This window comes from Spirillospora sp. NPDC049024, assembly GCF_040649235.1.
GTDB lineage: Bacteria > Actinomycetota > Actinomycetes > Streptosporangiales > Streptosporangiaceae > Spirillospora.
Map to the genome: position 1 here is coordinate 1 of NZ_JBEZFD010000039.1, position 48,744 is coordinate 48,744.

41 protein-coding genes and 3 pseudogenes are annotated in these 48,744 nt (G+C 70.0%); 36 read left to right on the forward strand and 8 right to left on the reverse strand.

The window, feature by feature from the left end:
* Nucleotides 1-387: 387 nt before the first annotated feature.
* On the reverse strand, nt 388-1,629 hold the full coding sequence (locus AB0C21_RS41315) for an IS256 family transposase (RefSeq protein ID WP_500211782.1): 1,242 nt from the start codon (nt 1,627-1,629) through the stop codon (nt 388-390).
* Between the two features lie 225 nt (nt 1,630-1,854).
* Between AB0C21_RS41315 and AB0C21_RS41320 the strand changes: the two genes are divergently transcribed.
* The 4 genes from AB0C21_RS41320 (at nt 1,855) to AB0C21_RS41335 (ending at nt 6,199) form a co-directional block, all read left to right on the forward strand.
* Entirely contained in the window at nt 1,855-2,157 is a 303-nt protein-coding gene (locus tag AB0C21_RS41320) for a hypothetical protein (protein WP_500211784.1), read from the forward strand.
* A gap of 710 nt (nt 2,158-2,867) precedes the next feature.
* On the forward strand, nt 2,868-4,271 hold the full coding sequence (locus tag AB0C21_RS41325; protein ID WP_500211785.1) for a sensor histidine kinase: 1,404 nt from the start codon (nt 2,868-2,870) through the stop codon (nt 4,269-4,271).
* Nucleotides 4,268-4,840 (forward strand): hypothetical protein, encoded by a 573-nt coding sequence (locus AB0C21_RS41330; protein WP_500211787.1) that lies wholly within the window; start codon nt 4,268-4,270, stop codon nt 4,838-4,840. Before AB0C21_RS41325 ends, AB0C21_RS41330 begins: the two co-directional genes overlap by 4 nt.
* Before the next feature lie 528 nt (nt 4,841-5,368).
* Entirely contained in the window at nt 5,369-6,199 is an 831-nt protein-coding gene (locus tag AB0C21_RS41335) for a S1 RNA-binding domain-containing protein (RefSeq protein WP_500211789.1), read from the forward strand.
* Between the two features lie 222 nt (nt 6,200-6,421).
* Here AB0C21_RS41335 and AB0C21_RS41340 read toward each other — a convergent pair whose 3' ends face one another.
* Both AB0C21_RS41340 and AB0C21_RS41345 read right to left on the reverse strand, forming a co-directional pair.
* Nucleotides 6,422-6,631, reverse strand: coding sequence for a DUF397 domain-containing protein (locus AB0C21_RS41340; protein WP_500211791.1), 210 nt, complete (start codon nt 6,629-6,631; stop codon nt 6,422-6,424).
* Nucleotides 6,615-6,881 carry a Scr1 family TA system antitoxin-like transcriptional regulator gene (locus tag AB0C21_RS41345; protein WP_500211845.1) on the reverse strand — a complete coding sequence of 89 codons (267 nt, stop codon included), beginning with the start codon at nt 6,879-6,881 and terminating at the stop codon, nt 6,615-6,617. The genes AB0C21_RS41340 and AB0C21_RS41345 overlap by 17 nt, the downstream gene beginning before the upstream one ends.
* A gap of 178 nt (nt 6,882-7,059) precedes the next feature.
* Between AB0C21_RS41345 and AB0C21_RS41350 the strand changes: the two genes are divergently transcribed.
* The 12 genes and pseudogenes from AB0C21_RS41350 to AB0C21_RS41405 all read left to right on the forward strand — a co-directional run bounded on the left by AB0C21_RS41350 (nt 7,060) and on the right by AB0C21_RS41405 (nt 21,328).
* On the forward strand, nt 7,060-7,383 hold the full coding sequence (locus AB0C21_RS41350) for a hypothetical protein (protein ID WP_500211792.1): 324 nt from the start codon (nt 7,060-7,062) through the stop codon (nt 7,381-7,383).
* A 26-nt stretch (nt 7,384-7,409) separates the two neighbouring features.
* Nucleotides 7,410-7,574, forward strand: coding sequence for a hypothetical protein (locus tag AB0C21_RS41355; protein WP_500211794.1), 165 nt, complete (start codon nt 7,410-7,412; stop codon nt 7,572-7,574).
* Nucleotides 7,574-8,347: an SGNH/GDSL hydrolase family protein gene (locus AB0C21_RS41360; RefSeq protein ID WP_500211796.1), complete on the forward strand. Its 774-nt coding sequence runs from the start codon at nt 7,574-7,576 to the stop codon at nt 8,345-8,347. Before AB0C21_RS41355 ends, AB0C21_RS41360 begins: the two co-directional genes overlap by 1 nt.
* Before the next feature lie 321 nt (nt 8,348-8,668).
* Nucleotides 8,669-9,437 (forward strand): annotated as a pseudogene (locus AB0C21_RS41365) (IS5 family transposase).
* Between the two features lie 1,192 nt (nt 9,438-10,629).
* A complete protein-coding gene (locus tag AB0C21_RS41370; protein WP_500211797.1) occupies nt 10,630-10,860 on the forward strand; it encodes a GNAT family N-acetyltransferase in 231 nt (76 codons plus the stop codon).
* Nucleotides 10,861-10,945: 85 nt separating this feature from the next.
* On the forward strand, nt 10,946-14,194 hold the full coding sequence (locus tag AB0C21_RS41375; protein WP_500211799.1) for a DUF4132 domain-containing protein: 3,249 nt from the start codon (nt 10,946-10,948) through the stop codon (nt 14,192-14,194).
* Nucleotides 14,195-15,183: 989 nt separating this feature from the next.
* Nucleotides 15,184-15,753 carry a GNAT family N-acetyltransferase gene (locus AB0C21_RS41380; RefSeq protein WP_500211801.1) on the forward strand — a complete coding sequence of 190 codons (570 nt, stop codon included), beginning with the start codon at nt 15,184-15,186 and terminating at the stop codon, nt 15,751-15,753.
* A gap of 602 nt (nt 15,754-16,355) precedes the next feature.
* A complete protein-coding gene (locus AB0C21_RS41385) occupies nt 16,356-17,315 on the forward strand; it encodes an ABC transporter substrate-binding protein (protein WP_500211803.1) in 960 nt (319 codons plus the stop codon).
* Nucleotides 17,316-17,318: 3 nt separating this feature from the next.
* A complete protein-coding gene (locus AB0C21_RS41390) occupies nt 17,319-18,293 on the forward strand; it encodes an amino acid ABC transporter permease (RefSeq protein WP_500211804.1) in 975 nt (324 codons plus the stop codon).
* A complete protein-coding gene (locus AB0C21_RS41395; protein ID WP_500211805.1) occupies nt 18,290-19,054 on the forward strand; it encodes an amino acid ABC transporter ATP-binding protein in 765 nt (254 codons plus the stop codon). Before AB0C21_RS41390 ends, AB0C21_RS41395 begins: the two co-directional genes overlap by 4 nt.
* A gap of 20 nt (nt 19,055-19,074) precedes the next feature.
* Complete coding sequence (locus AB0C21_RS41400; protein WP_500211806.1) at nt 19,075-20,256, forward strand: M20 family metallopeptidase; 1,182 nt, start codon at nt 19,075-19,077, stop codon at nt 20,254-20,256.
* A gap of 217 nt (nt 20,257-20,473) precedes the next feature.
* The gene (locus AB0C21_RS41405) at nt 20,474-21,328 is read left to right on the forward strand and encodes a MurR/RpiR family transcriptional regulator (protein ID WP_500211807.1); all 855 of its coding nucleotides are present in this window, start codon (nt 20,474-20,476) and stop codon (nt 21,326-21,328) included.
* A 655-nt stretch (nt 21,329-21,983) separates the two neighbouring features.
* On the opposite strand, the gene AB0C21_RS41410 is transcribed toward AB0C21_RS41405, so the two are convergent.
* Nucleotides 21,984-23,498 carry an aminotransferase-like domain-containing protein gene (locus AB0C21_RS41410; protein WP_500211808.1) on the reverse strand — a complete coding sequence of 505 codons (1,515 nt, stop codon included), beginning with the start codon at nt 23,496-23,498 and terminating at the stop codon, nt 21,984-21,986.
* 277 nt (nt 23,499-23,775) lie between these two features.
* On the opposite strand from AB0C21_RS41410, the gene AB0C21_RS41415 reads away from it, so the two are divergent.
* From AB0C21_RS41415 to AB0C21_RS41510, 20 genes are all read left to right on the forward strand, one after another.
* The gene (locus tag AB0C21_RS41415) at nt 23,776-24,909 is read left to right on the forward strand and encodes a CapA family protein (RefSeq protein WP_500211810.1); all 1,134 of its coding nucleotides are present in this window, start codon (nt 23,776-23,778) and stop codon (nt 24,907-24,909) included.
* A 211-nt stretch (nt 24,910-25,120) separates the two neighbouring features.
* Entirely contained in the window at nt 25,121-26,152 is a 1,032-nt protein-coding gene (locus AB0C21_RS41420) for a BMP family ABC transporter substrate-binding protein (RefSeq protein ID WP_500211811.1), read from the forward strand.
* A 7-nt stretch (nt 26,153-26,159) separates the two neighbouring features.
* The gene (locus AB0C21_RS41425; protein ID WP_500211813.1) at nt 26,160-27,725 is read left to right on the forward strand and encodes an ATP-binding cassette domain-containing protein; all 1,566 of its coding nucleotides are present in this window, start codon (nt 26,160-26,162) and stop codon (nt 27,723-27,725) included.
* On the forward strand, nt 27,722-28,825 hold the full coding sequence (locus AB0C21_RS41430) for an ABC transporter permease (protein WP_500211815.1): 1,104 nt from the start codon (nt 27,722-27,724) through the stop codon (nt 28,823-28,825). The genes AB0C21_RS41425 and AB0C21_RS41430 overlap by 4 nt, the downstream gene beginning before the upstream one ends.
* Entirely contained in the window at nt 28,818-29,714 is an 897-nt protein-coding gene (locus tag AB0C21_RS41435) for an ABC transporter permease (RefSeq protein WP_500211817.1), read from the forward strand. The genes AB0C21_RS41430 and AB0C21_RS41435 overlap by 8 nt, the downstream gene beginning before the upstream one ends.
* Nucleotides 29,711-30,940 (forward strand): Tm-1-like ATP-binding domain-containing protein, encoded by a 1,230-nt coding sequence (locus tag AB0C21_RS41440; protein ID WP_500211819.1) that lies wholly within the window; start codon nt 29,711-29,713, stop codon nt 30,938-30,940. Before AB0C21_RS41435 ends, AB0C21_RS41440 begins: the two co-directional genes overlap by 4 nt.
* A 78-nt stretch (nt 30,941-31,018) precedes the next feature.
* The gene (locus tag AB0C21_RS41445; protein ID WP_500211820.1) at nt 31,019-32,617 is read left to right on the forward strand and encodes a GMC family oxidoreductase; all 1,599 of its coding nucleotides are present in this window, start codon (nt 31,019-31,021) and stop codon (nt 32,615-32,617) included.
* On the forward strand, nt 32,614-33,087 hold the full coding sequence (locus AB0C21_RS41450; protein WP_500211822.1) for a hypothetical protein: 474 nt from the start codon (nt 32,614-32,616) through the stop codon (nt 33,085-33,087). The genes AB0C21_RS41445 and AB0C21_RS41450 overlap by 4 nt, the downstream gene beginning before the upstream one ends.
* 47 nt (nt 33,088-33,134) lie before the next feature.
* A complete protein-coding gene (locus AB0C21_RS41455; protein ID WP_500211824.1) occupies nt 33,135-33,998 on the forward strand; it encodes a phosphoenolpyruvate hydrolase family protein in 864 nt (287 codons plus the stop codon).
* Nucleotides 33,995-34,363 (forward strand): cupin domain-containing protein, encoded by a 369-nt coding sequence (locus AB0C21_RS41460; protein ID WP_500211826.1) that lies wholly within the window; start codon nt 33,995-33,997, stop codon nt 34,361-34,363. The genes AB0C21_RS41455 and AB0C21_RS41460 overlap by 4 nt, the downstream gene beginning before the upstream one ends.
* Complete coding sequence (locus tag AB0C21_RS41465) at nt 34,360-35,718, forward strand: MmgE/PrpD family protein (RefSeq protein WP_500211827.1); 1,359 nt, start codon at nt 34,360-34,362, stop codon at nt 35,716-35,718. Before AB0C21_RS41460 ends, AB0C21_RS41465 begins: the two co-directional genes overlap by 4 nt.
* Nucleotides 35,715-36,416 (forward strand): MmgE/PrpD family protein, encoded by a 702-nt coding sequence (locus AB0C21_RS41470; RefSeq protein ID WP_500211828.1) that lies wholly within the window; start codon nt 35,715-35,717, stop codon nt 36,414-36,416. The genes AB0C21_RS41465 and AB0C21_RS41470 overlap by 4 nt, the downstream gene beginning before the upstream one ends.
* Nucleotides 36,413-37,048: a cysteine hydrolase family protein gene (locus AB0C21_RS41475; protein ID WP_500211830.1), complete on the forward strand. Its 636-nt coding sequence runs from the start codon at nt 36,413-36,415 to the stop codon at nt 37,046-37,048. The genes AB0C21_RS41470 and AB0C21_RS41475 overlap by 4 nt, the downstream gene beginning before the upstream one ends.
* A gap of 23 nt (nt 37,049-37,071) precedes the next feature.
* Complete coding sequence (locus tag AB0C21_RS41480) at nt 37,072-37,374, forward strand: NIPSNAP family protein (RefSeq protein ID WP_149262004.1); 303 nt, start codon at nt 37,072-37,074, stop codon at nt 37,372-37,374.
* Nucleotides 37,371-38,870, forward strand: a complete 1,500-nt coding sequence (locus AB0C21_RS41485; RefSeq protein ID WP_500211831.1) for an aldehyde dehydrogenase family protein — start codon at nt 37,371-37,373, stop codon at nt 38,868-38,870. Before AB0C21_RS41480 ends, AB0C21_RS41485 begins: the two co-directional genes overlap by 4 nt.
* The gene (locus AB0C21_RS41490) at nt 38,867-39,199 is read left to right on the forward strand and encodes a Dabb family protein (RefSeq protein WP_500211833.1); all 333 of its coding nucleotides are present in this window, start codon (nt 38,867-38,869) and stop codon (nt 39,197-39,199) included. The genes AB0C21_RS41485 and AB0C21_RS41490 overlap by 4 nt, the downstream gene beginning before the upstream one ends.
* A complete protein-coding gene (locus tag AB0C21_RS41495; protein ID WP_500211835.1) occupies nt 39,196-40,062 on the forward strand; it encodes an NAD(P)-dependent oxidoreductase in 867 nt (288 codons plus the stop codon). Before AB0C21_RS41490 ends, AB0C21_RS41495 begins: the two co-directional genes overlap by 4 nt.
* Nucleotides 40,059-40,967 carry an alpha/beta fold hydrolase gene (locus AB0C21_RS41500; protein ID WP_500211837.1) on the forward strand — a complete coding sequence of 303 codons (909 nt, stop codon included), beginning with the start codon at nt 40,059-40,061 and terminating at the stop codon, nt 40,965-40,967. Before AB0C21_RS41495 ends, AB0C21_RS41500 begins: the two co-directional genes overlap by 4 nt.
* A complete protein-coding gene (locus AB0C21_RS41505; RefSeq protein WP_500211839.1) occupies nt 40,964-41,449 on the forward strand; it encodes a VOC family protein in 486 nt (161 codons plus the stop codon). Before AB0C21_RS41500 ends, AB0C21_RS41505 begins: the two co-directional genes overlap by 4 nt.
* On the forward strand, nt 41,433-42,677 hold the full coding sequence (locus tag AB0C21_RS41510; protein ID WP_500211841.1) for an amidohydrolase family protein: 1,245 nt from the start codon (nt 41,433-41,435) through the stop codon (nt 42,675-42,677). Before AB0C21_RS41505 ends, AB0C21_RS41510 begins: the two co-directional genes overlap by 17 nt.
* Before the next feature lie 1,258 nt (nt 42,678-43,935).
* Here the strand turns inward: AB0C21_RS41510 and AB0C21_RS41515 are convergent.
* From AB0C21_RS41515 to AB0C21_RS41530, 4 genes and pseudogenes are all read right to left on the reverse strand, one after another.
* A pseudogene (locus tag AB0C21_RS41515) lies at nt 43,936-44,256 on the reverse strand (helix-turn-helix domain-containing protein); the annotation flags it as partial.
* A gap of 574 nt (nt 44,257-44,830) precedes the next feature.
* On the reverse strand, nt 44,831-46,210 hold the full coding sequence (locus tag AB0C21_RS41520; RefSeq protein WP_500211842.1) for a helix-turn-helix domain-containing protein: 1,380 nt from the start codon (nt 46,208-46,210) through the stop codon (nt 44,831-44,833).
* Nucleotides 46,211-46,339: 129 nt separating this feature from the next.
* Nucleotides 46,340-48,268 carry a M14 family metallopeptidase gene (locus AB0C21_RS41525; RefSeq protein ID WP_500211843.1) on the reverse strand — a complete coding sequence of 643 codons (1,929 nt, stop codon included), beginning with the start codon at nt 48,266-48,268 and terminating at the stop codon, nt 46,340-46,342.
* Between the two features lie 95 nt (nt 48,269-48,363).
* Nucleotides 48,364-48,744 (reverse strand): annotated as a pseudogene (locus AB0C21_RS41530) (M4 family metallopeptidase); the annotation flags it as partial.

The window sequence follows — 48,744 nt, forward strand, 5'->3', positions numbered from 1 at the left end:
GTGTGAGCCAGCAGCATCCCGACCCGATCAACGAAGGCCTCCAGCACGGCGGACAGCGACTCGTCCAGGTCGTCTCCGCAGCCGTCGGAGTGCAGGCTGCTGCCATCTTGAGTAGGTATCGGCGAGCCGTCGCCTCAGCAGCAAGGTCGGCGTTCAGCCAGGTGAAGCGACGCTCTCAGCCCGAGGTGGCTCTGCGATCTTCAACCTCCGCCGGTCAACCACCATCCGACCTGTACAGCCTCGGGCCGTGCGCCACAATTGGGTTCCACTCGGCGGACCAACAGGCGAGAACGCCGTCCGCCGCCTAGTCATAGACGTCCTGACCAGTCGGTCACGTCCAGCGGAGTGGTGTATGAGTCGGCCTCCGCGTGATCCTGTTTCTGCAGGTTAAGCGGTGAGTTCCTGGTTGTCGATCTTGGGGTCTGGTGTGGTGCCGTCGATGACGCGCAGGCGGGCTTTGGCGAGGAATTCCAGGCCCATGTAGCGGCGGGCCTCGGTCCATTCGTCGGTCTGCTCCATCAGGACGGCGCCGACGAGGCGGACGATCGCGGCCCGGTCGGGGAAGATCCCGACCACGTCGGTGCGTCGCCGGATCTCCTTGTTGAGGCGTTCCTGAGGATTGTTCGACCAGATCTGCCGCCAGATCTGCCGCGGAAACGCGGTGAAGGCCAGCAGATCGGGTTCGGCCTCGGCCAGGTGCTCGGCGGCATCGGGATGCTTGGCCTCCAGTGAGGCGACGACGCGGGCGTGCTGGGCGCGGACCTCTTCGGCAGCGGGTTGGTCGAAGATGGTGCGCACCAGCGTGGCCACCCACGGCTGCGCCGACTTGGGCACCCTGGTCAGCAGGTTGCGCAGGTAGTGCGTCCGGCACCGCTGCCAGCCCGCCCCGGGCAGTGTCGCCCCGATCGCCTCGACCAGGCCGGCGTGGGCGTCGGAGATGACCAGTTGGACGCCGGTCAGGCCGCGGGCGACCAGCCCGCGCAGGAACGCCAGCCACCCGGCGCCGTCTTCGGCCGAGGTGACCTCGACGCCGAGGATCTCGCGGTGCCCGTCGGCGTTGACGCCGGTGGCCACCAGCACGTGCACGTTGACGATCCGGCCGCCCTCGCGGACCTTCTGGGTCAGGGCATCGACCCACACGAACGCATACGGGCCGCCCTCCAACGGCCGGTTGCGGAACGCGGCGACCTGGGCGTCCAGCACCTTCGACATCTGCGACACCTGGCTTTTGGAGATGCCCTTGATGCCCATCTGCTCCACCAGCTTGTCCACCCGCCGGGTGCTGACGCCCAGCAGATAGCTGGTGGCGACCACGCTGACCAGGGCCTGCTCTGCCCGGCGGCGCCGCTCCAGCAGCCACTCGGGGAAGTAGGACCCCGACCGCAGCTTGGGGATCGCCAGCTCCACGGTGCCCGCGCGAGTGTCCCAGTCCCTGGGCCGGTAGCCGTTGCGGCGGTTGACCCGGTCATCCGAACGGGTCCCGTAGTCGGCGCCGCACACCGCGTCGGCCTCCGCCGACATGAGCGCCTCGGCCATCGTCTTGACCATCGACCGCAGCAGATCCGGCTCACACGCCCCGATCTGCTCGGCAATCCACTCGCCAGGGTCCACACTGTTGTCCGCGGCCATCGCGTTGTCTCCTTCTTCTTGATCATCCATCTCGAAGGATCTACGCGGTGGCCGCCTCACGTCACGACGCCACGCTCTTCACCTGCGGAAACTCGTACACCACCTCCGTGGACGCAACCGACCAGTCCGCCAGGCACCACGACCGAGCTCGTTCTCACCCGAGCGGACGCATGGCGACTACTCGGGATAGATATTGGCACTCTGTAAGAGGATCGGGTCCCCGGCTTGGTGCTGACCGAGGACCTGGAGCAGACACGGGCCTTCCTCAGTCGCCAGACAGGCTCCGGCCGGATTCTGGTCATCTACGGCGGCGAAGCCGAAGGAATCCGCGAGTTGCGCAACTACGGCCAAGTCGCGGTCATCTCGCTGTCCTCCCCTACAGAGACGCCCATGGTGGGCGCACGCGACCACGAGGCCCCACATGCCGTCGCTCTGTCCGGCATCGACTGTCTGGCGTCGCTGTCGAAGGACGATGCCTTCAATCAACTCATGTCCATGCCGACGATCGCCCGGCTCTCCCGTCCGTAGCGACCGCCCCACTCTTGTCCAACCGTCCGGGGGACAGGCCCGCACTAAGGACTCCTAACAACTTGCTGGGCTTGGCCTGATCAGGGGTCGGTGTCATGCACCAGGCCGCTGGATGGCGGGAGGCGGCCGACTGCGTAATCGCACGCGAAACCCGGGCGACGTCTGTGATCATCTCCGGGATAGTGGCCGCCCATGGATGAGATCGAGGTCGTCGTCGCCCATTCCGAGCGTGCGACTCTGCGCGTCGGCGCCGTGTTCCTGAAGGTGGACGTCGATCAGGCGCATATCGACGTCTAGGTCGAGGCGATGGCCTTGGCGCCGGTCCCGACTCCGGAGGTCCTCAAGAGATCCACGCGGGCAAGGAGCGAGTTGTGCCGGGTGCGGATCGGCGGGAGCCGGGACCGGCCCGCGTGTCGCGCGGTCAATCGCAAAAGCGGCGGCACACCGAGACAGCCCGGTTCGGGAACCCGTACCGCGACCACACGCCCATGGACGCGCCGGTTCGTCTTCGCTCTATGTCTGGATTTCGAGACATAGCCGCTGCATGATCACGGCCGACTGCATACTGATCCGGTGCTGAGCGTTTTCCACTGGCAGGGCGATCCTTCGACAAGGCCGGCGGCAGCTCTGGTGCCGTCGGGTATCGGAGCGCGGCGCCGCGGCAAGCTCGGGGCCGGGTGCCGGTCGGCGACTCGATGACGAGCCTGCGGATGCGGACGGCAGCGGCGTTCACCGCCGTGGCGCTGCTGGCGTCGGTGCTGGCATCCGGCGTCGGGTACGTGCTGGTGCGCGACGCGATGCTGGAACGCACCCGGGACGCCGTGGCGACCCAGGTCCGGCAGACCGTCGAACGGCTGGTGCCCGTCCAGATGCCGGCGAACGCGGACAGGACCCTGCAGGCGACCCTGCAGGCGGCGTTGAGCACTGCCGACCGGCGCCAGCGGGCCTGCGTGGTGACGTCAGCGCCGGGCCGGCCGGTGCCTTCGCCTGCCCCTGGCTGCCTGCACGTGCCGGTGCCCGCCGTGTTCGCGGCGCGGGCTGTGCGGGCCATGGTCGTTCAGCGAGTACGGCATCTGGGACGGCCGTACCTGCTGGTCGGGACGTCCGTGGCCGTGTATCGCGCCTCGGCGGTCGGCGCGCAGCGCACTGCCCCACCGATTGTCCTGGTCAGCGTCAGCCTGGATCGGGAAGCCGCTCACCTACGGTCGTTCATCCGGGCGATGGTCATGGCGGATGCCGCTGCGCTGCTGTTCGGGCTAGGACTGGCATTGGCGGCCGCGCATGGGCTGCTGCGGCCGGTCCGGCGCCTTGGCGCGGGGGCACGGGCGCTCGCCGAGGGCGAGCTGACGACGCGAGTGCAGGTCCGGGGCCGGGACGAGCTGGCCGACCTGGCCCACACGTTCAATCGGGCGGCGGGCGCCCTGGAGACCACGGTGACCGAGCTGCGCGCGTTGGAGGAGGCGGCGCGGCGGTTCGTGGCGGACGTCTCCCATGAGCTGCGCACTCCGCTCACCGCGATGACCGCCCTCACCGACGTGCTGGAGGCCGAACCGGATCCGACGGCGGCGCGGCTGGTGGTGGCCGAGACGCGGCGGCTCGGCGCGCTGGTGGAGCACCTGATCGAGATCAGCCGGTTCGACGCTGGTGCGGCCGCGCTCGTCCTGGACGATGTGGTCGTGGCCGAGGCTGTTGCGGCCGTCCTCGACGCGCGCGGCTGGACCGGCCAAGTCGCGGTCGCGGCCCCCGGCGACCTGGTGGTCCGGGTGGACCCGCGCCGATTCGACGTCATCGTGGCCAACCTGGTCGGCAACGCGTTCCGGCACGGGCGGCCGCCGGTGCGCTTGGAGGTCCGCCGTGCCGAGCGCGACGGCGTGCCGGGGTTCGAACTCTCGGTCGCGGACTCGGGACCGGGCATCCCCGACGACCTGCTGCCACTGATCTTCGACCGGTTCTTCAAGGCCGAGGCGGCCCGCTCGCGGAGCGCGGGCAGCGGGTTGGGCCTGGCGATCGCGCGAGAGAACGCATCGCTCCACGGCGGGACGCTGGAAGCATCCGCCGGTCCCCAGGCGGGCGCGGTGTTCACCCTCTGGCTGCCCGTGGCGGGGACACGATGAGCGGCAGGCACGTCGTGACGGTGCTCAGCGCCGTGCTCGCCGCGGCTGTGGTCCTGGTGAGCGGCTGCGGCGTCCGGCCGACCGGCATCACCAGGGTTGGAGCTCTGCCCACCGGACAGGGCCCGGTCGTCAACAACACCATCTACTTCGTCAAGGGCGGCCGGCTGGTGCCAGTGGTCCGGCCCGGATTGCCCGGGGCTCCGCTGATGCCGCTGTGGCAACTCGGGTACGGCGTCACCGACAACGAACGCCAAGCGGGCCTGGACAGCACGTTGCCCGGTATCGGGATCGTCGCCGGGCTGCCCGACCCGTCACCGGACGGCATCCGTCCACCTGGGGCGCCACCAGCGGCCATCCGCGAAACAGACGACTCGGGGACCGTCACCGTCGCGCTGCAGACGACGATCCGGCCCGAGAAATGGCCGCGCCTGTGGCAGGCGCAGCTCGCCTGCACCGCACAGGCGATCCCCGGCGTCAAGAAGGTCGAGCTGAACATCTTCGACGGCCGTCCCGGCCACACCGTCCGATGCGCCGACTATCGCGACCTGCTCAGCACCGCGACCAACTGATTCACGTGCTGGAGCACCTGGGCTTCCTCGCAGTGCTCGACCGAAGCCGACAAATAGAGGCCGGCGCTGCATGGCCCTCCGCTTCCAAACGTGTCCCCAGCCCCAAGGTAGAAAGGTCGCCGCAGGTCACGCGGCGTGGACGCCGCCCGGCCGCGCGCTGGATTCCGGCCCGGACGCGACGGGATAAGACCGGCGCGCGGTGCGTTCGTCCGGCCGGATAACCGTGCAGCCGGGCCTCGCGCGCGGTCGGATTTCTGAAACTCGCCCAGGTCAGCGGCGGAATGGCGCCTCGACCGCTGGTGGGGTTCAGAAGTTATGACAACCCGCCGGTCACGCTCGGCTACGTGGCGGCTCGCCGTAGCGGTAGGAGTTCCGGGCCATGTGAGACTGCCCGGACCCGACTGCCACGTACGCGTTCTGGCGCTTCGAGCAGGCCATCCCCTGGGGCGCATCCCCTGCCGTTGGGCCGAAACGTGACCGGATGGTCGGTACCAGCCGTCTTCCATCCGTTTGTGGGAGCCTTGCGTCATGGGAACTCGGCGGGAGGATGAGTCCCTCGCAGCGTTTCTGGAGACGGTGGACGTTGGGGACATCCTGTCGGGCGTGGTTGCAGAGGTCACCCAGTCGGAGGCGGCGGTGCTCCTTGATGACTTCCCCGTCTACCCCGTCGGTGTCGTCGGCGCGCTCGATCTGTCCTGGCGCGCGTTCGGCCGACCACCTACTGCGCCACTCGAAGCGGGCGCCCGAGTATCGGCCGAGGTGCTCGCCGTCGATCTCGCGAAGCGGCAAGTGCGGCTCTCCTTGTCCGCCACCGAGCATCCACGCTTGTGGGCATTTCTCAAGGCATTGCGTCCGGGACAGCGGTTGTCTGGCACGGTCGCGTCGATAGAGCGGTTCGGCGTGTTCATTGATCTGGATGACGGCCCGGACCATCCTGTCTTCCCCGGCGTCGGCTTCATCACCTTCCCCGAACTGTCCTGGCTCCGTTTCGAGGACCCCTGCGATGTCGTCTCCGTGGGGCAGCGCGTCACCTGCGAGTTCCTGGTCTTCGACACCCACAACGGCGAGGCCCGGCTGTCGCTGTGCGCCCTGCAACCCGACCCGTTCCAGCAGTTCGCCAACCGCGTCCGCGTAGGGCAGCCCCTTCCCGGCCGGGTCACCAAGCTGGTGCCCTTCGGTGCCTTCGTGCGCGTCGAAGACGGCATCGAAGGCCTGGTCCATCTCAGCGAACTCGCCGACACACCCCTCGACAGGCCCGAGGACGCAGTCGAGGTCGGCGACTCCATCACCGTGGTCGTCACCGACATCGACCAGCAGCGGCGTCGGCTTTTCCTATCGCGCCGCAGGGCGCGGCAGTAGACCCCGATCCTCGTGGAGACCGTCGTCGAGTTCCCCGATGACACGAATCACAAAGCCACGAGGACTGCCCTGCGTCCGCCAGCGTGCTCTAGAGGATGTATTCGTTACCAGCCCTGGTCCGGCGGCAGCCCCTTCGACGGACCGCTCCAGGCCGTGATCCCGGGGCTCGTGGCCCTGGGCGTCCTGCGGAGGGGTGTCGGTGCGCGCGGCGGGCGCGGGGATTCAGAGTTCGAGTTCGCCCCGATGCGCCCGGTTGGTGAGTGTCCGCCAGGCCTTTCGGTCGATGACGACTGTCGGGCCGTTGGGGGCCTTGGAGTCGCGAATAGCGATCAAGTCCGAAACCTGGGCGATCTCAACGCAGTCGCTTCCGCTCGCGCTACTCCGGCTTGCCTTGCGCCACCGGGCCCTTGAGAGGTCATCGTGGAGGCTCATTGGATCGCTGGTACTCCTCGGTGATGTCGGCGATCAGGGCGACCGAGTCCTTCTCGGTTAGGGCCTGTTCGCAAATGCGGTCGAACCTCACATTACAGCGGGTGACCTGGCCGACCTCCTCGACAAAGACCTCGCCGCCCATACCTTCCAGGTAGACGACGTCTTGGTCTAGTTCGCCGGCAAAGCTCAAAGCGACGAAGGGACCGTCCATTCCAGCGTGCTCGCTCACGGAGATGGGCATGACGCGGATTGAGGTGCCCCGGGTTCAGTGAAGTCCCTGAGATAGCGCGGCTTGTGTTGGGTCGCGTTACTGGGAACCCCGTCCTCGATCATGAGGAGTGCCCCCAGATGCCCAGAACCGCTCAGCTTGAGGTGTCCACCCGGCGTGCTGCCGATTGGTAGAAGGCCCTCCTCGCCGGCTACCGCGCATGGCGGCGCCTCCGCGGAACCGATGGCGGCGTCCTGGACTCCGACATGACCATCTCAGAGTCTGGAAGTACTGCGACCGCCTCAACGACACACGGCGCGGCGTCGCCGGCGACCTCAACGCGCTGTCCGAGCGCATCGAGAACGAGGTCGCCGGATTCATACCTCGCGCTTGCCTCTCAAACCACGCCGCCCGCTACCTGTCCGCCAGCCGCAAGATCTCCCGGCAGCTCAACAAGGGCGAGTCCCTGCACGCGCTGAGCCGCGACCTGCACTACGCCCAGCAGGGCACCGTCGTTCGTCCACAACGACAACGGGGAACCTAGTCAATTAATTGACTATGCTGTCCGCTATGTCGTTCCGCAACGCAGTGCTGGCCGCCCTGCTGGAGGGCGAGGCGCCCGGCTGCGACCGGATCAAAATCTTCGATGCGCCGGTGGCCAACTTCTGGAGGGCCAACACCCGGCAGCCGTACCGTGAACTGGAACGCCGCGACCAGGCAGGCAGGGGAGGCTGATGTACCAGCGCTACGTAGCGGTGGGCGACAGCCAGACCGAGGGACTGAACGACGGCTCGGAGGCCACCGGTTATCGGGGCTGGGCCGATCGGCTCGCCTGGATGCTGGCCGCCCACAACCCCGATCTCAGGTATGCCAACCTCGCGGTTCGGGGACGGTTGGCCGCTCAGATCCAATCCGAGCAGACTCGACCAGCGCTCGACCTCAAACCGGACCTGGTCACCGTGATGGCCGGCATGAACGACCTGATCCGTCCAGGCGCCGACGTTGGCCGAGTGGCCGCCGCGTTGACGGAGATGATCGAGACATTCACCGACTCCGGTGCCACCGTGGTGGCCTTCACCTTTCCCGACGTCGCCAAGATCGTTCCGCTGGCTCGGCTGGCGCGCGGACGCGTCCTGGACTTCAACGACCGCATCCGGCACGCCGCTCGCCGCCAGGACGCGGTCCTGGTCGACACCTTCTGCCATCCCGTTTGCACCGATCCACGCTTGTGGAGCCCCGATCGCATTCACGCCACCCCACTCGGTCACGCGCGCATCGCCGCCGCCACCGCCCACGCCCTCGACCTTCCCGGAACCGACGCGAGCTGGGCTACTCCGCTCCCGCCCCTGCCTACCCCGCCGCCCTGGCAGCGCGCGGCCACCGAAGCCCGATGGATCGCCACCTTCGTCGGCCCCTGGATCCTTCGCCGCCTCCAGGGCCGCTCCTCCGGGGACGGCCGCACAGCCAAACGCCCCCACCTGGCAGCCATGGGAGACCCGCCACGGTGAGTGAGCCCCTGCACGCATGTGAAAGGAGGCAGGGGGAACGTCCACTGGAGTGGTCACTAGGGCACCATGGCTCTCGCCGGGCACCGCTGGTGCTTGGTGAAGGGACTCGGCGGGGACCGAGGTGACGGCCTGGAAGGGTCGCTTGAGAACGGCCGCTTACACACTGCCGCCCTCGGTCCTCCCTGGGGCTGCAGAACGGCAACAGGGAGATGCGCCGCGAAGCGCCGCTTAGAGGTCATAACAAAATGTGCATGTGATGCGACATGGCGTGATATTCGGGTGTGGTGTGGGCGGGTGCGTAGGGGTGAGCAACCTCCATGGATCGTGGCCGACAGCCTGTGGGAGCGGATCGAGCCGCTGCTGCCGAAGGTTGAGCGCCGCAAGCACCACCCTGGGCGTAAGCGGCTGGACGACCGCAAGGTGCTGTGCGGGATCTTGTTCGTGCTGCACACCGGGGTCCGGTGGAGTTCCTGCCCCAGGAGCTGGGGTTCGGTTCGGGTATGACGTGCTGGCGGCGGCTGGCTGAGTGGCACCAGGCGGGCCTGTGCGACAGGTTGCACCGGTTGCTGCTGGAGGAGTTGCGCGCCGCCGGGCAGCTGGACTGGTCCAGGGCGCTGATCGACAGCTCGCACGTCCGCGCGCTCAAGGGCGGCCCAGAACCGGTCGGTCGACCGCGGCCGGCCGGGCCCAAGCACCACGTGCTGACCGACGGGCGCGGCACCCCGCTCGCCCTGTCGCTGACCAGTGGAGACCGTAACGACGTCACACAGTTGATGCCGCTGCTGACCAAGGTGCCGCCGTGCGAGGCCGGGTTGGCCGTCCCCTTCGAAGACCCGTGCGACTGCTGGCCGACTGCGTTTACGACCACGACAAATACAGGCGGCTGGTGTGGGCCAAGGGCGTCAAACCGGTCATCGCCCGCCGCGGCGCCCCGCACGGGTCCGGGCTGGGCGTCCACCGCTACGTCGTCGAGCGCACCATCGGCCTGGTTCCGCCGCTTACGCATCCGCTGGGAAGCCCCGCGACGCTCCATGAAGCGTTCCTGACCCTCGCCGCCGCCACCATCTGCTGGCGACGCCTCGTCCGCTGATTCTGTTACGACCTCTTAGGGCTCCGGGCGGTGTTGGCGCACCTCCCGGTGCCCGCTGATTTCCAGGAGGAGCGCGGGGGACGGGTCTCGTGGTGGGCGGCCAGGGCGCGCACCGCGGCGCCGCGGGTGCGCCAGGCGTCTCCTCGGCGATCCCGTCGGGCTCGTCGCCGAAGGGCACGAGGGGGATAGAGAGGGACGCGCGGTGGGTCGGGGTCGCCCGCGGTCGCCAGCCAGTGCGCGCGTCGACGAGCGCCCCCGGTCCAGGAGCCGCAGGGGCGGCTTCGGACGAGCAGCTCATCTCGATGCTGGTGGACCGTGCTCGGACCCAAGGGCTGCAACTGACTGGCGTAGGCGGGCTGTTGCAGTGAGGTGCCATGCAACTCAAAGACGCTGCTTGCAACCTGTGCAACTCCGCGGCAAGGCCGTAATCTACGTTCGCCAAAGCGAACTGGCTGTTGTTGAAGCATTTCCATCAGACTGTTGTTGCCGGACGACGACCGTGCAGCGGGATGGCGATAGCCGTTGAAATGCTGATAGGACGAGAAGTGCCAGGAGTGTGGTCAGCGTGGCGTGGTGGGAAAATTCCGACCACTCACGAGGCGTGCGAGGCTACTATTTACTAGGCGGAGAACGATGCGTATCAGCCGGAGGATTGATTAGGGCTGGTGGCAGGTGACTGACTCTTTTTCATCCTCGGGTGGCTTCGAAGTTCTGGAGGACGGCGATGGCCTTGACGAGGTGGCTGGCCTTGCCGGGGCTGCAGCGGAGCTTGCGGAGGAGCCGCCTGCAAACGAGGTGGGTTCTCTCGTGCAGCCAGAACCCCGGGAGCCAGTTGTGGGAGCCACTTCGAACCTAGTATTGCCCACGTATCCCCAGGTCAGAGGCCTGCTCTCGCGGGAGGGGCCCTCTCGTCGCTGTTCGACCCTGCCGAAGTGGTCACAGGTTCGTAGAGGTGTCACTGCAGGTCAGCCGACCCGCCGGTCACTCGGACCGAGCCCGAGGAGGCCTGTGGGGCAGGGCTGGGGCACGGATCTTGCTGCCGGGTGGACGAGGCCCTCGCCACCCCCCCGGGGGACGTCCCCGCGCTGCACGAGACCGTGGAGCAGGTAGGCGACCGGCACGCGATCGGGCTGCGGCGGGGCGGCCGGCTCCTCGGCATGGGCGGACCCGCCGCGACGATGCCGAATGGCACGTGGGACGGCTCGGCGTCGTCCCCGACCTGCGGGGGCGCGGCCTGGGACGCTGGCTGCTCCGGATGGCCGAGGCCGTCGCCGACCCGGCCTGCCATCGCATCGTGCTGTCCACTGGAGCAGGCGGCCGGAACAACATCGCGCTCTGCCAGAGCGAGGGAAAGCGGCCGGCCCCTCTCTCCGGCGATGACGGCACCGTCCGCCTCACCAAGGAATCCCTCACCACCGCTTGAGCGTCCGACCTAAGTCCGGGGCCCGCGAGTGGATCTTGCCGAAATCCGCCGACGGGTGTCGGCGGGCGTCACTACGCTCCCGAGCATGATCAAGTCGAGCGTCGTGCTGCCGGACGAAGACACCCTTGGAATGCCGAGGTCGTGGATGCGGCATCTGCATCCGCGACGCGGCGGGCATCCGGGGCCGGAACTCGAAGCCGCCGATGTCCGCGAGGACGAACTGCTCGCACAGTACGTAGGCCGGATCGAAGAATTCCTCGGCTACTCCAAGGACGACCCGGCGCTTGCTTCCGTGGCGCGCGAGCAGCTGTACGGCAAGGGGAGCGCGCTGGGCGCGACGGTGATCGCGGCCGTCCACGGCGTCGAGAACCTGGACCTGTCGTGGCAGGAGAACGAACTCAAGCGCCTGCGCGCATTCATCCCGCAGGCCGACGATGCCGAATACCGGAACGTCGTCTCGCTTCTCGCTGGGCTGCGCACGACACCGGCACGGCAGATGCTCGCCGCCTACCTCGTCCCGACCGAACTCGAATGGGTAGCCGAATGTTGTGCGGCACCAGCGAATATCGTGCGGCGGGAGATGCTGCTTCGTTCACTGGGGTCGGCTGAGCATCTCGAAATCCTCGGTGCCGCAGCCCATATCTCCGTCTCCGACTGCTATTACGTCGAGAACCTCATCACTTTGGCGGACGGTGTGGGTCCTGCGATCGCCCCGTTCATGGCCGAGGCGTTCGATCTCTTCCACGGCAGCGCACCACGCCGCAAGGGCTTGCTGGACGTCCTGAGCCGGCTGCCCGGCGACGAAGCGTTCCGGCAGATGCTGGAGCGCGCCGGCAACCTTCACATGATGGCGGCGCTGCGGGACACCATGCGGCGTTTCCCGGTCCGCGCGATTCGCGTTCTGGCGGCTGCCGCGTCGGCCGGGGACGCCACGGCGCGCGCCTTGCTGACCGACCATCTGCGGGCGAACGCGGAACTGGTGAAACAAGCCCTCCCGGACCTGCCCGGCGGGAGCCGCGCGGTCGTGGAGGACCTGTCGGCGGCCGACGACAGGTCTCCGGACGCGGCGGCGGACGAGTTGCCGCGCCCGCTGGTCGTCCCGCGGTGGGAGCGGACGGAGCCGAAGGTCAAGCCTGTCGCTGTCAAGGGCCTGCCGGTTTCGCGGGAGCGGGCGATGGCGTGGGCACCGGGCGAACGCGACGACTGGCTGAACCGCAAGATCGTGACGATCCAGGCGGGCGGCCACTCGTTCGGGCGGGTCCCGGTTCCGGCAGCGCGCACCGAGACCTGGGTGCGGCGGGTCGCGGAGGCCCGGTCCCCGTCGACCGATCTGGGACGGATGCTCTACTGGCAGGGCGCGGTCCTGGCGGCAGGGCCCGAAGACCTCGTCCGCCCTGTCCTGGCGGAGTGGCAGCCCGACTGGCGTCACGAGCGTGGCCTGGGCAGGACAGGGGACCCATACGATCCGGACACGTGGCTCCGCGTCATCATCGCGCGGTACGAGCTCGACGCTCTCCCGGTCGCGTTCGGTTACGCGAGGGCGCGGCCCGCGAACGGCGCCGAACTGCTGCTGCCCTTCCTCGACGGCGATGTCGCGAACGCGATGGCCGACTGGCTGCAGCGGGGCACGGCGGCGCGCGGGGCCGCCTCCGCCTGGTTCACGCGGCACGGACAGGCCGTGCTTCCCTACCTCGTGCCGGTCGCGGTCGGGCGCGCCGGCAAGGCGCGCAAGGCCGCCGAGCACGCCCTGCGCTTCGTCGCCGCCCAGCAAGGCCGAGACGCCGTCCTCGACTTCGCGCGCGAGCTTGACGAGCGTGCCGTTGAGCCGATCAAGACCGTCCTGGACGCAGAGCCGGACGAGGCGCCGCGTCCCCGCAAGAAGCCGCCCGCGCACATGGCGGTGGACGCCGAGGTGCTGCCGCAGGTTCTGTTGCGAGGCCAGGTGCGCGCGCTGCCCGTCCCCGCGGTCAGGAACCTGCTCACGCTGCTGGCGATGTCCACGCCCGCCGAACCCGATCCCGACCTCGGAAGCGTCCTGGACGCGTGTGACGAGCGTTCGCTGGCCCGTTTCGGCTGGGCGCTGTTCCGCCACTGGCGCGAGAACGGCGCCGAACCCCGTGACGCCTGGCAGTTCGCCGCGCTGGCCTGGCTCGGGGACGACACGACCGTGCGCGAGCTCGTCCCAGCGGTCCGGGCCTGGCCGGGCGAGGGCGGCCACCACCAGGCGGTGCGCGGGCTCGACGTGCTCGCCGCGATCGGATCCGACCTCGCGCTGCGCGAAATCCATGCCATCGCGCAGAAGGTGAGGTTCAAGGCTCTGAAACAGCGGGCGCAGGAGAAGATCGAGCAGATCGCCGCCGCACGCGGCCTCACCACCGAGCAGCTCGGCGACCGGCTCGTCCCCGACCTGGGTCTGGAAGCCGACGGCACGCTCGTCCTCGATTACGGCTCCCGCAGGTTCACCGCCGGATTCGACGAGGCGCTCAGGCCCTACGTCATCGACCAGGCCGGTAAGCACCGGACGACCCTGCCCAAACCCGGGCGGCACGATGACGCCACTCTGGCACCCGCCGCCCATCGACGCTTCACCGCCCTGAAGAAGGACGTTCGCGCCATCGCCGGACTCCAACTCCAGCGCCTCGAACGGGCGATGACGACGGGACGCCGGTGGCCGCTGCCGGAGTTCCGCGAGTTCTTCGTCGGGCATCCACTGGTGTGGCACATCGCGCGGCGTCTGGTGTGGGTGGCCGAGCATGGCGGCACCGTGACGGCGTTCCGGCTCGCGGAAGACCGCACCTTCGCCGACGTCGACGACGCCGCCGTCGCGATGCCCGATGGCGCCGCCATCGGCATCGCGCACCCGCTGCACCTCGGGGAGGCGCTGCCGACCTGGGCCCAGGTCTTCGCCGACTACGAGATTCTGCAGCCGTTCCCGCAGCTCGGACGCGAAGTCCACGCGCTCACCGGCGAGGAGAAGGCGGGGGCCCGGCTGACCCGATTCGAAGGGGTGACCGTGCCGTTCGGAAATGTGCTCCGGCTGGAGCGGCGTGGCTGGTACCGCGGCCCCGTGGATTCCGACGGTGGGATCTCCTGCCTCGTCCGCCCGGCCGGCACCCGCCGGTACGTCGTCCTCACACTCGCCACAGGACTGTACGTGGGCTACGTCAGCGAGTCCGGCGATCAGACCATCGAAGCGGTCTGGGTCGGCGCCGACCCCGCCCCCGGGTACTTCTCCCACAGCGCCTCCGAGGGAGCACGACACAGCTTCGCCGAACTGGACGCGGTGACCGCCTCGGAAATACTCGCCGACCTCACCGCCGTCGTCTCCCCCTGACCAACGGTGGATTAGTCCGCACCTTTGCCCGCTTGCTGGTACCCGCCGCCGCTTTGGACCGAACTCTGGGCAGCTGCCACCAGGAACAAAGGTCCCCACCGCAGCAGTGCAGGCCAGAGCTGGTGTGACCAGGAAGTGACCAGGGCGATAGCGCGCCGGGCAACCATGGGCGGTGTCTGATCCCAGTCGAGTCACGAGATCGGAAATCATGATGCGCAAAGCCAAGTGCCGCCCCACCGCGAGTTCCGCGCTCGCCATCCCCCTGGCCGGCGCCGCGTTGGTCTTGCCGGCCGTCCCGGCAGGCCCGGCGTCCGCCGCTGGAGCGCCGGGCCGTGCAGCGTCCACCCAGTCGGTGTCTCCAGCGGCGCGCACCCGCGTGACCGCCGCAACGCAGACGGCAGCCGACCCCTGCATCAGGACAGTTCGTGTATATCGGGACGATGAGGGCTTTTGGCACGGAGTCGGCTATAACTGCTCCCTGTACGGCGGCAATCGCTCCCTGCGGTACGCCGACGGGATGAACTACAGCCAGTGCGCTTTCGTGGAAGGAAAATCATTCCACGATTGGATCATTCCCGACTGGGCGGCCCGAGGGCCGATCACAATGGTCGGCTACTGCATCTGAGCCGCCCGCGGTGGCGCGGCCCGGGCCGGCCGCCTGAATCCATCGGTATCGGCCACGACCAGCATCGCGTCGGCCATGACCAGCATCGCGCACCGCAGTTCGCGGTACTGCGCCCCAACAGCCTGCCGGCTCTCGCCCGCAGCCCTCACGAGTCATAGTCGCGTAGACGCGTGCGGCTTCGGTCCTGATCTGCGGGGGCAGTTCGTCCAGTTCGCCCGGCGCATCGCAGACCAGTGCTTGAAGGCCGTGGATCAGGCCAGGGGCCACTCCTGGTGGTGAACGGGCAGGAGCTTGAGGCAAAGCTGTCGACCTCAGGCCCGACGGCATCAGGTGCCGGTGGGGGTGCCGCGGATATCGTCGGATCATGTGCGAGATCCTTCACGGCGAGTGGGTGACGTTGCGGCCCGCGACGCTGGACGATGTGCCCGCGCTGGCCGCGGTCCGCGCGAAGCCGGAGGTACGCCGGTGGTGGCGGGGCGGCCCCGACCTGGCTGCCGAAGTAGCCCGCGAACTCGCCGACCCCGACACCGGGAAACTGGTCATCGAGCACGAGGGCCGGACCATCGGCATGATCCAGTGGCACGCCGAACAGGACCCCGACTACCGGCACGCCGGCATCGACATCTACCTCGACCCGTCCTTGCGCGGGCGCGGCCTGGGACCCGACGCGATCCACACCCTCGCCAGGCACCTGTTCGACGACCACGGCCACCACCGGATCACCATCGACCCGGCCGCCTCCAATGCCGCCGCCATCCGCTGCTACGAGAAGGTCGGTTTCCGCCCGGTGGGTGTCATGCGCCAGTACGAGCGCGACACCGACGGGACGTGGCACGACGGTCTCCTCATGGACCTCCTGGCCGACGAGTTGGCCGGCCCTGCCCCGGCAGGAGCCGATGCGAAGGGCTGCCGACGGGCAGCGATCGAGCAGTGATCAGCCCGTCCAACCGGCCAGGCTGACACCCTCTCCGCAGCCGGTCCGGGGTCGCGCAGGTGAGGAGCACCGCCCCGATGACAGCGCCGAGCGCTTCAGTTGACGCGTTCTCGCACAGCATGCCGGCGTCCATAGTCTGGGGGGAGCCGCCACCTCTCCCGCGATTCCCTTCTCCGCCCGCGCTCACCCGCTGCCGTACTCGGCGCGATCACTCAAGTCCACGCGCGGCCAGCACCACCTGTCGTCGCCCACCGGCAGGGAGGAGCAGCAGTACGCCTGAGAGCGGCCGCCGCCGGTAGGACGGCACCGCCGAGACTACGGGCCCTGACCCAGCCGATGACCGAAGCCATCGACGAGCTCTCGCGCACCGGAGCTGCCGCTCGAGCGTCACGTGCACGTGCGGAAGCCCGAGAGTGCGGTGTCGGGCCTGGTGGTGCGGTCCGACCTGGCGCTGCGCGACGGCGTCGCGAATCTCCTCGCCGACGGTGGAGAGCCGACATCCTCCGAATCGTTACATGCGTTACATCTAGCCAGTTTGCTGGCAAAGATGTAATTTCTGCTTCACGTCGCCTCGGTATCCGAGGCCGTGGAAGGAGAAATCCATGACCAGACTCGGAATCGGAGCAGGGGCCCGCCTGGCGGCGGGCATCGCCTTGCTGATGGTGCTGGCGGTCGGGTGCGGTTCGGGCGGCGGCCAGGAAGGCGGCGGTTCGGCGGCCGGCAAGCCGGTCACGGTGGCGGGCGTGACGGTCGGCAAAGACTCCGGGCTCCACGACCTGCTGCCCGCGGAGATCAAGGACGCGGGGACGGTCCGGGTCGCCACCGACGTGCCGTATCCGCCCTTCGAGATGTACACCTCGGAGGGCAGCCGCCAGATGACCGGTCTGGACTACGACCTCGGGCAGGCGATCGGCGCCAAGCTCGGCGTCAGGTTCGCCTTCTCAGCGCAGAAGTTCGAGGGCCTCCTCCCTGCGGTGCAGGCGGGCAAGTTCGACGTGGTGATGTCGGCGATGACCGACACCAAGGAGCGGCAGGCCGTGCTCACCTTCGTGGACTACTCCGCGTCCGGGTCCGGGATCCTGGTCGCCAAGGGGAACCCGAAGAACATCACCACGCTCACCGACCTGTGCGGCCAACCGGTCGCGGTGCAGAGCGGTACCAAGCAGGCCAAGATGCTGAAGGACGCGAACAATCCCTGCGTCCAGGCGGGCAAGCCCCCGGTGAAGCTGTCGGTCTTCCCCAAGGACACCGATGGCCAGCTGGCCATCAAGGCCGGCAAGGTCGTCGCGGACTTCATGGACAAGCCGGCGGCCGGATACACCGCCAAGACCGCGGACGGGGGCGCCGCGTTCCAGGTGGTCGATGATCCCCAGTACCCCAACGGCGTCGACTCGACCCCGAACGGCATCGGCATCACGAAGAAGAACCCGCAGCTTGCCCGCGCCGTCCAGCAGGCGTTGCAGGCGCTGATGGACGACGGCACCTACACCAAGATCCTTGAGCTTTACGGCCAGAAGGGCATCGGGATCCCCAAGGCGACCATGAACGCGGGGGTGGGATGAGCCGTGTCCGCCGAATCGACATCCCTCACCGGTTCGCGATCCGGCCCGGCGTCGCCGCCCAAGGCCATCACGGCGACCCCCGTCCGTCACTACGGCCGATGGGCCGCTGCCCTCGTGGTGCTCGTCGCGGCGGGTGGCACGCTCTGGTCCATCGGGAAGAACCCCAACATCGACTGGCCGACCGTCGGTGACTACCTGTTCAAGTCCCTGGTCTTCCGCGGCCTCTGGGTGACCCTCTGGCTGACCGTCGCCGCGATGGTGATCGGCGTCGCGGGGGGAACGATCTTGGCGATCATGCGCCTGTCGCGCAACGTCGTCCTGTCCTCGACGGCGGCGGTCTTCGTCTGGTTGTTCCGCGGCACACCCCTGATCGTCCAACTCATCTTCTGGGGCAATCTCGGGGCGCTCTATCCGCGGATCATGCTGGGCGTCCCGTTCACGCACATCACGGTGTTCTCCACCCCGACCAGTTCGCTGATCGGCGCCTCGGCCGCCGCGCTCCTGGCACTCGGACTGAACGAGATCGCCTACGCCTCGGAGATCGTCCGGGCGGGCCTCCTGTCGGTCGACCGCGGACAGACCGAGGCGGCGCACTCGCTCGGCATGTCGCCGGCCCTGACCATGCGCCGGATCGTGCTGCCGCAGGCGATGCGCGTCATCGTCCCGCCGATGGGCAACGAGACGATCACCATGCTCAAATCCACCGCGCTGGTATCGGTGATCGCCGGACACGATCTCCTCACCAACCTGACCGACGTCTACTCCCAGAACTACAAGGTCATTCCGCTGCTGGTCGTCGGCAGTATCTGGTACCTCGCCCTCACCTCGCTGCTGTCGGTCCCGCAGTCATGGCTCGAACGCCGGTACGGGCGCGGGCAGAGCGGCCGACCTGAGCCCGGCCCGTTCCAGCGCCTGCTCGGAGTCGGTGCGCTCGTGCGCGGGAACGGCTCGCGATCGAACAGGGAAGGCGCGGCATGAGCGCACCGATGGTCCTCGCCGAGGACGTGCACAAGAGCTTCGGGCGTCTGCGGGTGCTGAACGGCATTACCCTCCGGGTCGAGGCCGGCCAGGTCATGTGCCTGCTCGGGCCGTCGGGATCGGGGAAGTCCACCTTCCTGCGGTGCATCAACCACCTTGAGAAGATCGACGCCGGCCGGCTGTCGGTCGACGGACGGCTGGTCGGGTACGCCCAGAGCGGGCAGCGGCTGCGCGAGCTCCGCGAGAAGGAGGTCGCGCGGCAGCGCCGTGACGTCGGGATGGTCTTCCAGCGGTTCAACCTGTTCCCGCACATGACGGCGTTGGAGAACGTGATCGAAGCGCCTGTCCGCGTGCGGGGACGGGACCGGCGGACGGCGAGGACGGACGGAGTGCGGTTGCTGGAACGGGTGGGCCTGGCCGACAAGCGGGACTGCTATCCCGCCCAGTTGTCGGGCGGCCAGCAGCAGCGCGTCGCGATCGCTCGGGCGCTGGCCATGGAGCCGAAACTGATGCTGTTCGACGAACCGACCTCGGCACTGGACCCGGAACTGGTGGGCGAGGTCCTGGACGTCATGCGGCAACTCGCGCGGGACGGTATGACCATGGTGGTGGTCACCCATGAGATCGGCTTCGCGCGCGAGGTGGGCGACCTGGCCGTGTTCATGGACGACGGTGTGGTGGTCGAGAGCGGTGACCCCCAGCGGGTCCTGGTGCACCCTGAACACGAACGCACCCGGGCATTCCTGGCCAAGGTCCTGTGAACGGGCCCGAGGCAAGGCCGATGCCCGCCACCCTGCTCGAAAAGCTCGTCACCGCCAGGTACGAGGGCTTCCTGAGGGATCTGGAGCTACTCGTCAACACCGATTGCGGATCATGGGACGCCGCAGGTGTCAACAAGGTCGCCGACTATTGCGCACGCCGACTGCTGGAGCTCGGTTGCACCGTCGACCGCGTTCCCGTCGGCCCGTCGGACGGACGAGCGCTCGGGGACGTGGTCGTCGGCCGCCGTCAGGGCGGCCTCCTCAACGGACGGCGCATCCTGCTGCTGAGCCACATGGACACAGTCTTCGAGGACGGCACTGCCGCGGCCCGGCCGTTCCACATCAGGAACGGCCGGGCTCACGGGCCGGGCGTGACCGATGACAAGGCCGGTCTGCTGGCCGGGCTGACCGCTTTGGAGACGCTGATCGCTGCCGGTGCCGAGACCTACCGCGAGGTCGTCGCGGTGTTCAGCCCGGACGAGGAGATAGGCGCACCCGGCAGCCGAGGACTGATCGAGCAACTGTCCCGTGAGGCCGATGTCGCCCTCTGCCTCGAGTGCGCCCGCGAGGACGGGGCCATCGTCAAGGCCCGCAAGGGCATCGCCGACGTGCATGTGGACATCCGCGGCAGGCCCGCGCACGCCGGCATCGAACCCGAGCGCGGCGCCAGCGCCGCGCTCGCGGCGGCGGGCCTGGTCATCGAGTTGGAGCGGCTCAACGGAGGCCGGCCCGGGGTGAGCGTGAACGTCGGCGTGATCCGCGCCGGTTCGAGAGCCAACATCGTCTGCCCGCAGGCCCACCTGGAAGCCGAGGTGCGCGCCACTACGCGCGCCGACCTCGCGGACACGCTCACCGAGATCGACCGGCTGGCGGCACGGCTCCCCGTACCCGGTACGGCCGCCCTGATCCGCCGGCGCGCCGTACTGCCGCCCATGGAGGCCGACGGCGGCCTGGTCGATGCGGCCGTCGCGATCGCGGCCGAACTCGGGCTGGAACTGCGGGCCGTCGGGACGGGCGGCGTGGCCGACGCGAACCTCGCCGCGGCCTGCGGCACGCCGACGCTGGACGGCCTCGGCCCGGTCGGTGGCGGAGACCATACCCCCGATGAATGGCTCGACCTCTCCAGCGTTGTCCCGCGGACGACCGTGCTCGCCGCACTGATCGCCCGCCTTGGCACAGAGGGGTCCGGGTGCCTTCCGTGACCAGGGCAATGGCAGCGGCCCGCGGCCCGCTGTGCGAACTGGCCGATCGACCCGGAGGAGGTCCGCCTTTCCGACTCGCCATGGGACTTCCTTCTGAGCCACGTCCGCGGCCGGTTCCACCAAAGATTCACGAATGTCTTTCCCGTCCGGCCTGGGACGGGCGTTCACGTCCGTCGCCGGTACCCTCCGGCTGAGGAACACGGAAGGTGGCGAGCACATGAGCGAGGCAAGCCTCGCCGATACCATTCGGCAGCGCTTGGGCGAATGCAGCCCGGCGGAGCGCAAGGTGGCGCGCGCCTTGCTGGCCGCCTATCCCGCCGCGGGACTCGACACTGTCGCCAAGCTGGCGGAACGTGCCGGGACGAGTGCGCCCACCGTGATTCGCTTCACCGTGCGGATGGGATTCACCGGCTATCCGGACTTCCAGTCGGCGCTGCGCGACGAACTCGAACAGCGTGATGCCTCCCCGCTGACCCTCTACCAGCGGCCGTCCGAACCCGGTTCCGAGGACGACATCCTCGAGCGAGGCGCGCACGTGTTCACGGCGGCCGTCGAGAGCAGTCTCAGTGCACTGCCGCCTGACGATCTCCGGTCGGCCGTTCGACTGCTGGCGGACCACGGGCGCCGCGTCCATGTGCTGGGCGGGCGCTTCACCCACCTCATCGCCCACTACCTGCTTCTCCACCTCGCCCAGTTGCGCGGCAACGTGCAGATGTTCCCGGTGTTGCCGGTAGAACAGGCGGCTGCACTGGCAGGCAGCGGGCGCAAGGACGTCTTCGTCATCTTCGATTACCGCCGGTACGAACCCCGGGCAATGAAGGTCGCCCAACGGGCGAAGGAACGCGGCGGCCGCATCGTCCTTTTCACCGATACGTGGCTGTCCCCCGTCGCCTCCATCGCGGATGTCGTGCTGCCCAGCCACGTGGACGCACCTTCCCCTTACGACAGCCTGGTCCCCTCTCTGGCCCTTGTCGAGACCACCGTGGCCGCGGTGCTCGCCGCCTTGGGGGAGGAGGGGCGCGAGCACATGCTGGCCTGCGAGGAGGCCGCCAGGGACGCGGACCTGTACTGAACTCGGTGGATCGGCGGGCGGCGAGCCGTGACCACCCCCCGGAGGCGCACAGTTGTTCAGTTCAGTGGCGATGGGCGGGACGGCGCCAGGGCCGGGTGTGGGCCAGGGCGGCGGCCCGTGTTGATCGCTTCAGCAGGGGCGCCTGAGGAGCGGTACGAACCCGAGGCTCTTCACAGAGCCTGACCCGCGGTCGGCGTGGAGCGCAGCATGGAGTTGGTATCTGCGGCTGGAGATCACCACGTCCCTGCGGGAAGCGTCGGCGGGCACGTCGGGGACAAATACCGTAACCGCAAACGGGAGCCAGTTTCGGGAGCCACCGTACGCTTCGTAGATTCCCGAAGTGCTCACCCAGACGGTCGATCATGGTGACTGTGTCGCCCTGGTCGGCCGAGTTCGGCGGCGGAAGCTGTACTCGCCTTCTTGAGAACCTCGCTCGGAAACGGGCCTTCTCAAGCGGGTGTACGTGCTGGTGTTCAACGAGCACGGCGCCCGCAGGCTGCGTCTGGCCGGTGGGGCCGCGCACCCGAGCGGAGCCTGGGCGGTGTAGCAGGCCTCAATCGTATCGGGGAGCCGCCGTTGCCGGCCTTACGCGCTTCGCTGTCATCGGCCGGTATTGAGGGCGCGGGTCGGCGGCATGGTCCGGTCGGTTGCCGAGTCAGGGCGTGAGCAGGGCGGTGGGCTGGCCCATCAGGCCGACAACGGCCTCGCCGATCGCCGCGGCGAGCTGCGGGGCGTGCTCTACGGGGAGTGCGCCCGCGTTGATCCGCAGGTGGCGCTGGTGGCCGGGGGACAGGAAGAAGGGCTGCCCGGCTGCCAGCAAGAACCCTCGCTGCGCCGTGGCTTCTACCACCCGATCGGCATCACAACCACCGGGGAGCGTGACCCAGACGTGCAAACCGTCAGTGTCGTACTCGGGGACGAAAAGGCCGATCTGCTGGGAGGCGCTGGCCTGCCGGAGGGCCTCGCGCACGGCGGCCCGGCGGTGCGCGTACTCGGTGCGCGCCTCCGCGAGAAGTTCGTCGAGGCGGGGGTCGGTGAGCGTCGCCGCAAGTACGCGCTGGGACGTTCGGGACGTCCATCCGTCGGCGAAGGACTTGGCCAGCGTGAGCGGATGGCGGATCGGCTGCTTGGCGAGGGCCACCGCCAGCCGCATGTCAGGGGCGATGGACTTGGAGAACGAGCGGAGGTACACGACGCGGTCCCGTAGCCGGGGATCGGTGTACAGCGAGCCTGGTCGCAGGGTCGCGGCCTCGGCGAACTGGTCGTCCTCGATGATCCAGACGTCGGGATGTGGCGCGAGGGTGTCTGCCAGCGCGCGTCGGCGTTGCGCCGTCCAGCAGCAGCCGGTCGGGCTGTGGGCGCGCGGGGTGAACAGCACGGCCGAGACACCCGCGTCGACGGCACCGAGCAGCCCCTCGACGGTGACCCCCGCCTCGTCCAGCGGCATGGGGACGAGCCCCAATCCGTGGAATTCGAGGGTGTCCATGGCGGTCTGGTAACCGGGCTCCTCGACGCCCACCAGGACGGTTTCGCCAGGGGAGCGACGTTGCAGCAGCATGGCGAGCAGCGCCAGGAACTGCTGCGTGGAACTGCCGACGAGCATGTCGTCGGCATCGTTCTCGATCCCGTCGTGGGCAAGCCGTTTGGCAAGGGCATCGGCCAGCTCCGGCTCGGTGCTCAGCGTCGCCGGATACTCCAGGTCCTGCGCCTGCAACCGGGCGGCGACATCCCGGTAGGCGCGCTTGACGACGGCCAAGGGAAGCAGCCGCGGGTCCGGGCCGCCGCGTGTGAGGTCGCGCGCGGTGGGATGGCTGTGCTTCAACCGCGCCTCGGTCTGGGCGAGGACCTGGCGTCGCCAGGCGCTCCCCCCGCGAACGGGTCCCACAGCCTCACCGCCGCTGGAGGGCGGTGCCGTCTGCGGAAGGTCGGGAGCCTCGCTGACGAACGTGCCGCGGCCGGCCTCCCCGTGGACCAGGCCGAGGTCACCGAGCCGGGCGTAGACGCTCATGACGGTCGTGACGCTGAGGCCCAGGTCGGTCGCCAGTTGCCGGACGGACGGCAACCGCTCACCGGGGCGCAGCTCACCTGACCGGATCGCCTGGGACATCTCCTGCGCCACTCGTTCGTAGAGCGGACGCCCGTTGCCCGATGAGTCTCGCAGGGTCGCCATCCGCCGTTGCACCTCAAGCATCACGCATACATTTTACCAGTACGCCTAACTGTTGGCGGGCGAACCAGGATGCGCCAGCGCCTGATGCCTGGTGTAAGGCCTTTGCGCCAAGGCCTTTCGCGCACTCGAGCCCTCCTGGCGGTGTGCGGTGCCCGGACAGAGGCTGTGACCGGAAATCCGTCGGCATCCTCGCCGATTGTACTCCTAACGTATTGACTGTGTTAGGCGAGCGTGACACCGTGACGTCCGTTCTCACCGCCGTACCGTCTGGTCCGGCATGGCCGGACATGACCGCCGTTTCGACGGTGCGCGCCGGTACGGCGACCATCCGCAGTGCAGGAAGGCGCCGCCCGTGATCTCCCATCTGACCGCCACCGGTGACATCGTTCTCACCAAGTCCCTGGCCGAGGTACCCGCCGACCCCGGGTTCACCGCGCTTCAGGAGGTGCTCGGAGCGTCGTCCTGCGTGCTGTCGAGCGTTGAGCTGCCCTTCTCCGACCGGGGTCACCCCTCCGACCGGATCCTCAACTTCCGAGCGCGTCCGGAACTCGTCCATGAGCTGGCCGCCTTCAACCTGAAGGTGGCGACGCTCGCCAACAACCACAGTTCCGACTACGGCTGGGACGCCCTGGACGACACCGTGCGGAGACTGCGCTCGGTGGGCGTGACGGCGATCGGTGCGGGAGAGGATCTCGCGGCCGCCGAGGAGGCCGCCGTCCTGGAGATCGCCGGTCGCCGCGTGGGGATCCTCGCCTGGTCCTGCCTGCTGCCGCTGGGGACCGCGGCCGGCCCGTCCAAGCCGGGCATCTCTCCCGTGCACGTAGAGACCGAGTGGGTGGTGAACGGGGAGTTCCAACTGGAGGAACCGGGTGTGCCCCCGGTCATCCGCACTCGGGTGCGCACGGCCGACTACGAGCGGGTCATGGGCCGCGTGCGGGAATTGCGGGAGCGCGTCGACGTCGTGGTGGTCACCGTGCACTGGGGATTCGGGTTCGGCAGCGCGCGCGCCGAGTACCAGCGGGTGTTCGGACACGCGCTCGTGGACGCGGGGGCCGACCTCGTCCTCGGCCATCACGTGCACGCCCCGCAGGGGGTGGAGGTGTACCGGGACCGGGTCATCGTGTACAGCCCGGGCAACTTCGTCGCCCAGCAGCCGAGGGAGAACATCACCCCGGAGATCGCGGAGATCTACGACGCGTTCAGCCGGGACGCCTTCGTCACGGTCGTCGACCTGGCCGGCGGAGACGTCCCGCAGGTGTCGCTGGTGCCGATCATGACGGCCGACCACGGGCTCCCCGTCCTGGCGGATCCGGAGAACGCCCGCCGTATAGCGGGCCGGCTGGCCGCCGAGTCGGCGGATCTCGACACCGTCGTCGCGTTCGACGGCGCTCGCGTGACCGTCACCGGCTGAATCCCGCCCGCCGTGCCCGCCGGTGCAACGCCCCGCGGGCACGGCCTTCCGTCTTCTGCGGCAAGGTGTTCCAGAGCAAGCGTACTGATTGTTATGCATACATCCTCTAGACACCAGGATGACGGCCGTGTACGTTCGCAGAACCGCCGGGCGCAGGACCCGGCGGACGAAGGACCGTGTCGGTGAACGGGCCGACAGAACGGAGCCTGTTATGCGTCTCGGAACAGGGCCGCTGAATCGCCGTCGTTTCCTCGTCGCCGCGAGCCTGGCCTCGGCTCTCGCGCTCACCGGATGTGGGACCGGAGACCAGCGGGGAGGCGGAGACGAGAAGTCGGTGGCGCTCGTCACCCCGCAGAAGGCCGGGGACGGAGGGCCGACCGACAACCTGATCGCCGGTCTGAACACGCTGAAGGCGGCCGGCTACACCACCCGCCACGTGGCCGCGCCCGACCCCTCCTCGCACGAGTCGACGCTGCGCAGCCTGGCCCAGTCGGGGACGCCGGTGATCGTCGTGTCGTTCTCGGACTTCACGCAGGTGCTCAAGACCGTGGCGCCCGACTTCCCCAAGACCAAGTTCGTGCACATCTACTCCGACCCGTACAAGCCCGAGATGCCGAACGTCCAGACGGTCTCGTTCGACACGCAGGGCCCCTCGTACCTGGCCGGCGTGCTGGCCGCCACCGTGTCGAAGACGGGCGTCGTGGGGTTCATCGGCGGAACCGCGATCCCCGCGCTGAACGCCGACTATCACGCCTTCGAGGCGGGGGCGAAGGCCACCCGCGCCGGCATCGCCGTCAAGAGCGCGTTCGTCGGGTCGTTCGGCGACCCGGTGAAGGGCCAGCAGATCGCCCAGACCATGTTCAACAACAAGGTCGACGTGGTCCTCGCCTACGCGGGCGGCTCCTCGGTCGGCGTCGTGAAGGCCGCCGACCAGGCCAAGACCTTCGTCATCTACGACAACGCGGAGAGCGCCCAGACCGCTACCAGCGTGATCGCGGTCGCGTCGCAGCACTACGGCGCCACCATGGCCAAGCGGGTGCTCACCATCGCCAACGGGACCTGGAAGCCCGGTGGCAGCGAAGCGGGTCTCGCCGACGACGGCACCTTCCTGGAACGCGCCAAGATGTTCCGGCCCGGTGCCGGGGCCCCGGACCTGGACTCGGCGTTCCAGAAGGTCGGCGAGACCAAGCAGGAGATCATCGACGGTTCCGTCGACGTGCCCGTCAACACCGACAACGTGTGAGCGAGCCATGCGAGCCCGACCACACGAGAGAACCGGACCCGCCGCGGCGGGCGGCCCGCACCGCGCCGGAGCACCCGTCACCTGCCAGGACGTCTCGGTACTTTTCGGTGACTTCCGTGCCCTCGACGGAGTCAGCGGGACCTTCACACCGGGCAAGGTGCACGCCATCGTCGGCCAGAACGGCGCCGGCAAGACCACCTTCGCGCGGGTGCTGGCCGGACTGGTCGAACCCTCCGGCGGCACCGTCCGGGTGGGAGAGCATCTGCTCGCCGGAGGGAACGTCGCCGAGTCGCGGAGACAGGGCGTGGAGCTGGTCCATCAGCACTTCGCGCTGCCCTCGGACTTCACCGTCGCCCAGGCACTGGAACTGTTCAACGACGAGCCCCGCCCCCTCGGCGGCTTCTCCAAGGCGGGGTTGCACCGCAGGGCGCGGACGCTGCTGGAGGACGGGGGAGCCGCCGTCGCCCCCGACGCCCTGATCGGCAGGCTGCCGATCGAGACGATGCAGGCGGTCGAGATCGCCCGCGCCCTCGCCTCCGGCCCCCGCGTGCTGGTCCTGGACGAACCCACGGCGGTTCTGCCGCCGCCCGCGATGCGCGGGCTGTTCGACCGGCTGCGCGACCTGGCCGCCGCGGGCCTGTGCGTGATCGTGGTGCTGCACAAGCTGGACGAGGTGTTCGCGGTCGCCGACACCGTCACCGCGCTGCGGGCCGGCAGGCTCGTCCTGGAGCCCACGCCCATCGGCGACCTGGAGCCGGCTGACGTGTCGCGGGCCATCATCGGCGACGCATCGGTGAAGGAGGTGCCGGCCGTCGCGAAACCCGCGCCGGACGCCCCGGCGGTGCTGAGCACGAACCGGCTGACCGCGCGGTCCGGGCCGCACGACGCGGCCGCGACCGACGTGTCGCTGGAGATCCGCGCAGGAGAGATCGTGGGCGTCGCCGGCGTCGAGGGCAACGGGCAGCGCAGCCTCGTCGAGGCGCTCGTCGGGATGGCGCCGCTGCGGGGCGGGACGGTGTCCCTGGCCGGCGCCGACATCTCGGGGGCCTCGGTGCGGCGGCGCCGTGACCGCGGCCTGCGCGTCATCCCCTTCGAACGCAACGTGGAAGGGGTCAGCCTCAGCAGCGCCCTGTGGGAGAACCACGCCGCCCCGCGGCGCGCCGGGGACGGCCCGATGCTCGATCCAAGGGCCCTGCGGGAACGGTGCCGGGAGGCGCTGGACCGCTGGCGGGTCGCGTACCGGTCCGAGACCCAGCAGGCCGGGAACCTGTCCGGCGGCAACATCCAGAAGACCGTCCTGGCGCGCGAGATCACCGGTGACGTGCGGGTCCTCATCGCCGCGCACCCGACACGCGGGCTGGACATCGCCGCGGCCGGTGACGTGCGGGCGGCACTGGTGGACGCCGCGGCGTCCGGCGCCGCCGTCCTCGTCGTCAGCGCGGACCTGGAGGAGATGTTCGAGGTGTGCCATCGCGTGCTGGTGATGTTCGCCGGGCGCGTGGTGGCCGAGTTCGACCGGCCCTTCGATCTGGACCGGGTGGGCGGCGCCATGGTGAGGGGTGAGGCGGCGTGAGGTTTCGGCCAAGGCCGGCCGCGGCACGGCCCGTCGCGGTCATCGGCGCGTCCCTGCTGCTGGTCCTCGGCATATTCGCCGTGTCCGGCTATGACGTGGGGGCGATCAGCGCGGGGACGGTCGACGGCAGCGTCGGCTCGCCGGCCGCGTGGACGCAGACGATCCGCTGGGCCATTCCGCTGCTCGTCATCGCGCTCGGAGTCGGGCTCGCCTTCCAGGCCGGCTACTTCAACATCGGCGCCCAGGGACAGATGTACGTCGGGGCGATCGGCTCTCTCGTCGTCGGCCTGGGGTGGCGGGACGGTCCCGCGCTCGTCGTGGTCCCCTGCGCCTTCGCGGTGGGGATCGCGCTCGGCGCGCTGTGGTCGCTGGTGCCCGGGGTGCTGCGGACGCGGCTCGGTGCCGACGAGGTCGTCACCAGCCTGATGATGAACTTCATCGCCGTGCTGCTGCTGGAGTGGGTCTGCACCGGCCCGCTGAAGAGCCGCGACGGCACCGGCCAGGCGGCTACGACCGACCAGCTGCCGGGGGCCTTCCGGCTCAGCGACGGCAGCGGTGTCTCGCCCGTCCTGCTGATCCTGTGCGCCCTCCTCGTGGCGGGCGCCGTGGTCCTGACCGGCCGCACGCGGCTGGGCCTGGAGATCCGCCTTGTGGGACGCAACCCGGTGATGGCGCAGTGGATGGGCATCCGCGCCTCCCGCGTGGGCCTGGTGGTCTTCGCGCTGAGCGGTGCGGCGGCCGGGCTCGCGGGCGCCGTCGAGGCGTACGGCCCGTCGGGCAGCCTGCGGGTCGGGTTCTCGCCGATGGTCGGCTTCATGGCGGTCATCGTGGCGCTGGTCGGCACGTTCGGTCCGCTCCGCACGCTGCTGGCCGCGGTGTTCTTCGGTGCGCTGCGCGCCGCCACGATCTACCTGCCGGTCGTGAGCGACCTGCCGCAGGCGGGTCTCGACATGCTCAACGGGATGGTCGCCTTGTGGATCACGGTGTCCACGGTGCCCGCCCTGCTGAGACGCCGGCGCACGCGGGCCGCGGCCCGCGCCGGTGATCCGTCCGGTGGGCCCGCCCACCGCGATCCAGAGGTGGTGAACTCCCGTGGTTGACTTCCTGGGGACCTGCCTGCAGGCCGCCACGCCCATCTGGCTGGCGGCGCTCGCCGGAATGTTCGCCCAGCGCAGCGGCATCCTGCACCTCGGCTTGGAGGGGCTGATGCTCAGCGGCGCGTTCGTCGCGACCGCCACCGCCATCCGCACCGGGTCGATTCTCGCGGCCATCGCGGCCGCCATCGTCGTGAACGCATTGCTGTCGCAGCTGTTCTGGGTGCTGGTCACGCATTTCAAGGCGAACGTGCTCATCGTCGGGCTCGGCCTGTCGATGACCGCCGCCGGTGCGACGGGCTACGCCCTGGTGGCCTTCTTCGACACCGAGGCGGCCATCGAGTCGCCTGTCGGGCTGCCGCGGCCGCTCGGCGGGATCGGCGGGCCGCTCGCCGACCTGTCGGTACTGACGTTCGCGGCGTTCGCGCTGACCTGGCTGTCGTGGTGGACGCTCCGGCGGACCCGGGCCGGCCTGAAGCTCAGCGCCTGCGGCAGCGACCCGTTCGCGGCGCGCAGCGCCGGCGTCCCGGTGGACCTCTACCGGATGGCGGCACTGCAGGTCGCCGGGTTGCTGTGCGCGCTGGCCGGCACGGAGCTGTCGCTGGCCCAGGTGCGGTCCTTCTCCGACAACATCGCGCAGGGCCGCGGCTACCTCGCCTTCGCGGCGGTCCTGCTCGGCGGGCTGGCCCCGGTCGGAGTCTCGGCGGCGGCGCTGTTCTTCGGGACCGCGCTGGCCTTCGGCATCCAGTCGCAACTGGACTTCAACGGCGTCCTGCCGCCGCAGTTCGTGCTCATGCTGCCCTACGCGGCGACCATCGCCGCCATCTCGGCCACGGTCGTGATCAAGCGGCGCCGGGGAGAGCAGCCCCCAGTGATCATGGAGCGGACGCTGTGAGCCGGGTCGTCCTCGCCGGAGCGCTCGACACCAAGGGTGCCGAGTACGCCTACGTCCGGGACCTGCTGGCCGCCGCGGGCATGCGTCCGCTGCTGGTCGACACGGGTGTCCGCGGGGAGCCGCAGACCCGGCCCGACGTGACCCGCTCGGAGGTGGCGCGAGCCGCGTCCCGCGACCACCGGGAGATCGCCGCGCTCGCCACCCGGGCGGAGGCGCTGGCCGCCATGGCCGAGGGGGTGGTCGCCCTGCTCGGGTCCATGCGGGATGCCGGCGAGGTGGACGCCGCCTTCGGCATGGGCGGCTCGGGAGCGCTGAGCGTGCTGGCTCCGGGCTTCCGGGCACTGCCGCTGGGGGTGCCCAAGATGATCGTCACCACGATGGCCTCCGGTGACACCCGTTCCCATGTCGGAGCCAGCGATCTGCTACTGGTCCCTTCCATCGTGGACATCGCCGGACTCAACACGGTGAGCCGCTTCGTCCTGGAACGTTCGGTGGCGATGCTGGCCGCCCAGTTGGGGCGCCCGGTGCCGTCCGCGAGGGGCGGAGAAGGAAAGCCGATGGTGGCTGCCAGCATGTTCGGGGTGACGACCGCCGGCGTGTCGCAAGCCTGCCGGCTACTGGAGTCGCGAGGCCTGGACGTCCTGGTCTTCCACGCCAACGGGCTCGGCGGCAGGACGCTGGAGTCGCTGGCCGAGGACGGATGGCTGGCGGGGGTCCTCGATCTGACGACGACGGAGTTGGCCGACGACCTCGCCGGCGGCGTGGCGAGTGCGGGGCCGGACCGCCTGACCGCCGCCGGCCGGCGCGGGATCCCGCAGGTCGTGTCCACCGGAGCGCTGGACGTCGTCAACTTCGGGGCGCCGGAGACCGTACCGGAGCCGTACCGGGAGCGGCGGCTCTACTCGCACAACCCGACGGCGACACTGATGCGCACCGACCCGCGGGAGGCCGCCGTCCTCGGCGAGCGGCTCGGCACGAAGCTCTCAGCCGCGCGCGGACCGGTCGTCCTGCTGCTGCCCACCGGCGGGACGTCGGCCCTGTCGGAGCCTGGCGGCGCGTTCCACTGGCCCGAGGCGGACGCGGCGCTCGAACGAGCGCTGCTGGACTCGCTGGCCCCCCACGTCGCCGTGGAGCGTTCCCCGGCGGCACTGAACACCCCGGCGTTCGGCGAGCAGGCGGCGCAACTGCTGCTGGCCCGGCTCGCCGGGACGCCGGCGGCACGGTAGCCGCGGACCGTGATGGACACCTCGCCCGGACGACTCGGTACGGGCGGCCCGGAGGAAAACGAAGGAAAGGACGGGGATGTGCGCGACGACTGCGACGTCCTGATCGTCGGTGCCGGCCCCTCGGGCGCGGTCGCCGCCCAGGAGTTCGCCCGCGCCGGGATGCGGGTCACGTGCCTGGAACAAGGGGACTGGCCCGACTACGAGAAGGCGCGCGCGGGCTATGCCGACTTCGAACTCGTGTCCCGCAAGCACTGGAACTGGGATCCGAACCAGCGCCGCGCCGGCGGTGACTATCCCATCGACGACGCCGAGTCGGACGTCACCGCCCTCATGTACAACGGTGTCGGCGGCAGCACCGTCCTGTACGCGGCGCACTGGGAACGCTTCCTGCCCTCGGACTTCCGCACCCGCACCATGGACGGTGTCGGCGACGACTGGCCGATCGGGTACTGGGACCTGGAGCCCTACTACGACGAGGTCGAGCGGCAGTTCGCCGTCAGCGGGCTTGAGGGCGACCCGGCCCTTCCCCCGAGCACACCGCCGCCGCTGCCGCCCGTCCCGCTGAACAAGCTCGGCCGGCGGGGCGCGGAGGCGCTGAACAGGCTCGGCTGGCACTGGTGGCCCGGCAGCAACGCGATAGCCACCGCCGAGTACGGCCCCCTGCACGCGTGCGCGCAGCGGACGGCCTGTCCGTTCGGCTGTCCCACCGGAGCCAAGGCGTCCGCTGACCGCACCCACTGGCAGTCCCTTGCCAAGGACCAGGTGCGCCTGACGGTGCGGGCGACGGTCGAGCAGGTGCTCCTGGACGACCGGGGCCGCGCCACCGGCGTCACCTACCTCGATGCCAACGGAGTCCGCCATGAGGTTCGCGCCGGCGTCGTGGTGCTGTGCGCCAACGCGATCGGCACGCCCCGGATCATGCTCGCGTCGGCCGACGGATCCGGAGTCGCGAACTCCAGCGGCCTGGTCGGCAGGCGCCTCATGATGCACCCGTTCGGCAACGCGATCGGGATCTTCGACGAGGACCTGGAGTCCTGGCGCGGGCCGCTCGGCCAGTACCTGCACTCCCTGGAGTTCTACGAGACCGACCGGTCGCGCGGCTTCGTGCGCGGCGCGAAATGGAACCTGATCCCCTCCGGCGCGCCGCTGTCGTTCATGCTCCCGGGCACCTGGGGGGACGAACCGGTGTGGGGACCGAACTTCACCCGGCTGCTGCGCGAACGGCTCGGCCGCTCGGCGATCTGGGGCGTCATCTGCGAGGACCTGCCCGACCCCGCGAACCGGGTGCTGCTGGACGACGGGACCACCGCGGACGGAGTCCCGGGCGTTCGGATCCAGTACCGCACGTCCGACAACACGCGGGCCATGATGGCCTGGCACCTGGAGCGCCTTTCCGAAGTGCTCGACGCCATGGGAGCCACCAAGAAGATCCTCAATTCGGGTCTACGCGGCACCGGATGGCATCTGATGGGCACCGCCGTGATGGGCGAGGACCGTGAGGCCTCCGTGGTCGACCCGCACGGCCAGTGCCATGACGTGCCCAACCTCTACGTCTTCGACGGCTCGGTCTTCCCGACGTCCTCCGGCGTCAACCCCACCGCGACCATCGCGGCCAACGCGCTGCGCTGCGCCCGGTCCCTGGTCGCTCGCCGCCGCGAAGTGGAGGCGGCCTCGTGACCACCGCGGAGAACGGGGAGACGCGGGACACGACCGTGCCGCCGGAGGCCCGCCGGCGGCTAGGGCAGGTCGCGGACGCGCTGATCGAGGCCGGCGCCGGTCTTCCGTCCGGGACGCAGGCCGGTGTGCACACCGACCTGCTCGACCAGGTGGTCAAGGCGCGTCCCGACCTCGTCCCGCCGCTGCTGCTGGCGCTGGACGAGCTGGGACCCGCCCTCGACCTCGCGGCGGTCGAGCGACTGGCCGAACGGCGACCGGAACTGCACGAGGTGCTCACGCTGGTCGTCGCGGGCGGCTACCTGATGTCGCCGCGCGTCGCCGCCCTGCTGAAGTACCCCTTCCAGGAAGCCAAGATCGTCGATCCGCGAGAGATCGCGGTCGTCGTCGATGAGGGCCTGCTCGACCCGGTCGCCGAACGCGCGCCCCTCTACCGGCTGCCCCCCGACGCACCGCCGGAGCACCGCCCGTGACCGGGCGGGGAGGCAGCCCGTCCCACACCAACCTGGAGGTAACGGCAATGAGCCGCCAGCACTATGTCCCCCTGTTCCACGAGCGGGTCCGGTCGGGCCGCGCCCTGATCGGCGCGGGCGCCGGCACCGGCCTGTCCGCCAAGTGCGCGGAGGAGGCCGGCGTCGACTTCATCGTCATCTACAACGCGGGCAGGTTCCGTATGGCCGGGCGCGGGTCGATGGCCGGGATGATGCCCTACGGCAACGCCAACGACATCGTCGTGGAGATGTCCGCAGAGGTCCTCCCGGTGGTGCGCAGGACACCGGTGCTCGCCGGCGTCTGCGCCACGGACCCGTTCAAGAACATCCCGCTGTTCCTGGGGCAACTCAAGGAACTCGGGTTCGCCGGCGTGCAGAACTTCCCGTCGGTCTGCCTCCTGGACGGCAGCGTGCGGGCGGACCTTGAGGCCACGGGCTACGGCTTCGACAAGGAGGTGGAGATGGTCCGCACCGCCCGCGAGATGGACCTGGTCACCGCCGCCTACGTGCGCACCGAGCAGGAGGCGCATGACATGGCCGCCGCGGGCGCCGACATCGTCGTGGCGCACGTCGGGCTGACGGCCGCCGGGATGATCGGCGCCAGGTCCCCCATGTCGCTCGCCGACGCGGCGGCGCGCACGCGGGAGATCCGCGACGAGGCCAAGTCCGCGCGCGAGGACGTGCTGGTCGTGTGCCACGGAGGACCGATCGCCACGCCCGGCGACGCCCAGGAAGTGCTGCGGATGGTCCCGGGCGCGGCCGGTTTCCTGGGTGCGTCCAGCATGGAGCGGCTGCCCGCAGAGACCGCCCTCGTCGACACCATGCGGCGCTTCACCGAGGTCTCCGTCCAACCGGCCGCCGACGGTCCGCACGAGAGGGAGGTCATGGCGTGAAGCTCTTCCGTACCGCGGACCTGCTGAAGGACCCCGCACCGGTCCCCGAACCGGAACGCTTCACCGGCGCCGCGTTCAGCTCCCCGGTGCAGGGGTGTCCTACCAGCAAGGCGACCACCGCGCTGATCCGGCTCGACCCGGGCGTGCGCGGCCACTGGCACAGCCACGCCGACGGCCAGGTGATCCACATCGTGGCGGGTTCCGGCTACGTCGGGCGCCGCGACCGCGACCCGTTGGAGGTGACCGAGGGCGACATCGTGTGGATCGAGCCGGGCGAGGAGCACTGGCACGGGGCCTCCGACGCCGGGCTGGCCCAGCTGGCCTTCTCCTTCGGCGCCATCACCTGGCTGGAGCCGAGCACATGACCACCGGTGCCGCACCCTCCTACGAGGAGATCGCCGAGGCGGTGCTCGACTGCGCCTCCCGGCCGCTCCCCGGAGAGGTGGCGAAGGCCGCGCGCCGGACGCTCTTCAACGTCCTGGCAGTGGCCCTGGGAGCGTCGGGCTCCCCCCAGGTCGGCAGGCTTGCCGCGGTCCTGGCCGCACCGACCGGCATGCCCGCGGCTCCGGGCGTGCGCGGGAACGCCAGCCCGGCCGACGCGGCGCTGCTCACCGGCTTCGCCGCGCACCTGGACGATTTCGACGACACCCACCTGGAGACGGTCATCCACCCCGGGGCGAGCGTCCTCGGTGCGGCCTGGGCGGCGGGCTGGCCCGCCGGCGCATCCGGGCGGGACCCGCTGGCGGCCTTCGCCCTCGGCTGCGAGGTGCAGCTGCGGCTCGGCCTGGCGGTCAGTCCGGAGCATTACGACCGGGGCTGGCACATCACCGGTACCTGCGGGGTCGTCGGAGCCGCGGCCACCGCCGGACTGCTCGGCGCGCCCGGTCGCGACCGGCTGGCGGCCGCGCTTCGGCTGGCGTCCCTGCAGACGCTCGGGCATCGGGAGGCGTTCGGTACCGAGGTCAAGCCCTTCCACGCCGGGAAGGCGGCCGCGGGCGGGGTACTGGCCGCCGCTGAGGCCGCCCGCGGTCGGTTCACCGCGGGCGCCGCGGCCGTCCTCCCGGACACCGGCGGGCTGCTGCGCGCCCTCGCGCCCGGGGGGCGGTCCCCTGGCCGCCTTCTCGACGGGTTCGGGACGCGTTGGGAGCTTGCCGACAACACCTTCAAGCCCTACCCGTGCGGCATCGTCGCGCATCCCGGCATCGACGCGGCCGTCGGAGCCCACGACCGCGGTGTGGCCCCGGCGGACGTCGTCCGGATCCGCTACCGCTGCCATCCGCTGGTCCCGGAGTTGATGGGGCGGCTCGACCCGCGGACCGGTCTGCAGGCGCGCTTTTCGGCGGTGCACGGGGTGGCCGCCGGCCTGGCCCGCGGCACCGGCGGGCTCGCCGAGTTCGGCGACGCGGCGGTGGCCGACCCGGCGCTGGCCCGCCTGCGGGCGCGCGTCGAGCTGTGCCCGGAACCCCGCATGCCGCGGGACTCGGCCGTACTGGAGATCCACACCGTCGACGGGGGAACCGTCGTATCGGAGATCGAGCACGCGCGGGGAAGCCTGCTGCGCCCGCTGACCGACGACGAGCTGATCGGCAAGGCCGAGGCCCTGGTGCCCGGCCGGGCAAGGGCGATCTGGGAGGCGGTCGCGCGCCTGGGGGAGGGGTCCGGACCGGTGACCGTCCAGGCGCTGCTGGAGGAGTCCCAGAGGGAAGTGGTGGCCCGATGACCGCTAGCGAAGGGACGACCGCGAGCGTCGCCGGCTTCGTCGCCGAGACGCCCGTCCCGCCGGACGCTGCCGCCGCCGCGACGGCTCTGTGCGAGAACCTGTCCGGACTGGAGGCGGCGGCCGTCCGCGACCAGCGGGCGGCGGTCGGCTACTGGGTCGCCTGCGCCCTCCTGCACCACGCCGGCAGCGCCGACGCCTTCGCGACGGAGAGTCTGGCCGCCGGGCTGGAACCCGCTCTGCGGGTGCGCGACTCGCTGGACGGCCACGTCGTGGGCGGGTGGGATCCGGTGTGCGCGGCCGTGCTCGTCGGCTCCGCCTGCGCCGCCGCCCGCCACGACGGCCTGGACGGCGAGGCGACGGCCCGCGCGGTCGGTATCGCCGCCACCCAGGCGTCCGGGCTGGAGATCCTGTCGGGCACCCTGCTCGGAACGTTCCAGCGACGCCTGGCCGCCTGCAACGGACTGGAGGCCGCCCGGCTGGCCGGCGCGGGCATGACCGCTCCCGTCACCGGCCTGGAAGGAAGGCGCGGCCTGTACGCGCTGATGGCGCCCACCGCGGACCCGGCCGCCGCGGCCGACCGGCTCGGCCGGCGGTGGCTCGTCACCGCGCTCCCGACCGAGGCGGGCCGGTCCCGCCCGCCCGGCGCGGAGGCGCGGCGGCCGGACCCGATCGAGCACGCCACGGAGGCACTGTCATGACGGCGACCGCCACGCTGGCCGGCCGGCTGCGGCCGGATCGGACGGCGCTGATCCTCATCGACCTGTCCAACGACTTCGTCCATCCACGCGGCAAGGCCGCCACCGTGGGAGGCCGGGACGTCAGCCACGCCCAGCGGATCCTGCCCGTGGCCGCCGACCTCGCCGAGGCCGCCCGCGATGCCGGGGTGGCCGTGATCCACAGCCAGCACACCACGCTGCCGGGCGGCGCCTCCGACTCACCGGTGTGGCGGGACGCGCGCTCGCGCGCGGCGTACTCCGCCCCCGACATCTGCCTCGACGGATCCTGGGGGCAGGAGATCGCCGAGGAGGTCGCGCCCCGGCCCGGAGACCATGTCGTCAAGAAATACCGCTACGGCGGCTTCACCGGGACCAACCTGGAACTGATCCTGCGGAGCCTGGGACGCGACAGCGTCCTCTGCTGCGGCGTCTCCACCAACGTCTGCGTGGACACCACCGCCCGCGAGGCGTTCGCCCGCGACTTCCACGTCACGATCGCCGCCGACGCCTGCGCGTCGTGGGACATGGGTCTGCACGCCGCGGCGCTCCGCACCGCCGAGAGCCGGTTCGCCGTGGTGGCGGCGACCGGGGACGTCCTTGCCGCCTGGACCTGACCGAATCCGACGAGGAGGCCCACATGATCGCAGAACTGCGCTACTACACCATCACGCCAGGCCACACCGAGGCGCTGCTCGACCAGTTCGTCGGCACCAGCCTCCCCCTGTTCGACAAGCACGGCATCACCGCGCACGGCCCCTGGCTGCGGCGGCTGACCAAGGGGGAGCAACTCGTCTACGTCCTGGAGTTCGCCGACGAGCACGACCGCGAGACCCGCTGGACGGCGTTCCGCGAGGATCCCGAATGGCAGGCGGTCGTCGAGGCCGGCCGGGGCCAAGTCCCGCACATCGCGGGCAGCGAGATCGTGGAGTTGAGCCGATGAGCTCCCATGACACCGCCGCCCGCGTCCACGGCCACCACATCGCCGGGGAGCGGGTCGACGGCCCGCTCCTGGAGCGACGCGCCCCGGCCTCGAACAGGGTGGTGGCCCGCTACGCCGCCGGCACGGCCGACGACGTGGACGCCGCGGCCTGCGCCGCCGCCCGGGCGTTCGCATCCACGGAATGGCGGCGCACCCCCGCGATGGCCCGCGCCGCGCTCCTGGAGAACCTGGCCGCACTTCTGGCACACGACGCCGACCGGCTCGCCGCCCTCGACTCCGAGGAGGTCGGGAAGCCGCTGGCGTTCGCGCGCGGCGACATCGACCTCGGCATCGCGCACGTCCGGCAGGCCGCGGCGCTCGCCCGCACGTCCAAGGGCGAGGCCTACACCGGCCTGGCGCCCGCGTACACCGCGCTCGCGACCCGGGAACCGGTGGGGGTCGCCGCGCTGATCACCCCGTGGAACTTCCCGGCGCTCGTCCTCCTGCAGAAGCTCCCCTACGCCCTGGCCGCCGGATGCACCGTGGTGGTCAAGCCGTCGGAGTTCACCTCCGGCAGCGCGCTGGAGATCGCCGCCCGCTGCGAGGACGCGGGCTTCCCGCCCGGCGTGGTGAACGTGGTCACCGGCACGGGTCCCGGCGCCGGGCTCCCCATGGTGACCCACCCCCTGGTCTCCTATGTCTCGTTCACCGGATCAACGCGCGTCGGCCGGGAGGTCATGCGCGCGGCCGCCGACTCCCTCACCCGGGTCGGGCTGGAACTGGGCGGCAAGACCGGCAACGTGGTCTTCGCCGACGCCGACCTGGAAGCCGCGGCCGACGGCATCGTCTTCGCCGCCTTCGCCAACCAGGGGGAGTCGTGCGTCGCCAGTTCGCGGCTGCTCGTGGACGAGACCGTGGCCGACGACTTCACCGCCGCCGTCGCCGCCCGCGCGTCCGCGCTGCGGGTGGGGATGCCCGACGACCCCCGGACCGACATCGGGGCGCTCATCCACCACGAGCATCGGGACCGGGTCCACGCGGCCGTGCTCGCCGGGGTCGACGCCGGCGGGAAGGTCCTGACCGGGGGGAGTCCACCCGACGACCCCGAACTGGCGGAGGGCGCCTTCTACCAGCCGACCGTGATCGCCTCCGTGGACCGCGAGTCGCCGGTGTTCCAGAAGGAAATCTTCGGACCCGTCCTGTCGGTGACGACGTTCGGCACCGACCGGGAGGCCGTCGAGCTGGCGAACGCCACCGAGTACGGCCTCGCCCAGTCCCTGTGGACCAGGGACCTCGACCGCGCCTTCGCGGTCAGCGGCGAGCTGCGGGCCGGCACCGTCTGGGTGAACACCGCCAGCGACGGGTCACCGGCGCTGGCGTTCGGCGGCGTGAAGGCGTCCGGCTTCGGACGCGAGGCCGGTGAGGAGGGGATGCGGGAGTTCACCGAGTACAAGACGGTGCAGTTCCGCGGCGAAGCCCGCGTGAGCCCGTTCGCCAGGGCGGAGTCGGCCCGGTGAACCTCGTCCACATCGTGCTCGTCAGGCCCCGGGACGGCCAGGAGGCGCGGGCCGACGACCTCGCCGCCCAGCTCGCCGCGCTCGCCGCCGAACTCGGCGCCGGCGACGTCTACGCCGGCCGCGACGTGAGCATCGAGCCGTTCGGCGGCGGCTACACGACCGGGCTCGCCATCGCCTTCCCCGGCGAGCGCGCCCGCGACGCCTACCTTCGAAACCCCCGGCACGCCGAGCTGGCCCGCGCACTGCCCGCGGCGGCCGATTCGGTGCTGGTCGTCGACCTGCCGGCGGCCGCCGCCGGCCTCGCATACCAGGGAGCGCAGCGGACATGACGGAAAGCATCGGCTTCATCGGCCTCGGCGCGATGGGCCTCGGAATGGCCGGCAACCTCGTCAAGGGCGGCCACGAAGTACACGGATACGATCCCTCGCCGGAACGCCGCGAGAAGGCCGCCGAGGCGGGCGTCCGGCTGGTGGACTCCCCCCTGGAGGCGGCCAGGGCGTCCTCGGGCGTGATCCTGTCCGTGGTGCGGGACGCCGCGCAGACCCGCGAGGTCCTGCTCGGCGAGCATGGCGTCGCCCGGGAGGGCCGCCCGCTCACCGTCGTCGTGGCCAGCACCCTTGACCCCTCCACGATGCGCGCGCTGGCGGCCGAACTCGGCGGACACGGCGTGACCGCCGTCGACGCGACCATGTCCGGCGGGCCCTGGGGCGCCGAGGCGGGCGCACTGACGCTGATGGTGTCGGCCGCACCCGAGGTGTTCGGGCGGCTTCGCCCCCTCCTGGACCTCATGGGCCGCAACATCTTCCATGTCGGTGAGGAGGTGGGCACCGCCCAGGCGGCCAAGCTCGCCGTGCAGCTCACCTTCGGCGTCAACATGATGGGCGTGTACGAGGCGATCCGGCTGGCCGACGAGTTCGGCGTTGGTGAAGACCAGTTGATGGAGATGCTCTCGGTCAGCGTGGGCGGCAGCTGGGTCGTGGACAACTGGCGGCGTGTCAAGCCCTGGTGGGAGCACTACGTGCCCGGCGAGGACCTCGACATCCTCCTGAAGGACATGCGGTCGGTGCAGCGGGAAGCGGACAGCGGCGACTTCCCCATGCCCGTCACCGCGCTGGCGTTCCAGCTCATGCGGCATGTGTGGCCGGCATGGGCCGCGCTCAAGGCCGCCCGGGCGGGGGAGGCGCCGGAATGACCACCGTGACGACCCCCGACGGCACTCGCCTGGCGGTCGAGGTGGAAGGGGCCGGTCCGCCCCTGCTCTTCCTGCACGAGGTGGCCGGTGACCTGCACGACTGGCGAGCGCAGGTGGCGCATTTCGCCGACCGGTACACCTGCGTCCGTTACAACGCGCGCGGCTACCCGCCGTCCGACGTCCCAGTCGGCTCGGACAGCTACGGGCAGCACATCGCCGTCCAGGACGCGATCGCCGTCCTGGACGGGCTCGGCTTCGACGCCGCCCACGTCGTAGGCCTCTCGATGGGCGGCTTCTGTGCCGTCCACCTGATGCTGCAGCACCCGGAACGCTGCCTCAGCGCGACGGTGGCCGGGGCAGGGTACGGCTCGGCGCCGCACCAGCGGGCCGGGTTCACCGAAGAGGCGCGCACGGCCGCCCGCATGTTCCGGGAGGATGTGCGGGCTGCCGCGGACGCCTACCAGAACGGCCCCACGCGTGTGCAGTACCGGCTCAAGGACCCCGACGGATGGCGTTCGTTCGGCGAACGGCTGGCCGGACGGGACCCGATCGGCATGTCGCTGACGTTCTCCCAGGTTCTCGCCGAACGTCCCTCGCTGTACGACCTGTGCGACCGCCTGGCGGTGGTGCGGACCCCCGTCCTGCTGGTCGTCGGCGACGAGGACGACGGCTGCCTCGACGTCAAGGTCATGCTCAAACGGACCATCCCCGGGGCCGCCCTGGCGGTGCTGCCGCGTACCGGCCACACCCTCAACCTGGAAGAGCCCGCGGCGTTCAACGCGGTGCTCGACGACTTCCTCGACAAGGTCACCCACGGCCGGTGGGCGCCCAGGGACCCCGCGACCCTCGGTCGCGGTCTTGTCGGCATGACACCCGAACGGCTCGAAGCGAAGGAGTTGCCATGACCACCGAAAGAGACGAGGCCCCCGCCGTCCGGCAACTGCGCCTCGTCATCGAGGCGGAGGACTACGAGGCCGCCGTCGCCTTCTTCCGCGACGCGCTCGGACTCCCCGAGCAGGCCGCCTTCTCCGGCGAGGGCGACGCCCAGGTCGTGATCCTGGACGCCGGCCGGGCCACGCTTGAGATCGCCAACCCGGCGCAGAAGCGGCTCATCGACGAAGTGGAGGTCGGCCGGCAGGTCGCGCCGAAGTTCCGGGTCGCGTTCGAGGTCGGCGACACGCGCTCGGTCAACGACCGGCTGCTGGACGCGGGCGCCGAACCCGTCGCCCCGCCAACCGTCACGCCCTGGCAGTCGCTCAACGCCCGCCTGGACGCGCCCGGCGGCGTGCAGATCACGCTGTTCGAGGAGCTGACGACCCTGGAGGAGCGCAGCACACTGGACGGGTTCGGCACCGAGCAGGAACGGCCCGATGCGACCGGAACCTGAACCGCTGCTGATCCGCGGCGCCCGCCTGCTCGACTCGACCACCCCGGTCGACGTCCACCTGGCGGGCGGGCGGATCGCCGCGATCGGCGACCTCCCGGCCCCGCCGACAGCGAAGATCATCGACGCCGAGGGCGGGCTTCTGGCGCCCGCCTTCGTCGAACCTCATTTCCACATGGACAAGGCGCTCACGCACCCGAACCTGCCCCCGAGCGACCATGACCACCCTTTGGACGCCGCGCTCGAGCGCACCCGGTACGCCAAAGTCCGTTACACCCCCGAGGAACTGAAAAACCGCGCTACCACCGCGATCCGGCTCGCCGTCGGCCACGGCGTGGGAACGCTGCGCGCCCATGTCGACGTCGACCCGGTGGGCGGACTGTCGGCCCTCGGCATCATGGCCGACCTTCGGGACCGCCACCGCGACCTGATCGACATCCAGCTCGTGGCGTTCCCCCAGGAGAGCATCGTCCGCCACCCCGGAGCACTGCGGCTCCTCCGCGAAGCCCTGACCTCAGGCGCCGACGTACTCGGCGGGGCCCCCGACGTGGAGGAGCCCCAAGACCGGCTCCGGCACCTCGACCTGCTCGTCGAACTGGCCGCGGAAACCGGCGCGGACCTCGACGTCCACTGCGACTACAGCTACGACCCCGCCCAGCGCGACCTTGAGGAACTCGCGCGCAGAACCATCGACGCCGGCCTCATCGGCCGCGTCCGGGCCGGCCACTGCTGCGCCCTGGACGCCTACGACGAAACGACCGCCACCGAGGTCGTCGAAGCAGTACTCGCCGCCGGGATCGCCGTCTGCGTCTGCCCGATGGGCAACCTGCTGCTGGTCGGGGACTCCCCATGCCCGCCAGGCAGGGGAGTGGCCCGTCTCAGGTCGCTGCTCGCCCGCGGCGTCACCGTCGCCGCGGGAAGCGACAACATGAACGACATGTGGTTCCCGTTCGGCCGCCTCGATCCGGCGGAAGTCGCCATGGTGACCGCCATCGCCGCCCGCATGTGGTCGGACCAGCAGCTCAGGCAGGTCTTCGACATGGTGACGGTGAACGCGGCGCACTATGTCGGCGCACCGGCCGAGGGCATCATGCCGGGGGCCGCGGCGGACCTGGTGCTGTTCTCAGCCGCCCACCTCAGCGACGTGCTCCGGAACGCCCCCGGCCACCGGACCACCATCAAGCGAGGCCGCATAGTAGGCGGCGCTACTTCAACTGTCTGGACGACCTGAAGCCGAAACCAGCCACCGTGTGGGCGTTAGTCTCAGGCTTTCGCCGGCTGGCGGGTGTGGAGTGACCGTTCAGACAAGAAAAGTGGCTCTGTGCAGGGAGGGTAAGGCTCGTCGAAGGTCCTGTTCGTGTCAGTTCAGAAGACAGTTTTACGTGGAGCCTGCCACCTCTACCGTTGGAAGATCCCCAAGAAGTATGGCATCGACACCGGCACCCGAGCGCTTAGCCACGACCTGGGCCGGTTCCTGCAGGAGATCGGTTCTGGCGCACGGCCCTCGTGCCTCTGGCTAAACGGGCCACGCGAACCTGAACTCTGGCTTGCACGACCTCGTCCGGCGGCTCAGCACCGACCTTTCGTGTCCGGCACGCACGCGCCCACAACGGCCATGCCCCTCACCCGTCTCCGAGGCGCAGGACAACCACCGGCATCGTTCAAACCGATCAGGCGTGTCGACAACATGCTTACGTTGACCTTGGCTGGCGGACACGGAACGGGTGCCCACCCAGTTGGGGCTGCGGCAACGAGAAGTCAGAGCCATGGACCTTCTCGCTCCGCTAGGAAGGCGTGGGAGCCAGTTTCGGGAGCCACCGCAGTCAGGCTCCCATCGACTCACCGGGACGTAGTCAGGGCGTTTTTGCAGGTGAGAGGCCCCTAGATCGACTTCTCTGCTTTGCTTCACACCGAAGAGGCCACTGGTTCGAACCCAGTATCGTCCACGTTTTGCCAGGTCAGAGGCTTGCTCGGACGAAGAGCAGGCCTCTTTGGCGTTGTCGCAGCTCCGAAGAGGTCACGGGTTCCGAACCGGCAGCGCGCGATCTCGCCCCCAACGGGGCCTTCTCCGCCTTCGGGGCAGGCCATGAGTGGTCCGGTGGGAGGAGTTTGGGAGATCATCTTTCTCCCACCGTGAACGAGGCCACAAGAAGACCGCACTAACGGTCACTCTGTGTGGCCGAAGGTGGGCTGAGTGCTCGCCGCATGTCCGCTCGGGTCCACCAGCTGGGTTTGGCTGTCGTGTGTTTGGCGGCATGTCCAACAGGTCGGGTGCCCAGGGTGACCCCACATCCTGCTTTGGCCGGGTGCAGTTGGCAGATCACCTTGAGTCGTTGGACCCGCGAACCCTGGGGCCCGGCTCCCTGGCACTGGGGCCGGGCTCTCGGGCGGGTGGGAGGTTGCGCCGGTGGGCCCTGGATGCCGGGAGCGGGCGGTCTCATCCTCAGAAGCATGATCTCTCGGGGATTCGGGGGCGTCGGCGATCGATGGGTGCCGTCCAGCACCAGGTAGGGCAGCCCGTTCTTAACCGCTTTGGCCAGCGCGGAGCCGAGTTTGGGCGATCGGGCGGCGAGCAGGTCGACGGTCTCGTTGACGTAGCGCCACGCGGTGGTGGTGGAGACGGCGAATCCGGCGCCCAGTTCGGCGTAGGTCTCGCCTTTGCGCAGGTAGACCAGGGTCGTCAGGGCCTGCATCCCAGGGGGCAGGCACCGGCCCTTGCGGCCGAGGGCCTGGCGGTGGCGGCGGACGACACCGGTGACGTAGGTCAGGGTCCGGCGCGACAACGGCAGCGAAGCACGGTACAAAAGCATGTGAGGCCTCTGGTGGGGACGGGGCGTTGTGAGAGACCAACCGTTCTACCAGGGGTTTCTTGACGTCCGGCACCGCCCGCACCGTCCGCGATCATGCTGTGATCAGCGCATACCGAACTGCCGCTGAAAAAGGCTCACTGGGACAGCTGTCTCGATGCGGAGTTTCTCCGTTGGCCGACGCCATCGATCGGCGCGTTCCCGAGGAGGTGGACCAACGCGATCAGAAACGGGGAACCAGACCTCCGGTACAGTAGATTCGCATGACTGGTCTTGCGGGGCAGGCGGAAGCGGCAATGGGTCCGGCTTCATCGGTGGTCGCTGTGCAGTAATGCACGCGCTGAAGTCGGGCTCGAGGGGATTTGGAAAAGAAATTTCGAGCGGAAGCTGTGAGGTACGAGCCAGTGCCGGCCAACGCATACCAGTTCGCCGCCGACGCCGTGGAAGCTGCCTGGAGCTATCACATGTGCGTTTGGACTACTCGGCAGTGAGGCATCGCCGTCAACGGGCAGGCCCGGTGGCATGAGCGTGGCCGTGCGAGTCTCGTCCGGTGAGCACGCGGGGTGGGGACTGGAGGTCAGCTTTGACCCGGTTCGAGGACGTCCGTCAGGGAGGTGAGGTTCGGCCAGCGGGCGGCGAGGCGGTGGCGGAGTCCGCGCAGCTCGTGGCTGACGGTGGCCATTGGGGTGGTCATGGCCTCCGCGAGGACCGGAGTGGCGATCGCCGCCGCGGCTTCCGGTTGCCCGACACAGGCGTGGCAGTCGGCGAGCCGCAACGCGAGCAGGACGGTCGCAGGGCGCACGTGGACGGGTACGGAGGCGAGGGAGTCTTCCGTGGCCGCTTTGGCGGCGTGGGCGGCGCTGTGGTCGGCGGTGGCGGCGGCCACGTCGCGGAGGGCTGCGCCGATGCCCGCCTCGAAGAGCACTTTGCCGCGTGTGCCGGCCATCCAGAACGCCTCGTGCTCGTCCTGCGCGGTGAGATGATGGAGCCGGTCACGGGCATGCGCGACGTGTCGGGTCGTTTCCCGAAGGTCGCCGAGGACGCCGTAGCCGCGGGCCTGGTACAAGTGGGACAGCGCCGAGGTCCAGACACGGCTGGGACCGACGGCGGACAGGGCTTGCGCGTAGGTCACGGCGCTGACGCCGTCGTGTTCTAAGCGTGCCAGAGAACTCATGTCGCACAGGAGCGTCGCGCGTAACGACGTGTCGTCGCATAGCGTGGCCCACTGCATTGCCTTGTCGTACAGCGCCATTGCGGCGGCATGCTGCCCGCGGAAGGTGCGCAGCTGTCCGGCGAGGCTGGCGTAGCCGGCGGCCAGGTGGAGCAGAGCGCGCCCGTTCGGGCCCTCTGCTCCGCGCAGCGCTCCGACGATCTTGTGCAGCGCGGCCTCAACGGGCGCGTGGAAGCCGGCCGGTCCGTGCTCTTCGGTGAACCGGGTGTAGACGGCCAGTCGAGCGGTGAGCACATGAACGGTGTCGTTGTGCGCGGACTCGGCTGGTGCCGCGCTGAACGCCGCGTACATCGCGGCCGCTTGATCGGCGGGAGGGACCGTGCAGCCGTGGTGGCCGGGCACCGGGCATGCGATGCCGTGGTGCGGAAGCCGGGCGGGCCATTCCGCGGGATCCCAGGCCGCGACGTCGCCTGTCGCCGCACCGCGACCGCCTGGCAGCGGCGTGCCGGACCCGAGACCTGAGATTGAGCCGCCGGATAATCCAGTCTCGGTGTACAGCCGCGCCAGTTGCCCGCCGGTGGCCAGAACGGCGTCGATGCGCTGGATCAGATCGGGCGGTGGCCGTCTCGCGCCCGTTTCCCACCGGCTGATGACGCTGTTGTGGTAGCCCAGTTCGGCCGCCAGCCGGGTCTGCGACAGCCCGGCCTTCCTGCGCCAGTGCTTGAGCAAGGCGCCGAAGCGGGCCTGTGCCGCCATCCCGTCCGCATCTTCGGGGATCGGGTTCACCGGTGTCTCCTGCCGCGCGAAGGGCGAAGCATGGTCGTACGAGTGTGCCCGAGCATGCCTTTGAGGGCAATGAAGAGAGCCGGTCTTGATCAGGTTCTACTGACCAGGACCGGCTTTCTTGAGCATGAATTAAGGGGTGTTGTAGGCGAGGGTGTAGGTGCCGTTGCCGGTGTAGGCGTGGATGCGGTAGCGGTAGTAGCCGCTGGTGCCGTTGTAGGTGAGTTTCTCGTCGGGTCCGGGGGTGGTGGATTGGGCGACGGCGGTCCAGCCGGTGCCGGTCCATTTCTGGAGGTAGAGGTCGTAGTCGGTGTTGTTGGGGCCGTTCAGGCAGGCTTCGTGGGGTCCGGGGGTGGCGGCGTAGTAGTAGGCGCCGTCGGGTTGGTAGGCGTTGCCGCCGGCTGTGAGGTCTCCGGTCTTGGTGGTTTCGTAGCCTTGGCAGCCGGTGGGGGCGGTGCCGTTGACGGTGAGGGTGAAGGTGGTGCTGCGGGTGGCCTTGTCGCCGGTGCCGGTGATGGTGAGGGGGTAGGTGCCCGGGGGTGTGGAGGCCGACGTACTGACCGTCATGGTCGAGGTACTTCCCGAGTCGACCTGCGGCGGGGCGAAACTCGCCGTGGCGCCGGTGGGAAGGCCGCTTGCCGACAGGGTCACCTGCTGCGACTTGCCGGACGTCGTCGTGGTGCCGATGGTGGCGGTCAGCGTTCCTCCCGCCTGCGTTGAACCTGACGAGGGGTCGGCGGACATGGAGAAGTCGTCGGCGGGGGTGCCGGAGCAGTACTGCTCCTGCTTACCGATCGCCAGGTAAGGGCAGTCGGCGTACTCGGCCAGGGTGAGAATCGACTCCTTGTTGCGAGCGGTTTCGGCGGGGATGACCTCGTCCGGCGGGTAGAACCCTGGGACGGGCGAGGCCGGATACATCTCGAAGGTGTACGACCAGATGCCCTGGGTGCCCCACATCCAGTCGATGGAGTCGCCGTCGGTGATGTAGAGGTCACTGCTCTGCTGCGGGGTGTAGTGGTTGGTGGCCGCCATCTGCCGACCGATGGTGCGGAAGGTGGCCTCCTGGTCCGCGGTCATTCCGGTGTCGGTATCGGAGTAGGTATAGCCGAACGGCCACAGGATGAGTTCCGAGTAGGTGTGGAGGTCGATGTGGGCCTTGATCTGCTGGACGCCGTCGATGCGGCGTGACAGCACGAAGTCCCGCAGGACGCGGGTCTCGGGCGCGGAGAACGGTTCGGAGCCGCGGTAGGTATCGCTGGACGGCTGGTTGCTGGAGCCGCCGCAGCAGCCCCACTTGTATCCGAAGTTGCGGTTGAGGTCGGTGCCGGCATAGGACGATCCGGAGTTCGGCTGCCGGTTCTTGCGCCATGACCGGTAGGAGCCGGTGGCGTGGTCGTACTCGCTGCCGTCGGGGTTGAGCATCGGGATGATCCAGATCTCCCGCGAGTCGACGGCGTCGGTGACCCGGCGATCCCTGCCGTAGTCGGCGGTGAACAGGTTCGCCAGGTAGAGGGCCTGCTCGGTGGTGAGGTGCTCGCGGGCGTGGATGTTGGCGTTGAACAGGACTTCGGGCTCGTCCTCGTCGGTGGCGACGTTGTCGGAGATCTTCAGCGCGATGATCTCGCGACCCTCGTAGGAGTGTCCCACCACCGACTTGCGCGCCAGCTCGGGGAAGGCGTCGGCGATGCGATCGATCTCGGCTCTGGTCTCGGCGTAATCGTGGTAGCCGGAGTCCTCGGGCGGGAATCCGGTCACGCCCGGCCGAGCGGAGCGGAAGGCGGGCGGCATCGGCTGCACGGTGAAGCCGAGGGCGCGGATCCGGCGTACCTCGGTGCCGGTCGCGGTGACGTAGATGGTTCCGTGTTCGATGTAGTCGATCGCCGCGCCGGTCCGCGCGACGGCGGTCCGGTCGGCGAGCTTCTTGGGGCCGATGATCCGGTACTGGGCGGATTGTTCCTGCGTGGCGGGACTGGAGTCTGCGGTCGCACGGCCGGCCTGGCTGACCAGGACCGGTGTGAACGCGATGAGCAATGCGAACAGCATGGCTGCGAGCCGTCGCATGAGCGTCTCCTGGGCGGGGGAGCGGGGCGGGGGATCGGCCGGCCCGGCCCGCGCGGGGCCGGGCCGGCCGTGCCTTCACCACTCAGGCGAGCGGGTCAGGGGGTGTTGTAGGCGAGGGTGTAGGTGCCGTTGCCGGTGTAGGCGTGGATGCGGTAGCGGTAGTAGCCGCTGGTGCCGTTGTAGGTGAGTTTTTCGTCGGGTCCGGGGGTGGTGGATTGGGCGACGGCGGTCCAGCCGGTGCCGGTCCATTTCTGGAGGTAGAGGTCGTAGTCGGTGTTGTCGGGGCCGTTCAGGCAGGCTTCGTGGGGTCCGGGGGTGGCGGCGTAGTAGTAGGCGCCGTCGGGTTGGTAGGCGTTGCCGCCGGCTGTGAGGTCGCCGGTCTTGGTGGTTTCGTAGCCTTGGCAGCCGGTGGGGGCGGTGCCGTTGACGGTGAGGGTGTAGGTGGTGCTGCGGGTGGCCTTGTCGCCGGTGCCGGT

Bases quoted from the DNA above. Each gene is read 5' to 3' on its own strand.
- AB0C21_RS41315 (WP_500211782.1), bottom strand. From the start codon at position 1,629: ATGGCCGCGGACAACAGTGTGGACCCTGGCGAGTGGATTGCCGAGCAG.
- AB0C21_RS41325 (WP_500211785.1), top strand. From the start codon at position 2,868: ATGCGGACGGCAGCGGCGTTCACCGCCGTGGCGCTGCTGGCGTCGGTG.
- AB0C21_RS41330 (WP_500211787.1), top strand. From the start codon at position 4,268: ATGAGCGGCAGGCACGTCGTGACGGTGCTCAGCGCCGTGCTCGCCGCG.
- AB0C21_RS41335 (WP_500211789.1), top strand. From the start codon at position 5,369: ATGGGAACTCGGCGGGAGGATGAGTCCCTCGCAGCGTTTCTGGAGACG.
- AB0C21_RS41340 (WP_500211791.1), bottom strand. From the start codon at position 6,631: ATGAGCCTCCACGATGACCTCTCAAGGGCCCGGTGGCGCAAGGCAAGC.
- AB0C21_RS41350 (WP_500211792.1), top strand. From the start codon at position 7,060: ATGGCGGCGCCTCCGCGGAACCGATGGCGGCGTCCTGGACTCCGACAT.
- AB0C21_RS41355 (WP_500211794.1), top strand. From the start codon at position 7,410: ATGTCGTTCCGCAACGCAGTGCTGGCCGCCCTGCTGGAGGGCGAGGCG.
- AB0C21_RS41360 (WP_500211796.1), top strand. From the start codon at position 7,574: ATGTACCAGCGCTACGTAGCGGTGGGCGACAGCCAGACCGAGGGACTG.
- AB0C21_RS41375 (WP_500211799.1), top strand. From the start codon at position 10,946: ATGATCAAGTCGAGCGTCGTGCTGCCGGACGAAGACACCCTTGGAATG.
- AB0C21_RS41380 (WP_500211801.1), top strand. From the start codon at position 15,184: ATGTGCGAGATCCTTCACGGCGAGTGGGTGACGTTGCGGCCCGCGACG.
- AB0C21_RS41385 (WP_500211803.1), top strand. From the start codon at position 16,356: ATGACCAGACTCGGAATCGGAGCAGGGGCCCGCCTGGCGGCGGGCATC.
- AB0C21_RS41395 (WP_500211805.1), top strand. From the start codon at position 18,290: ATGAGCGCACCGATGGTCCTCGCCGAGGACGTGCACAAGAGCTTCGGG.
- AB0C21_RS41400 (WP_500211806.1), top strand. From the start codon at position 19,075: ATGCCCGCCACCCTGCTCGAAAAGCTCGTCACCGCCAGGTACGAGGGC.
- AB0C21_RS41405 (WP_500211807.1), top strand. From the start codon at position 20,474: ATGAGCGAGGCAAGCCTCGCCGATACCATTCGGCAGCGCTTGGGCGAA.
- AB0C21_RS41410 (WP_500211808.1), bottom strand. From the start codon at position 23,498: ATGGCGACCCTGCGAGACTCATCGGGCAACGGGCGTCCGCTCTACGAA.
- AB0C21_RS41415 (WP_500211810.1), top strand. From the start codon at position 23,776: ATGGCCGGACATGACCGCCGTTTCGACGGTGCGCGCCGGTACGGCGAC.
- AB0C21_RS41420 (WP_500211811.1), top strand. From the start codon at position 25,121: ATGCGTCTCGGAACAGGGCCGCTGAATCGCCGTCGTTTCCTCGTCGCC.
- AB0C21_RS41425 (WP_500211813.1), top strand. From the start codon at position 26,160: ATGCGAGCCCGACCACACGAGAGAACCGGACCCGCCGCGGCGGGCGGC.
- AB0C21_RS41455 (WP_500211824.1), top strand. From the start codon at position 33,135: ATGAGCCGCCAGCACTATGTCCCCCTGTTCCACGAGCGGGTCCGGTCG.
- AB0C21_RS41465 (WP_500211827.1), top strand. From the start codon at position 34,360: ATGACCACCGGTGCCGCACCCTCCTACGAGGAGATCGCCGAGGCGGTG.
- AB0C21_RS41470 (WP_500211828.1), top strand. From the start codon at position 35,715: ATGACCGCTAGCGAAGGGACGACCGCGAGCGTCGCCGGCTTCGTCGCC.
- AB0C21_RS41475 (WP_500211830.1), top strand. From the start codon at position 36,413: ATGACGGCGACCGCCACGCTGGCCGGCCGGCTGCGGCCGGATCGGACG.
- AB0C21_RS41480 (WP_149262004.1), top strand. From the start codon at position 37,072: ATGATCGCAGAACTGCGCTACTACACCATCACGCCAGGCCACACCGAG.
- AB0C21_RS41485 (WP_500211831.1), top strand. From the start codon at position 37,371: ATGAGCTCCCATGACACCGCCGCCCGCGTCCACGGCCACCACATCGCC.
- AB0C21_RS41495 (WP_500211835.1), top strand. From the start codon at position 39,196: ATGACGGAAAGCATCGGCTTCATCGGCCTCGGCGCGATGGGCCTCGGA.
- AB0C21_RS41500 (WP_500211837.1), top strand. From the start codon at position 40,059: ATGACCACCGTGACGACCCCCGACGGCACTCGCCTGGCGGTCGAGGTG.
- AB0C21_RS41505 (WP_500211839.1), top strand. From the start codon at position 40,964: ATGACCACCGAAAGAGACGAGGCCCCCGCCGTCCGGCAACTGCGCCTC.
- AB0C21_RS41510 (WP_500211841.1), top strand. From the start codon at position 41,433: ATGCGACCGGAACCTGAACCGCTGCTGATCCGCGGCGCCCGCCTGCTC.
- AB0C21_RS41525 (WP_500211843.1), bottom strand. From the start codon at position 48,268: ATGCGACGGCTCGCAGCCATGCTGTTCGCATTGCTCATCGCGTTCACA.